This is a genomic window from uncultured Marinobacter sp. (genome assembly GCF_947259545.1).
Lineage (GTDB): Bacteria > Pseudomonadota > Gammaproteobacteria > Pseudomonadales > Oleiphilaceae > Marinobacter.
The window spans coordinates 1-57,017 of the sequence record NZ_CAMYMK010000010.1; the positions used below are offsets into that span (position 1 = coordinate 1).

The 57,017-nt window shown below is 57.3% G+C and carries 51 protein-coding genes (1 of these 51 running past the window's edge); 40 read left to right on the forward strand and 11 right to left on the reverse strand.

The window, feature by feature from the left end:
- Positions 1-202 precede the first annotated feature (202 nt).
- The 5 genes from Q0Y21_RS16540 to Q0Y21_RS16560 all read left to right on the forward strand — a co-directional run bounded on the left by Q0Y21_RS16540 (position 203) and on the right by Q0Y21_RS16560 (position 8,513).
- Entirely contained in the window at positions 203-436 is a 234-nt protein-coding gene (locus tag Q0Y21_RS16540; RefSeq protein ID WP_297797843.1) for an SPOR domain-containing protein, read from the forward strand.
- 247 nt (positions 437-683) lie between these two features.
- Positions 684-5,132: a glutamate synthase large subunit gene (gene gltB, locus Q0Y21_RS16545; RefSeq protein ID WP_297797845.1), complete on the forward strand. Its 4,449-nt coding sequence runs from the start codon at positions 684-686 to the stop codon at positions 5,130-5,132.
- A 78-nt stretch (positions 5,133-5,210) separates the two neighbouring features.
- On the forward strand, positions 5,211-6,629 hold the full coding sequence (locus tag Q0Y21_RS16550) for an FAD-dependent oxidoreductase (RefSeq protein WP_297797954.1): 1,419 nt from the start codon (positions 5,211-5,213) through the stop codon (positions 6,627-6,629).
- 121 nt (positions 6,630-6,750) lie between these two features.
- On the forward strand, positions 6,751-7,815 hold the full coding sequence (gene hemE, locus Q0Y21_RS16555; protein ID WP_297797847.1) for a uroporphyrinogen decarboxylase: 1,065 nt from the start codon (positions 6,751-6,753) through the stop codon (positions 7,813-7,815).
- Between the two features lie 329 nt (positions 7,816-8,144).
- Positions 8,145-8,513, forward strand: a complete 369-nt coding sequence (locus Q0Y21_RS16560) for a PilZ domain-containing protein (RefSeq protein ID WP_297797849.1) — start codon at positions 8,145-8,147, stop codon at positions 8,511-8,513.
- Between the two features lie 224 nt (positions 8,514-8,737).
- Here Q0Y21_RS16560 and radA read toward each other — a convergent pair whose 3' ends face one another.
- Both radA and ettA read right to left on the reverse strand, forming a co-directional pair.
- Positions 8,738-10,114 carry a DNA repair protein RadA gene (radA, locus tag Q0Y21_RS16565; RefSeq protein WP_297797851.1) on the reverse strand — a complete coding sequence of 459 codons (1,377 nt, stop codon included), beginning with the start codon at positions 10,112-10,114 and terminating at the stop codon, positions 8,738-8,740.
- Positions 10,114-11,775 (reverse strand): energy-dependent translational throttle protein EttA, encoded by a 1,662-nt coding sequence (ettA, locus tag Q0Y21_RS16570; protein ID WP_297797853.1) that lies wholly within the window; start codon positions 11,773-11,775, stop codon positions 10,114-10,116. Before ettA ends, radA begins: the two co-directional genes overlap by 1 nt.
- Before the next feature lie 245 nt (positions 11,776-12,020).
- Here ettA and glyA point away from each other — a divergent pair, with 245 nt between their 5' ends.
- The 8 genes from glyA to Q0Y21_RS16610 all read left to right on the forward strand — a co-directional run bounded on the left by glyA (position 12,021) and on the right by Q0Y21_RS16610 (position 18,660).
- Complete coding sequence (gene glyA / locus Q0Y21_RS16575; RefSeq protein WP_297797855.1) at positions 12,021-13,277, forward strand: serine hydroxymethyltransferase; 1,257 nt, start codon at positions 12,021-12,023, stop codon at positions 13,275-13,277.
- Positions 13,278-13,370: 93 nt separating this feature from the next.
- Positions 13,371-13,889 (forward strand): transcriptional regulator NrdR, encoded by a 519-nt coding sequence (nrdR, locus tag Q0Y21_RS16580; protein ID WP_297797857.1) that lies wholly within the window; start codon positions 13,371-13,373, stop codon positions 13,887-13,889.
- Positions 13,886-15,001, forward strand: coding sequence for a bifunctional diaminohydroxyphosphoribosylaminopyrimidine deaminase/5-amino-6-(5-phosphoribosylamino)uracil reductase RibD (ribD, locus tag Q0Y21_RS16585; RefSeq protein WP_297797859.1), 1,116 nt, complete (start codon positions 13,886-13,888; stop codon positions 14,999-15,001). Before nrdR ends, ribD begins: the two co-directional genes overlap by 4 nt.
- A gap of 67 nt (positions 15,002-15,068) precedes the next feature.
- Entirely contained in the window at positions 15,069-16,184 is a 1,116-nt protein-coding gene (gene ribBA / locus Q0Y21_RS16590) for a bifunctional 3,4-dihydroxy-2-butanone-4-phosphate synthase/GTP cyclohydrolase II (RefSeq protein WP_297797861.1), read from the forward strand.
- 48 nt (positions 16,185-16,232) lie between these two features.
- Entirely contained in the window at positions 16,233-16,709 is a 477-nt protein-coding gene (gene ribE / locus Q0Y21_RS16595; protein ID WP_297797863.1) for a 6,7-dimethyl-8-ribityllumazine synthase, read from the forward strand.
- Positions 16,709-17,185, forward strand: coding sequence for a transcription antitermination factor NusB (gene nusB, locus Q0Y21_RS16600; RefSeq protein ID WP_297797865.1), 477 nt, complete (start codon positions 16,709-16,711; stop codon positions 17,183-17,185). Before ribE ends, nusB begins: the two co-directional genes overlap by 1 nt.
- Positions 17,186-17,188: 3 nt before the next feature.
- Positions 17,189-18,136 (forward strand): thiamine-phosphate kinase, encoded by a 948-nt coding sequence (gene thiL, locus Q0Y21_RS16605; protein WP_297797867.1) that lies wholly within the window; start codon positions 17,189-17,191, stop codon positions 18,134-18,136.
- Positions 18,133-18,660, forward strand: coding sequence for a phosphatidylglycerophosphatase A (locus Q0Y21_RS16610; RefSeq protein WP_297797868.1), 528 nt, complete (start codon positions 18,133-18,135; stop codon positions 18,658-18,660). Before thiL ends, Q0Y21_RS16610 begins: the two co-directional genes overlap by 4 nt.
- Positions 18,661-18,701: 41 nt before the next feature.
- Here the strand turns inward: Q0Y21_RS16610 and Q0Y21_RS16615 are convergent, their stop codons facing one another.
- Positions 18,702-18,911 (reverse strand): DUF6316 family protein, encoded by a 210-nt coding sequence (locus Q0Y21_RS16615; RefSeq protein ID WP_297797870.1) that lies wholly within the window; start codon positions 18,909-18,911, stop codon positions 18,702-18,704.
- 251 nt (positions 18,912-19,162) lie between these two features.
- Here Q0Y21_RS16615 and Q0Y21_RS16620 point away from each other — a divergent pair, with 251 nt between their 5' ends.
- Positions 19,163-19,840, forward strand: a complete 678-nt coding sequence (locus tag Q0Y21_RS16620) for a DUF2057 family protein (RefSeq protein ID WP_297797872.1) — start codon at positions 19,163-19,165, stop codon at positions 19,838-19,840.
- Positions 19,841-19,855: 15 nt separating this feature from the next.
- Here Q0Y21_RS16620 and Q0Y21_RS16625 read toward each other — a convergent pair whose 3' ends face one another.
- Together Q0Y21_RS16625 and Q0Y21_RS16630 are read right to left on the reverse strand one after the other, a co-directional pair.
- Complete coding sequence (locus tag Q0Y21_RS16625) at positions 19,856-21,385, reverse strand: wax ester/triacylglycerol synthase family O-acyltransferase (protein ID WP_297797874.1); 1,530 nt, start codon at positions 21,383-21,385, stop codon at positions 19,856-19,858.
- A 113-nt stretch (positions 21,386-21,498) separates the two neighbouring features.
- Positions 21,499-22,410 (reverse strand): LysR family transcriptional regulator, encoded by a 912-nt coding sequence (locus tag Q0Y21_RS16630; protein WP_297797876.1) that lies wholly within the window; start codon positions 22,408-22,410, stop codon positions 21,499-21,501.
- Between the two features lie 105 nt (positions 22,411-22,515).
- On the opposite strand from Q0Y21_RS16630, the gene Q0Y21_RS16635 reads away from it, so the two are divergent.
- On the forward strand, positions 22,516-23,502 hold the full coding sequence (locus Q0Y21_RS16635; RefSeq protein WP_297797878.1) for a glutathione S-transferase family protein: 987 nt from the start codon (positions 22,516-22,518) through the stop codon (positions 23,500-23,502).
- Position 23,503: 1 nt separating this feature from the next.
- Here the strand turns inward: Q0Y21_RS16635 and ispB are convergent, their stop codons facing one another.
- On the reverse strand, positions 23,504-24,472 hold the full coding sequence (gene ispB / locus Q0Y21_RS16640) for an octaprenyl diphosphate synthase (protein WP_297797880.1): 969 nt from the start codon (positions 24,470-24,472) through the stop codon (positions 23,504-23,506).
- 268 nt (positions 24,473-24,740) lie between these two features.
- On the opposite strand from ispB, the gene rplU reads away from it, so the two are divergent.
- The 4 genes from rplU (at position 24,741) to proB (ending at position 27,834) form a co-directional block, all read left to right on the forward strand.
- The gene (rplU, locus tag Q0Y21_RS16645) at positions 24,741-25,052 is read left to right on the forward strand and encodes a 50S ribosomal protein L21 (RefSeq protein WP_297797882.1); all 312 of its coding nucleotides are present in this window, start codon (positions 24,741-24,743) and stop codon (positions 25,050-25,052) included.
- Positions 25,053-25,088: 36 nt separating this feature from the next.
- Positions 25,089-25,349, forward strand: coding sequence for a 50S ribosomal protein L27 (gene rpmA / locus Q0Y21_RS16650; RefSeq protein WP_012139697.1), 261 nt, complete (start codon positions 25,089-25,091; stop codon positions 25,347-25,349).
- 131 nt (positions 25,350-25,480) lie between these two features.
- Complete coding sequence (gene cgtA / locus Q0Y21_RS16655; RefSeq protein ID WP_297797884.1) at positions 25,481-26,674, forward strand: Obg family GTPase CgtA; 1,194 nt, start codon at positions 25,481-25,483, stop codon at positions 26,672-26,674.
- Positions 26,675-26,709: 35 nt separating this feature from the next.
- Positions 26,710-27,834 carry a glutamate 5-kinase gene (proB, locus tag Q0Y21_RS16660; protein WP_297797886.1) on the forward strand — a complete coding sequence of 375 codons (1,125 nt, stop codon included), beginning with the start codon at positions 26,710-26,712 and terminating at the stop codon, positions 27,832-27,834.
- Between the two features lie 68 nt (positions 27,835-27,902).
- Here the strand turns inward: proB and rpsT are convergent, their stop codons facing one another.
- Positions 27,903-28,172: a 30S ribosomal protein S20 gene (gene rpsT / locus Q0Y21_RS16665; protein ID WP_297797888.1), complete on the reverse strand. Its 270-nt coding sequence runs from the start codon at positions 28,170-28,172 to the stop codon at positions 27,903-27,905.
- A gap of 214 nt (positions 28,173-28,386) precedes the next feature.
- Here rpsT and murJ point away from each other — a divergent pair, with 214 nt between their 5' ends.
- The 13 genes from murJ to Q0Y21_RS16730 all read left to right on the forward strand — a co-directional run bounded on the left by murJ (position 28,387) and on the right by Q0Y21_RS16730 (position 42,653).
- On the forward strand, positions 28,387-29,967 hold the full coding sequence (murJ, locus tag Q0Y21_RS16670) for a murein biosynthesis integral membrane protein MurJ (protein WP_297797890.1): 1,581 nt from the start codon (positions 28,387-28,389) through the stop codon (positions 29,965-29,967).
- Between the two features lie 83 nt (positions 29,968-30,050).
- On the forward strand, positions 30,051-31,022 hold the full coding sequence (ribF, locus tag Q0Y21_RS16675; protein ID WP_297797892.1) for a bifunctional riboflavin kinase/FAD synthetase: 972 nt from the start codon (positions 30,051-30,053) through the stop codon (positions 31,020-31,022).
- A gap of 68 nt (positions 31,023-31,090) precedes the next feature.
- Positions 31,091-33,910 (forward strand): isoleucine--tRNA ligase, encoded by a 2,820-nt coding sequence (gene ileS, locus Q0Y21_RS16680; protein ID WP_297797894.1) that lies wholly within the window; start codon positions 31,091-31,093, stop codon positions 33,908-33,910.
- On the forward strand, positions 33,910-34,434 hold the full coding sequence (lspA, locus tag Q0Y21_RS16685) for a signal peptidase II (RefSeq protein ID WP_297797896.1): 525 nt from the start codon (positions 33,910-33,912) through the stop codon (positions 34,432-34,434). Before ileS ends, lspA begins: the two co-directional genes overlap by 1 nt.
- On the forward strand, positions 34,434-34,886 hold the full coding sequence (locus Q0Y21_RS16690) for a peptidylprolyl isomerase (RefSeq protein ID WP_297797898.1): 453 nt from the start codon (positions 34,434-34,436) through the stop codon (positions 34,884-34,886). Before lspA ends, Q0Y21_RS16690 begins: the two co-directional genes overlap by 1 nt.
- A 20-nt stretch (positions 34,887-34,906) precedes the next feature.
- Positions 34,907-35,860 (forward strand): 4-hydroxy-3-methylbut-2-enyl diphosphate reductase, encoded by a 954-nt coding sequence (gene ispH / locus Q0Y21_RS16695; RefSeq protein ID WP_297797900.1) that lies wholly within the window; start codon positions 34,907-34,909, stop codon positions 35,858-35,860.
- A gap of 177 nt (positions 35,861-36,037) precedes the next feature.
- A complete protein-coding gene (locus Q0Y21_RS16700) occupies positions 36,038-36,634 on the forward strand; it encodes a GspH/FimT family pseudopilin (protein ID WP_297797902.1) in 597 nt (198 codons plus the stop codon).
- Between the two features lie 14 nt (positions 36,635-36,648).
- A complete protein-coding gene (pilV, locus tag Q0Y21_RS16705; protein WP_297797904.1) occupies positions 36,649-37,191 on the forward strand; it encodes a type IV pilus modification protein PilV in 543 nt (180 codons plus the stop codon).
- 8 nt (positions 37,192-37,199) lie between these two features.
- Positions 37,200-38,285, forward strand: coding sequence for a PilW family protein (locus tag Q0Y21_RS16710; protein WP_297797906.1), 1,086 nt, complete (start codon positions 37,200-37,202; stop codon positions 38,283-38,285).
- A 24-nt stretch (positions 38,286-38,309) separates the two neighbouring features.
- The gene (locus tag Q0Y21_RS16715) at positions 38,310-38,792 is read left to right on the forward strand and encodes a PilX N-terminal domain-containing pilus assembly protein (protein ID WP_297797908.1); all 483 of its coding nucleotides are present in this window, start codon (positions 38,310-38,312) and stop codon (positions 38,790-38,792) included.
- A gap of 34 nt (positions 38,793-38,826) precedes the next feature.
- The gene (locus Q0Y21_RS16720) at positions 38,827-39,219 is read left to right on the forward strand and encodes a hypothetical protein (protein WP_297797910.1); all 393 of its coding nucleotides are present in this window, start codon (positions 38,827-38,829) and stop codon (positions 39,217-39,219) included.
- On the forward strand, positions 39,216-42,194 hold the full coding sequence (locus Q0Y21_RS16725) for a PilC/PilY family type IV pilus protein (RefSeq protein ID WP_297797912.1): 2,979 nt from the start codon (positions 39,216-39,218) through the stop codon (positions 42,192-42,194). The genes Q0Y21_RS16720 and Q0Y21_RS16725 overlap by 4 nt, the downstream gene beginning before the upstream one ends.
- A gap of 6 nt (positions 42,195-42,200) precedes the next feature.
- The gene (locus tag Q0Y21_RS16730) at positions 42,201-42,653 is read left to right on the forward strand and encodes a type IV pilin protein (protein ID WP_297797913.1); all 453 of its coding nucleotides are present in this window, start codon (positions 42,201-42,203) and stop codon (positions 42,651-42,653) included.
- 45 nt (positions 42,654-42,698) lie between these two features.
- On the opposite strand, the gene Q0Y21_RS16735 is transcribed toward Q0Y21_RS16730, so the two are convergent.
- Positions 42,699-43,259: a GspH/FimT family pseudopilin gene (locus tag Q0Y21_RS16735; protein ID WP_297797915.1), complete on the reverse strand. Its 561-nt coding sequence runs from the start codon at positions 43,257-43,259 to the stop codon at positions 42,699-42,701.
- Between the two features lie 177 nt (positions 43,260-43,436).
- Between Q0Y21_RS16735 and Q0Y21_RS16740 the strand changes: the two genes are divergently transcribed.
- From Q0Y21_RS16740 to Q0Y21_RS16765, 6 genes are all read left to right on the forward strand, one after another.
- Positions 43,437-43,916, forward strand: coding sequence for a type IV pilin protein (locus tag Q0Y21_RS16740; protein WP_297797917.1), 480 nt, complete (start codon positions 43,437-43,439; stop codon positions 43,914-43,916).
- A 233-nt stretch (positions 43,917-44,149) separates the two neighbouring features.
- Positions 44,150-44,662, forward strand: coding sequence for a GspH/FimT family pseudopilin (locus tag Q0Y21_RS16745; RefSeq protein ID WP_297797919.1), 513 nt, complete (start codon positions 44,150-44,152; stop codon positions 44,660-44,662).
- Positions 44,659-45,135: a type IV pilus modification protein PilV gene (gene pilV / locus Q0Y21_RS16750; RefSeq protein ID WP_297797921.1), complete on the forward strand. Its 477-nt coding sequence runs from the start codon at positions 44,659-44,661 to the stop codon at positions 45,133-45,135. The genes Q0Y21_RS16745 and pilV (Q0Y21_RS16750) overlap by 4 nt, the downstream gene beginning before the upstream one ends.
- Entirely contained in the window at positions 45,128-46,210 is a 1,083-nt protein-coding gene (locus tag Q0Y21_RS16755) for a PilW family protein (protein WP_297797923.1), read from the forward strand. Before pilV (Q0Y21_RS16750) ends, Q0Y21_RS16755 begins: the two co-directional genes overlap by 8 nt.
- Entirely contained in the window at positions 46,207-46,761 is a 555-nt protein-coding gene (locus tag Q0Y21_RS16760; protein ID WP_297797925.1) for a pilus assembly protein, read from the forward strand. The genes Q0Y21_RS16755 and Q0Y21_RS16760 overlap by 4 nt, the downstream gene beginning before the upstream one ends.
- Complete coding sequence (locus tag Q0Y21_RS16765; RefSeq protein WP_297797927.1) at positions 46,758-50,798, forward strand: PilC/PilY family type IV pilus protein; 4,041 nt, start codon at positions 46,758-46,760, stop codon at positions 50,796-50,798. Before Q0Y21_RS16760 ends, Q0Y21_RS16765 begins: the two co-directional genes overlap by 4 nt.
- Before the next feature lie 63 nt (positions 50,799-50,861).
- On the opposite strand, the gene Q0Y21_RS16770 is transcribed toward Q0Y21_RS16765, so the two are convergent.
- Positions 50,862-52,247 (reverse strand): sigma-54 dependent transcriptional regulator, encoded by a 1,386-nt coding sequence (locus Q0Y21_RS16770; protein WP_297797929.1) that lies wholly within the window; start codon positions 52,245-52,247, stop codon positions 50,862-50,864.
- A gap of 44 nt (positions 52,248-52,291) precedes the next feature.
- Complete coding sequence (locus Q0Y21_RS16775; RefSeq protein WP_297797931.1) at positions 52,292-53,938, reverse strand: ATP-binding protein; 1,647 nt, start codon at positions 53,936-53,938, stop codon at positions 52,292-52,294.
- An 86-nt stretch (positions 53,939-54,024) separates the two neighbouring features.
- Here Q0Y21_RS16775 and Q0Y21_RS16780 point away from each other — a divergent pair, with 86 nt between their 5' ends.
- Positions 54,025-55,689: an NAD+ synthase gene (locus Q0Y21_RS16780; protein WP_297797933.1), complete on the forward strand. Its 1,665-nt coding sequence runs from the start codon at positions 54,025-54,027 to the stop codon at positions 55,687-55,689.
- A gap of 28 nt (positions 55,690-55,717) precedes the next feature.
- Here Q0Y21_RS16780 and Q0Y21_RS16785 read toward each other — a convergent pair whose 3' ends face one another.
- Positions 55,718-56,551 (reverse strand): outer membrane protein assembly factor BamD, encoded by an 834-nt coding sequence (locus Q0Y21_RS16785; RefSeq protein WP_297797935.1) that lies wholly within the window; start codon positions 56,549-56,551, stop codon positions 55,718-55,720.
- 138 nt (positions 56,552-56,689) lie between these two features.
- On the opposite strand from Q0Y21_RS16785, the gene rluD reads away from it, so the two are divergent.
- On the forward strand, positions 56,690-57,017 hold the 5' end (the start) of the coding sequence (gene rluD, locus Q0Y21_RS16790; protein WP_297797937.1) for a 23S rRNA pseudouridine(1911/1915/1917) synthase RluD. Its footprint extends 650 nt past the window's final position; the window shows 328 of its 978 coding nt (coding positions 1-328); its start codon is at positions 56,690-56,692; its stop codon lies beyond the right edge, outside the window.

Genomic DNA, 57,017 nt, shown 5'->3' on the forward strand with positions numbered 1-57,017 from the left:
AGAGCCAGAGCCAGAGCCAGAGCCAGAGCCAGAGCCAGAGCCAGAGCCAGAGCCAGAGCCAGAGCCAGAGCCAGAGCCAGAGCCAGAGCCAGAGATGGAACCGGAATCACAAGCGTTGGTCCAAGTCGAGACAGTTGCCGATTTTGTACCGGCACGACCGGAGAGGTTTGTTCCTGTGGAACAGGTCCGCACCGGAAGCGGGATGACCGCGCAGTTCGTCGCCGGCTTTCAGGAGCAGACCGCAATTAACTTCCTTGAGCAGTACGAAGCGGTTGACGAACTGAAATACACTCGCTCCACGCGGCAGGGTCAGGATTGGTTTGTGGTATTTTATGGTGATTTTGAGGATGTTGAGGCGGCCCGGTCTGCATTGGGTGAGTTACCTGCGGATCTGCCTTCCCGGGAGTCATGGGTTCGCCCGTTAAAGGGGTTTTGATGGGCTTTCAGGTACGTTCCCGGGAGTCTGAGCCTCTTTATGTCTTCTTCCGTAAAAGCCATTAAAAACAGTGGGGTTAGAGAGCTCCTTCAGCCCCGCAGCCCTTAAAATAATCGGACACTGGATTGAGTACGTAATTGTACGTGTGTAGAATATCCAGCCCCCATTTTCAGTGTCAAAGGGTGACTTTAACGGTATTTGCTTATAACTCTTTGATTGAAAAGCATTTCTATGTGAGAGAACGCTTATGATGACAGGTTTGTATCATCCCGAAGAATTCAGGGACAACTGTGGTTTCGGACTGATCGCCCATATGAAAGGCGATGCCAGCCACAAGTTGTTGCAAACTGCCATCGAGTCACTGACCTGCATGACCCACCGTGGTGGTATTGCGGCAGACGGAAAGACCGGTGATGGTTGCGGCCTGCTTATTCAAAGTCCCGATGCCTTCCTGCGCAAGGCCGCTAAAGCGGCGTTTGGCAAGGAGCCCGGAGATCTGTTTGCCGTTGGCCAGGTTTTCCTGAACCCGGACGAAGCCAAGGCAAAAGCCGGGCGGGAAGCCATTGAAAAGCGTCTGACCGAGCAGGGCCTGGATATTCTGGGCTGGCGGGAAGTTCCGACGGACAACAGTTGCCTTGGGCCCATGGCCCTGGATTGTCTGCCTCGTATTGAGCAGGTGTTTGTGGCGCCGGCTGACAAGGCAGAGAAAGAGTTTGCAATCAGCCTGTTTATTGGTCGCCGCTACGCCGAGCGCGACATGGCGGATGATTCCGAGTTCTATATCTGTAGCCTTTCCCATCGTACGCTGGCCTACAAGGGCCTGATGATGCCGGCCGATCTGGCGAATTTCTACAAGGATCTTGGCGATCCGGATCTGCAGACCGCTATCTGTGTCTTCCACCAGCGCTTCTCTACCAATACCATGCCGCGCTGGCCGTTGGCCCAGCCATTCCGTTTCCTGGCGCATAACGGTGAGATCAATACCATCGATGGTAACCGCAACTGGGCGATCGCCCGTGCGGCCAAGTTCAGCTCTCCGGACCTGCCGGACCTTCAGACCCTGCAGCCACTGGTGAACCTGACTGGTTCCGACTCCTCGAGCATGGACAATATGCTGGAAGTGCTGCTGGCCGGTGGGGTGGATCTGTTCCGTGCAGTGCGGATGATGATTCCGCCGGCATGGCAGAATGTGGATACCATGGATTCCAATCTGAGGGCCTTCTACGAATACAACTCCATGCATATGGAGCCGTGGGACGGTCCTGCCGGCCTGGTATTCTCGGACGGCCGCTACGCGGTCTGCATGCTGGACCGGAATGGCCTGCGCCCGGCGCGCTGGGTGGTCACCAAGGATGACTTCATTACGCTGGCATCGGAAATCGGCACCTATGGCTATGAGCCCGATGACGTTGTGGCGAAGGGCCGGGTAGGACCGGGCCAGATGCTGGCCGTTGATACCCAGACCGGCGAAGTACTCCATACTCCGGACATTGATGAGCGCCTCAAGAATGCTCACCCGTACAAGCAGTGGCTGCGCGAGAACGCGCTGCGTGTTGAATCCACGCTGAATCAGGACACCCCTGAGTTCCGTCTGATGGACGCCGACGAGCTTCTGGTGCACCAGAAGATGTTCATGGTGTCCTTCGAGGAGCGCGATCAGGTGCTACGTCCGCTGGCGGAGAATGGCCAGGAGGCCGTGGGTTCCATGGGCGACGATACTCCGATGGCGGTATTGTCCAGTAAGGTGCGTCACGTTGGTGACTACTTCCGCCAGAAGTTTGCCCAGGTAACAAACCCGGCGATTGATCCGCTTCGGGAAGCGATTGTCATGTCGCTCGAGACCTGTCTCGGGTCTGAGCGCAATGTTTTCGAGGAAACACCGGACCACGCGGACCGGATCATTCTGACCACACCGGTACTGTCGCCGGCCAAGTTCCTCAAGATTGCGAACAATGATCGGCCGGGTTTCGAGGTTGCTCATATTTCCATGGGCTACAGCCCGGAGATGGGCCTCGAGCAAGCCATACGCCGTGTCTGTGAGCAGGCTGAAGAAGCCACGCGCAATGGTAAGGTGCTGCTGATCCTGTCTGACAAGGATCTCAAGGAAGGTGAGCTGCCGGTGAACGCGCTGATGGCCACTGGTGCGGTTCATCACCACCTTGTGGCGCAGGGTCTGCGTTGTGATTCCAACATTATCGTGGAAACCGGCTGGGCCCGTGATCCTCATCAGTTCGCGGTCCTGTTCGGCTTTGGTGCGACCGCCGTCTATCCGTACCTGGCGTATCAGGTGCTGAACGACCTGATCCGTACCGGTGAACTGCTGATGGATCCGATCGAGGCCAAGAACAACTATCGCAAGGGCATCAACAAGGGGCTGCTGAAGATCCTGTCCAAGATGGGTATCTCGACCATGACCTCCTACCGTGGCGCCCAGTTGTTCGAGGCCATTGGCCTTGCCGATGAGGTGGTCGACCTGTGTTTCAAAGGTGTGCCCAGTCGTATCCAGGGTGCCGGGTTCTTTGATTTTCAGCAGGATCAGGAGCAGCTGGCAGCTGTGGCCTGGAAACCCCGCAAGCCGGTGTCCCAGGGCGGCCTGCTGAAGTACGTTCACGGCCAGGAATACCATGCCTTCAATCCGGATGTGGTCGGCAAGCTCCAGGAAGCGGTGATCAGTGGTGATTACGGTCACTACAAGGAATACGCCGGGCTGGTGAATGAGCGGCCGGTGGCGACGCTGAGGGATCTTCTTGGATTCCGCCAAGACCTCAAGGCCATTGATATTTCCGAGGTCGAGCCGGCTGAAAACATCTTCCCGCGCTTCGATTCCGCGGCCATGTCCCTGGGGGCACTGTCCCCTGAGGCACATGAGGCGCTGGCGGTCGCTATGAACACCCTCGGCGGGCGTTCGAACTCTGGTGAGGGTGGTGAGGACCCGGCCCGTTACGGCACCGAGAAGCGCTCCAAGATCAAGCAGGTGGCCTCTGGTCGCTTTGGTGTGACTGCCGAGTACCTGCGTAGTGCCGATGTCATGCAGATCAAGGTTGCCCAGGGCGCCAAGCCTGGCGAGGGCGGTCAGCTGCCGGGTGGCAAGGTAAACGACCTGATCGCACGTCTGCGATATTCGGTGCCCGGCGTGACGCTGATTTCGCCACCACCGCACCATGACATCTACTCGATCGAGGATCTGGCGCAGCTGATTTTCGATCTGAAACAGGTGAACCCGAAGGCGCTGGTGTCTGTGAAACTGGTATCCGAGCCGGGTGTGGGCACGATTGCCGCGGGTGTTGCCAAGGCCTACGCCGACCTGATCACTGTCTCCGGTTATGACGGTGGTACCGCTGCGAGCCCGCTGACCTCAATCCGTTACGCCGGTTCACCGTGGGAGCTTGGCCTCACGGAAACCCAGCAGGCCCTGCGTGCCAACGATCTGCGCGGAAAAATCCGTCTGCAGACCGACGGAGGCATTAAAACCGGCCTTGATGTGGTAAAAGGTGCGATTCTTGGCGCCGAGAGCTTCGGCTTTGGTACCACCCCAATGGTTGCCCTTGGGTGTAAGTACCTGCGGATCTGTCACCTGAACAACTGTGCCACCGGTGTTGCCACCCAGAATGACCATCTCCGTGAAGAGCACTTCAAGGGGACGGTGGAAATGGCCATGAACTTCTTCCGCTTCGTTGCCGAAGAAACCCGCGAGTGGATGGCCAAGCTTGGTGTTCGCAACCTGGAAGAACTGGTGGGTCGGGTGGATCTGCTTGAGCGCCTGCCGGGTGATACCGAGCGCCAGAAGAAGTTGGATCTGAGCCGCCTTCTGGCGAACGATCACATCCCTGCGGACAAGCCACAGACCTGTCAGGTAGAGCGCAACCATCCGTTTGATGAGGGCACGCTTGCCGAGCAGATGGTGAAAGATATTGCCGCGGCTATCGAAGAGAAGTCCGGTGGTGCATGGTCCTATCGCGTGACCAACTGTGACCGATCCATCGGTGCGCGTCTGTCTGGTGAAATTGCTGAGAAGCACGGCAACCAGGGCATGTTGGATGCGCCTGTGACTCTCGACCTGACCGGTACCGCCGGGCAGAGTTTCGGTGTCTGGAACGTCAGTGGTCTCAACCTGATCCTTGAGGGTGATGCCAACGACTACGTGGGCAAAGGGATGACTGGCGGCAAACTGGTGGTCAAGCCGCCCCGTGGCAGCAGCTTCAAGACCAATGAAACCTCCATCGTCGGGAACACCTGTCTGTACGGTGCAACCGGTGGCAAGTTGTTTGCTGCCGGCACGGCAGGCGAGCGTTTCGCGGTGCGTAACTCCGGAACCCATGCGGTTGTTGAGGGCACCGGCGATCACTGTTGTGAATACATGACCGGCGGGCTGGTGACGGTTCTCGGCTCTACCGGATACAACTTCGGTGCCGGTATGACCGGTGGCTTTGCCTATGTACTGGATATGGATAACACCTTCGTGGACAAGTACAACCACGAGCTGGTGGAAATCCAGCGCATCTCCCGTGAGGACATGGAGTCCTACCGTAATCACCTGCGCGGTGTAATCCGTGAGCACATCTCGGAGACCGGCAGTCAGTGGGCAGAGCACATTCTTGAAGATTTCGACGACTACATCGGCCGTTTCTGGCTGGTGAAACCCAAGGCTGCCAACCTGCGCAGCCTGCTGGCAAGCACCCGCGCGCGCCCGGAATAAGCGCCGGAACGATCAGGGTTTGGGGTATCCGCCACAGAGCGGTGCCCCCGTCGAAATCGAGTTGATGAGAGCATCATGATGAAAGAACGACTGAATAACGACTTCCAGTTTGTCGAAGTAGGGCGCGTAGACCCGAAAAAGGTACCCGCAAAGAAGCGGAAGAAGGAATTCGGGGAAATCTACCACCCGTTCACCCAGGAAGAGGCGGCGCCACAGGCGCATCGCTGTCTGGAGTGTGGTAACCCATACTGTGAGTGGAAGTGCCCGGTACACAACTACATCCCGAACTGGCTGAAGCTGGTTTCCGAAGGCAACATCATGAGGGCGGTTGAGCTGTGCCACCAGACCAACTCCCTGCCGGAAGTCTGTGGCCGTGTCTGCCCGCAGGACCGTCTGTGTGAGGGTGCCTGTACCCTGAACGACGGATACGGTGCGGTCACCATCGGTTCTGTCGAGAAGTACATTACTGACACCGCGTTCGCTCTGGGCTGGAAGCCAGATATGTCTGCGGTGAAGTGGACCGACAAGAAGGTCGCCGTGATTGGTGCCGGCCCTGCGGGTCTGGGCTGTGCTGACGTTCTGGTGCGCAACGGCGTGAAGCCGGTGGTATTCGATATCTACCCGGAAATCGGTGGCCTGCTGACCTTCGGTATTCCCGAGTTCAAGCTGGAAAAGTCCGTCATGACCCGTCGTCGCCAGGTGTTTGAGGAAATGGGGATGGAATTCCGCCTGTCCACGGAAGTGGGCAAGGATGTGATGATGGAAGACATCCTTGAGGAATACGACGCCGTGTTCATGGGGATGGGCACCTACACCTACATGAAAGGCGGCTTCCCCGGGGAAGATCTGTCGGGTGTGTACGACGCCTTGCCGTTCCTGGTCTCCAACGTCAACCGTCGCCTCGGCTACGAGGAAAACGCGGATGATTTCATCGACATGAAAGGCAAGCGTGTTGTGGTCCTGGGTGGTGGTGATACCGCGATGGACTGCAACCGCACGTCTATTCGCCAGCAGGCAGAGAGCGTCACGTGTGCCTATCGCCGGGATGAGGCGAACATGCCGGGGTCCCGCAAGGAAGTTGAAAACGCCAAGGAAGAGGGCGTCAAGTTCATGTTCAACCGTCAGCCCATTGCCATCATTGGTGAAGACAAGGTGGAAGGGGTGAAGGTTGTCCAGACCCAGTTAGGCGAGCCTGACGAGAACGGCCGCCGCCGTCCGGAAGTGGTTCCGGGCAGTGAAGAGGTGATCCCGGCTGACGCCGTGCTGGTGGCCTTTGGTTTCCGCCCAAGCCCGGCAGACTGGTTTGATGCACAGAGCATCAATACCGATGATTCCGGTCGTGTAGCGGCGCCGGAAGAGGCTGAGTTTGCGTTCCAGACCAGCAACCAGAAGATTTTTGCCGGTGGTGACATGGTCCGCGGCTCCGATCTGGTCGTAACCGCTATCTGGGAAGGCCGTCAGGCCGCTGAAGGCATCCTGGATTACCTGGATATCTGAGGACGGACCTGATTCAGATCAGAAGGGCGGCTTGCTACGGGTAAGCCGCCCTTTTTTATTGCTGTAAACGGGGTATCATTGCACCCCACATTTCACAGACCGAGAGCAGACTGGAAATCCTATGACCGAGCTGAAAAATGACCGCTTCCTGCGCGCATTGATGCGCCAGCCCGTTGATCGCACACCGGTGTGGATGATGCGTCAGGCCGGCCGTTACCTGCCCGAGTACCGTGCGACCCGAGCCCAGGCGGGGGATTTTCTCAGTCTCTGTAAGAACACGCCCCTGGCCTGTGAAGTCACGCTGCAGCCTCTGAAGCGTTTCCCGCTGGATGCCGCCATCCTGTTCTCTGACATCCTGACCATCCCGGACGCGCTGGGACTCGGCCTGTACTTCGAGACCGGTGAAGGTCCCAAGTTCAAGCATACGATCCGCTCTGAGGCGGACGTTGCAGCCTTGCCTACGATGAAGGCCGAGGTGGACCTGGATTACGTGATGAACGCGGTATCCACCATCCGTGGCGCCCTTAATGGCAGTGTTCCGCTGATTGGCTTCTCTGGCAGCCCCTGGACACTGGCTACCTACATGATCGAGGGCGGTTCTTCCAAGGATTTCCGTGAAGCCAAGAAGCTGATGTACGGCCAGCCGGAGGTGATGCATCGCCTGCTGGATCACCTGGCAGACTGTGTCATTGATTACCTGAACGGCCAGATCCGCGCCGGAGCCCAAGTGGTCCAGATTTTTGATACCTGGGGCGGGGTGCTGAGCAGTTGGGCGTATGAGGAGTTCTCGCTGCGCTATATGAAGAAAATCGTGGATGGCCTGATTCGCGAGAGCGAAGGTCGTCGTGTTCCGGTGATCCTGTTCACCAAGAATGGTGGTCAGTGGCTGGAGTCCATCGCCGATTCCGGTGCAGATGCAGTAGGTCTGGACTGGACCACAGACATCGGCAATGCCCGTGCTCGCATCGGCGATCGGGTTGCCCTGCAGGGCAATATGGACCCGGCCATGCTGTATGCGCCGCCTGAGCGTATTCGCCAGGAAGTGGCGGATATCCTCCGTCGCTTCGGCACCGGCCCGGGGCATATCTTCAACCTGGGGCATGGCATCACCCCGGATGTGGATCCGGAGCACGCCAAGGCGTTTATTGAGGCGGTGGTAGAGCTAAGTCCTGAGTATCACCGCTAACTATGGTTTTCGCCGGCTCCTAGCCTGAGAGTTTGGTGGTTGCGGCCGTTGTGGGGCCCTTTCCAAAAACCGCTACGAGCACTTCCCTGTGCGCTTCTCTCCGGCCATCCATGGCCTCCGAAATTTTTGGAAAGGGCCCCACAACGGCCTCGCTTCGACTGTTTTGGTATATTCGGCCACGTTGATATCTCCGTTCTGGACTCGTAGGTCGGATTAGGCACGCAACGCGTGCACCAATCACCAAATACCACTCGTAAAACTCCTCTGGATGCATCCTCCTGTCGGGTCTATAGTCATATGGAACAAAAGCAGTAAACAGGAGTAACCACTTGCCGACTCAACCCCCTGAGAAACGACGATTCCACCGTATTGAATTCGACGCCCCCTGTGAGCTTCACTGCCAGGACAGTGTCTGGTTAACGGAGGTGCTGGATATCTCCCTGAAAGGCGTTCTGGTAAAAAGGCCGAACGAGTGGAACGTGCCGTTAAACGAGCCGTGCGAGGTGATCGTTCATCTGGACGACAATGAAACGGCCATTGTTATGGCGGTGGAGCTTAGACATGTTGAGTCGCAGCGATTGGGGTTCAAGTGTCAGTACATCGACCTGGAAAGTGCCACTCACTTAAAGCGGCTTGTTGAGCTTAACCTGGGGGATCAGGCGTTGCTTGAGAGGGAGTTTGCGCATTTGATTGATTAGGGTGTCAGCTGATTTGTCCTGCTCAATCTGCTCATCCCGTTTTCAGGCTTTGCGCTGTCGGCGTTATCTGCTTGTTTCGAGGGGAGGGGTTGGGGTTCCTTTTCAAAAATTTCGGAGGCCATGGATGGCCGGAGAGAAGCGCACATGGATGTGCTTGTAGCGGTTTTTGAAAAGGAACCCCAACCCCTCCCATGCACCAATTCTGGAAGTCTAGGGGTAGACGTTTAAACCTCCTCTAAAGCTAAAAGCGCCTCGCTAAGCTTGGTCACCGGAATCACTGTCATCCCCTCGACAGGTTTGCGCGGTACATTGGCCTTGGGCACTAGTGCGCGGGTGAAACCGTGCTTGGAGGCCTCGTAGATTCGCTCCTGACCGCTGGGTACCGGGCGAATCTCCCCCGACAGGCCGACTTCCCCGAAAATCACCAGATCCTGGGGCAGGGCGCGGTCGCGGAAGGACGAGACAATCGCAGCCAACAGAGCCAAGTCCGCACTGGTCTCGTTGACCTTGACGCCGCCAACCACGTTGACGAAGACATCCTGATCCGACACATGCATCCCGCCGTGGCGATGCAGAACCGCCAACAGCATCGCCAGCCGGTTCTGATCCAGCCCTACGGCGACGCGCCTTGGATAGCCGCCCTGGGCCATGTCCACCAGCGCCTGGATCTCCACCAGCATGGGTCGGGTTCCTTCCCAGACCACCATCACCACACTGCCGGGCGCCGCTTCTTCGCCCCGGTTGAGGAAGATCGCGCTGGGGTTCTTCACTTCCTTCAGGCCCTGTTCCAGCATGGCAAATACGCCCAGCTCATTCACCGCGCCAAAGCGGTTCTTGATGCCCCGTAACGTGCGGTAGCGGCTGTCGCTGGAGCCTTCCAGCAGGATGGAGCAGTCGATCATGTGCTCCAGTACTTTCGGGCCGGCGAGGCTGCCGTCCTTGGTGACGTGGCCGACCAGGAACAGGATTGTACCGGTCTGTTTGGCGAATCGGGTCAGATAGGCGGCGCTTTCGCGGACCTGGGAGACACTGCCCGGGGCGGATTCCGTTTCGGCGACATGCATCACCTGGATACTGTCCACCACCAGAATTCGGGGTTTTTCCGCTTCCGCCACCTGCATCACCCGCTCGACGCTGGTCTCCGACAGCATTTTCAGGTCTCTGGTGGGCAAGCCCAGGCGTTTGGCACGCATGGCCACCTGTTGCAGGGATTCCTCACCCGTTACATACAGAGCGGGAACGCTTGCGGCCAGATGGCAGACGGCCTGAAGCAGCAGGGTGCTCTTGCCGGCGCCGGGGTGACCGCCCATCAGGACGGCAGACCCTTCTACCAGGCCGCCGCCCAGCACCCGGTCAAACTCCTGCATGCCGGAGCTGATGCGGGGCTGCTCGGCCAGACTGACGTCGTCCAGGCTCTGGACTGCCGACAGGCTGCCGGCGAACCCCTCGAAGCGGGCACCGCGGGCGCCTTTGGCATTGCTGCTGACGCCGCGGACTTCGCTGACGGTATTCCAGGCCTGGCAGGCCGTGCACTGGCCCTGCCATTTGGAATAGTCTGCGCCGCATTCGGTGCAGACAAAGGCGGTTTTGGCTTTGGCCATCAGGCGAGCTTCTTGTACTTCATACGCTTGGGCTGCATGGCAGAATCCCCCTTGCGCTTCTTGAAGTCCTCGTCGTACTCGGTGAAGTTGCCCTCGAAGTAGACCACGTCCCCGTCATCCTCGAATGCCAGGATATGGCTGGCTACCCGGTCCAGGAACCAGCGATCGTGCGAGATCACCAGGGCGGAGCCAGGGAAGTTGAGCAGCGCTTCTTCCAGGGCGCGCAGGGTTTCCACGTCCAGATCGTTGGTGGGTTCGTCCAGCAGCAGTACGTTGCCGCCCTGCTTCAGTAGCTTGGCCAGGTGCAGGCGGTTACGCTCACCCCCGGACAGGTCGCCGACCCGTTTCTGCTGGTCGCTGCCCTTGAAGTTGAAGCGTCCCACGTAGGCCCGGGATGGGGTCTCGTAGTTGCCAACCTTGATGATATCGTTGCCATCGGAGAGTTCTTCCCAGACGGTTTTGCTGCCGTCCAGGTCGCGCATCTGGTCCACGTATGCCAGTTCGACTGTCTCACCCACGATAATGTCGCCGGAATCGGGTTTGTCGTACCCCCCGATCATCTTGAACAGGGTCGATTTGCCGGCACCGTTACCACCGATAATGCCGACAATGGCGCCCGGCGGAACGCTGAAGGACACGTCTTCGTACAGCAGGCGGTCACCGAAAGACTTGCTGATGCCCTCAACCTCTATAACCTTGTTGCCCAGGCGTGGTCCGGGCGGAATATACAGCTCGTTGGTTTCGTTGCGCTTCTGGAACTCCTGGGAGCTCATTTCCTCAAAGCGAGCCAGACGGGCTTTACTCTTGGACTGGCGGCCCTTGGCGTTGCTGCGGACCCATTCCAGTTCCTGTTTGATGGCTTTCTGGTGAGAAGCTTCCTGCTTGGACTCCATCTCCAGACGCTTCTCCTTGTTCTCCAGCCACTGGCTGTAGTTGCCTTCAAACGGAATGCCCTGGCCGCGGTCCAGTTCCAGGATCCAGCCGGCAACATTGTCGAGGAAGTAGCGATCGTGGGTGATGGCAACCACGGTGCCTTCGTAATCGTGCAGGAAGCGCTCGAGCCAGGCCACGGATTCGGCATCCAGGTGGTTGGTGGGCTCATCCAGCAACAACATGTCAGGGCCGGACAGCAGCAGGCGGCAGAGCGCTACCCGGCGGCGCTCACCACCTGACAGCACTTTAACCTTTTGATCCCATGGCGGAAGACGCAGCGCGTCCGCAGCCACTTCCATCTTGCGCTCAATATCGTGACCGTCAGTGGCCTGAATGTAGGCCTCCAGTTCACCCTGTTTCTTGGCGAGGGCGTCAAAATCCGCATCCGGTTCGGCGTAGGCAGCATAAACCTGGTCCAGTTCCGCCAGCGCGTCGTGGACGCCGGAGACTGACTCATCGACGATTTCCTTGACGGTTTTGTCTTCGTCCAGCTCCGGCTCCTGGGGCAGGTAACCGACATTGATGCCCGGCTGGGGGCGGGCCTCGCCGATGTAATCCTGGTCCACACCCGCCATAATGCGAAGCAGGGTGGATTTACCGGCACCGTTGAGGCCGAGTACGCCAATCTTGGCGCCCGGGAAGAAGCTCAGGGAAATGTCCTTGAGAATTTCACGCTTGGGCGGAACCACCTTGCCCACGCGGTTCATGGTGTATACGTACTGGGCCATAACTGGCTGTGTCCTCTGTTGTATTCGGAGGTAAATAAAGGGAATGATCAGATTAGCCCCGTAAGGTAGCGAAACCGGCAGGCTATGGCAATTGCGGAAAGGTGATGAAAGCTGGTGGAAATTGCGATGTGACGGTTTCTGCGGAGGGGCCACGAGCGGTATAAAGGATGATTTTTCACCCATTTGTAGGATAGAATAGCCGCCCAAATTTTTCGGGCAGCTAAGCACACAGGGGCAGCGCATCCATGTTTAATCGTGATATGAAAATCGCCGGCTTTGACGACGAACTCTGGAACGCCATGCAGGCGGAGGAAAAACGTCAGGAAGCTCACATCGAGCTGATTGCGTCAGAAAACTACACCAGCCCGCGGGTGATGGAAGCCCAGGGCAGCGTGCTCACCAACAAGTACGCCGAGGGGTATCCGGGTAAGCGCTACTACGGTGGCTGTGAGTTTGTCGATATTGCCGAAGACCTGGCGATCAATCGCGCCAAGGAACTGTTCGGCGCTGCCTACGCCAACGTGCAGCCGCATTCCGGCTCCCAGGCCAACTCCGCGGTATTCATGGCGCTGCTGAAGCCGGGCGATACCGTGCTTGGCATGAGCCTCGCCCACGGTGGTCACCTGACTCATGGCGCCAGCGTGAACTTCTCCGGCAAGATCTACAATGCCGTCCAGTATGGTATCAACAACGATACCGGCCTGATCGACTACGATGAGGTTGAAGCCCTGGCGGTTGAGCACAAGCCGAAGATGATCATCGCCGGCTTCTCTGCCTATTCCCAGGAGCTGGATTTTGCCCGTTTCCGTGAGATTGCGGACAAAGTGGGTGCTTACCTGTTTGTCGACATGGCTCACGTTGCCGGTCTGGTGGCTGCAGGCGTTTACCCGGATCCGGTACCCCACGCTCATGTGGTTGCAACCACCACCCACAAGACCCTGCGCGGCCCACGCGGTGGCCTGATTCTGGCCTGTGACGATGCGGATCTGCAGAAGAAGCTGAACTCTGCGGTGTTCCCGGGTGGTCAGGGCGGCCCGCTGATGCACGTGATCGCTGCCAAGGCCGTGTGCTTCAAGGAGGCCATGAGCGATGACTTCAAGACGTATCAGCAACAGGTTGTGAAGAACGCCTCGGCCATGGCGCAGGTATTTATTGAGCGCGGTTACGATGTGGTGTCCGGTGGCACTAAAAACCACCTGTTTCTGGTCAGCCTGATCAAGCAGGACATTACCGGTAAGGATGCGGACGCTGCCCTTGGCCGCGCGCACATTACCGTCAACAAGAACGCGGTTCCCAACGATCCACGCTCTCCGTTTGTGACGTCCGGGCTGCGTATCGGTACTCCGGCGGTAACTACCCGCGGTTTTGGTGAGACCGAATGCCGCGACCTGGCTGGCTGGATGTGTGACATCCTCGACAACCTGGAGGACGATGCCGTCAATAACCGCGTGCGTGAACAGGTTGAAGCCCTGTGTGCTCGCTTCCCGGTATACGCGGGCTAAACTTCAGGCAAGCACGCCGGGTCGTCCTGTCGACGACCCGGCTACTCATTAACCGGTGACTCTTACCCCGGCTATTTTCCGGAGCTCCCGAATATGCACTGTCCCTTCTGTGGTGAAGCAGATACCAAGGTGATTGACTCACGGCTGGTGGCCGAGGGGGATCAGGTGCGTCGCCGCAGGGAGTGCCTGTCCTGTCGCGAGCGGTTCACAACCTTCGAATCGGCCGAGCTGGTGATGCCGAGGGTGGTCAAACAGGATGGCACGCGTCAGCCGTTTGATGAGGAAAAGCTGCGTTCCGGCCTGATGAAAGCGCTGGAAAAGCGCCCGGTCAGTATTGAGGAAATCGACGCTGCATTGAACCGTATCAAGTTCCGTTTGCGGGCAACCGGTGAGCGTGAAGTCAAATCCATGCAGCTTGGTGAAGAAGTGATGACCGAACTTCGCCAACTGGACAAGGTGGCTTACGTCCGGTTTGCGTCGGTCTACAGGAGTTTTCAGGATATTAACGAATTCAAGGAAGAGATTGAGCGGTTGTCGGCCAATTCCGGCGACGATCCGGTGGATGTGGCCAAGGTACTGGCTGATAACCACTCCTCCAAGGGCAAAGCATGATAGACGCCCAGGATACTGCGTTCATGGCCCGAGCGGTGCAGCTTGCCTGGCGTGGGCGCTACTCGACGCACCCGAACCCACGGGTTGGCTGTGTTATCGCCCGGGGCGGCAGGATTCTCGGTGAAGGCTGGCATGAGCGAGCCGGTGAGGCCCACGCTGAAATTCGCGCACTGAGTCAGGCGGGCCCGGCAGCGCGGGGCGCAACGGCCTATGTGACCCTGGAACCGTGTAGCCACTTCGGCCGCACGCCGCCCTGTGCCAAGGCGTTGATCGAGGCGGGTGTCGCCCATGTCTTTGCGGCCACCAAGGATCCCAATCCTTCGGTGTCCGGACGTGGGCTGGATATGCTTCGCGAGGCGGGCATCCGCGTGACCGAAGGCCTGCTGGCAGATGAAGCCGCCCGCCTCAATCCCGGCTTTATGAAGCGAATGAATTCCGGCCGCCCATTTGTCCGGTTGAAGATGGCGGCCAGCCTGGATGGGCGTACGGCGATGGCTTCCGGTGAAAGTCAGTGGATTACCGGGCCGGACGCCCGCCGGGACGTGCAGCGCCTGCGCGCCATCAGTGATGCCGTGCTGACCGGTGTTGGCACGGTACTCGCCGACGACCCGTCGCTGACGGTGCGGCGCGAGGAACTGGGGGATATTGGCGATGCGACCGAACCATCCCGCATGCCGCTTCGGGTGATCGCAGACCGTGATGCCCGCACACCATGCGGCGCAAACATTCTTCAGGGTGGGAATGTTCAGGTGTACTGTGCGTCCCCCACGTTGGCAACCGCGCCGGCCCAGGATCTTGCCGCTCTGGGAGTCAGTCTGACCGGGGTTGCCTGGAAGGATAATGGCATTGATGTTGGTGAGCTGCTCGATTCCCTCGGCGAGTTGGGGATCAACGAATTGCTGGTGGAAGCCGGGCCAACCCTGGCCGGTACCTTTATTGACGAACGCCTGGTGGATGAGCTCTGGCTTTACCAGGCGCCGGTGTTTTTAGGCAGTACGGGGCGGCCAACAGCCCACCTGCCACTGGAATCCATGGCGGATAAAGTACAATGGAAGGTACTGGATCGCCGTCAGGTGGGTGAGGATCAACGTCTGATCCTGGCGCCACGGTAACGTTTTCAATTCACGGTTTGTCCGTTGCGGAGCCCGCTCCGGCAAACTGAAAGGGTGCAAAATACCTATGGCACTGAACAGCATAGAAGAGATCATTGAAGATATTCGTCAGGGCAAGATGGTGATCCTGATGGACGACGAGGACCGCGAGAATGAAGGCGACCTGGTAATGGCGGCAGAGCATTGCACGCCGGAAGCCATCAACTTCATGGCCCGCTTTGGTCGCGGCCTGATCTGTATGCCCATGACCCGCACCCGCTGCGAGCAACTGGGGCTGCCGTTGATGGTCCAGCGTAACGCCTCCGGGTTCGGAACCAAGTTTACCCTGTCAATTGAAGCAACCGAGGGCGTGACCACCGGTATCTCTGCGGCTGACCGGGCTCGAACCGTGCAGGCTGCCGTGGCGAAGAATGCCAAGGCTTCCGACCTCGTTCAGCCTGGCCATATTTTTCCGTTGATGTCGGATCCCGGCGGTGTGCTGAGCCGCGCCGGTCATACCGAGGCGTCCTGTGACCTTGCCGCATTGGCGGGTTGTGAGCCGGCGGGTGTGATCTGCGAAATCATGAACGACGATGGCTCCATGGCCCGTCGTGAGGATCTTGAACGGTTTGCGGAACAGCACGATCTGAAGATAGGTACCATCGCCGACCTGATTCATTACCGTACCCTGAACGAGCGTACTATCGACTGCATTGAGAAGTACGACCTCGATACGGAATACGGTGTATTTAACCTGCGGACCTATCGGGACAATATCCAGGGCTCGACGCACCTGGCTATGGTCATGGGCGATATCAGGCCGGACGAGCCTGTGCTGGTGCGCGTGCACATTACCGACACTTTGCGGGACCTGTTGGGCGCCCGTCGTGCCGATTCACGTAGCTGGCCGCTGCACCATGCCCTGGAGAAAGTGGCCGAGGAAGGTCGGGGCGTGGTGGTGCTTCTGAATAGCGCCGAAGACAGCTACAACCTGGAAGACCGGATACATGAGTTTTTCGGGGAGGAGCAGGCCTCAGCCGCGAAAGGCAGTTCCGGCGTTTACTTTACCGTGGGTACCGGCTCTCAGATCCTGAAGGACATTGGTGTCGGAAAAATGCGCCTGTTGAGCCCGCCCATCAAGTTTTCCGCGATTTCCGGGTTCGATCTGGAAGTGGAAGAGTACGTACCCTATACCCCCGAATGATGAACCCGGCAGCGCTGGTGTTCAGCGTTGCCCGTTAAGGAGCCGTTCATGGCAGATATCAAAGTAATTGAAGGCGATTTCACCCACTGCAGCGGTCGATATGCCCTGGTGGTTGGTCGCTTTAACGGATTCGTTGTGGAAAGCCTGGTTGAGGGCGCAGTTGATACCCTTCGTCGTCACGGCATTGCTGACGCCGACATTACCATCGTGCGTGTCCCCGGCGCTTACGAAATGCCGCTGGCCGTCAAGCGGGTGGCCGAAACCGGTGATCACGACGCGATCATTGCCCTCGGTGCCGTTATCCGTGGTGGTACGCCGCATTTTGATTATGTTGCTGGCGAAGCATCCAGCGGGCTGGGTGCAGTCAGTCTGGAAACCGATGTGCCGGTGACTTTCGGCGTGCTGACAGTGGATTCCATAGAGCAGGCCATTGAACGCTCGGGCACCAAGGCTGGCAACAAGGGTGCGGAAGCCGCGATTACAGCCCTGGAAATGGTCAGCCTGTTCAAGAAGCTGGGTGAGTGATGAGCGCAACTGAAGACACTTCCCCGCAGCCGGGTGCATCCGGGCAACCGAAAGCTGGTGATCGTCGCCGTGCCCGAGCCCTGGCCATGCAGGGGCTTTATCAGCGCCATTTCAGCAAGAGCGCGATATCGGACATCGAATCCGAATTCCTGGTCGATAACGATATGACCAAGGTGGATGCCCTCTATTTCCGGGATCTGCTGCGTGGGGTTCACCGTGAGCAGGCTGAACTCGACAGGTTGCTGGAGCCGTTTCTTGATCGCCCACTGAATGAAGTGGATCCGGTGGAGCTGGCGATTGTCCGCCTTGGTGCCTATGAGCTGAAGCATCGTCTGGATGTGCCTTACAAGGTGGTGATCAACGAAGGCATTGAAATGGCCAAAAAGTTCGGGGGTACGGAAGGGCACAAGTTTGTGAACAGTATCCTCGACAAGCTCAGCCGTCGCCTGCGGCTGGCTGAGACCCGCCCGCGCTAACGAATGGGTGAGTTCGAACTGATACGCCGCTATTTCAGTCCTCTCGCCGGGCAGAGCCGCGCTGCGTCGCTGGTGCTCGGTCCGGGGGATGACTGTGCTATCGAGCGTGTTGCATCCGGTCACGAGCTTGTTTTTTCCGTGGACACCCTCGTGGAGGGAGTTCACTTTCCCGCCGGTTATGATCCCGAACATCTCGGTTGGCGATCATTGGCTGTGGCCGCCAGTGATCTGGCTGCCATGGGCGCAAAACCTGTCTGTTTTACCCTCGCGCTGACCTTACCGGAAGCGTCCCCGGAATGGCTGGAGCCTTTTTCCCGCGGACTGTCCCGGGCGTCTCGGGCCTTTGGCCTGGAGCTGGCCGGAGGGGATACCACCCGGGGGCCGCTGACGCTCAGTCTGCAGGTGCATGGCGAGGTGCCTGCCGGTGAAGCCATGTTACGTTCCGGTGCGAGAGTGGGGGATTATCTGTGCGTGTCGGGCACCCTTGGGGAAGCAGGCGCGGCATTGGATTATCTTCAAAGCGTCTCCCCGTCTGAGGATGAACGGGCCGTTCTGGAGCGATATCACGCTCCGGTTCCCAGGCTGGACCTGGGAATGGCATTGCGAGAGGTAGCCAGCGCCGCCATCGATATCTCCGATGGCCTGTTGGCGGACCTCGGGCACATTCTGGGGGCCTCAGATGTCGGCGCGGAGCTGGATTGTCAGGCAGTACCCGTATCTGCCGCAGTAAGTCGCCTCAAGGGTCCGGCAGAGGCGCTCAGACTGGCACTGGAGGCCGGTGACGATTACGAACTTTGCGTCGCTGTCCCGCCGGATTTGTGGGAAGGTTTGCCAGAGGCCGTGCATGCGCAATTGAGTATTATTGGTAAGGTGGTAGCCGGAAACGGTATCAAGGGTATTGAAAGCGGGTTGGTGACTGGTGGATACGATCATTTCGGGAGTAAGCGATGAGTAGTGATGATGACCTGCAGGAACCCGAATTGACCGAAGCACTGCTGCCTCCCGGTTTTCTGCGTGACCCGGTTCACCTGCTGGCATTCGGGTTTGGCAGTGGCGCTGCCTCCCGCGCACCGGGCACCTGGGGCAGCCTGGCGGCAATTCCACTCTGGCTAACCATTGCCTGGCTGCCGTTCGCTGCCTACTGGGCGGTCATAGTGGTTGCCTTTGTTGTGGGGATCTGGCTTTGTGGAAAGACGGCCACTGACCTGAAAGTACACGACCACGGTGGCATTGTCTGGGATGAGTTTGTCGGCATGTGGATTGCGCTGGCACTGATTCCCGACAATATCTATGGGGTGCTGATGGCTTTCGCGCTGTTCCGGTTTTTCGACGTGGTGAAACCCTGGCCCATCAGTTGGATTGACCGGCGCGCTCCTGGTGGACTGGGTATCATGGTGGACGATGTGGTTGCGGGGTTTATGGCGCTGGGGTGTCTTTTCGCCATTGACCGGTGGTTGATGCCGATCATTATCTGATCCGGCTCTTCCGGTGAGCCGGACCCGTTTGGCTGGTAGATTCAGTGAATTTGCTGATGTTGCTCTTCGGGTAGCAGACGGACAACGTGTAAAAAGCGTCTCAGCCCGGTTTCTGCGCGATCGCGAGTGGCAAAGGGGCCACTGTCAAAACCTTCCCTTGTGGTGAAGTACCACTTGCTCCCCACACAGAAAAAACGGCTGCTGCGAAACGGTACTGGCCCATCTTCCTCGGTCCGGCGTTGAGTGTCCATGGTGCCTCCTGTGCCCTGGCGCTTTCTGCGTGCTTTCCCGCTTTCAGGGCTACGTGTCATCCGATTGTTTAAAATTAAACCAATTTCGGGCGATTTCAACCGGTTTTTATTGTTTGTAAGCTCTGGGTCTCATTCTGACGATTCGCCTGGAGCGAAGGAGAGGCGTGAAACCGGGCGCCCCCTCTTGCTCTGGCTAATGGCACTCGTCAGAATGCCAGCAGTCTGATCTCATCACTGCATAAGGATATTTCATGAGTATTTATCACGTTTCGCGGGTTTTCAAGGTGGCAGCCTTTCCCGTAATGATTTTCCGGTTGTTCGTTTTAGCTCTTGCTGCCATTTTCCTGGCCGGGTGCGCCTCACCCCTGACCAGGATACAAACGTGGGAAGGGGAGGCTGATGTAGATGGTCGTGCCCTGTTAAAGGCTCCGGGCGAGATTCAGGTGACCAGTGTTAATGGTCGCAGTATGAGCAACTTCCTCATGGATGACCTCGCCCTCAACTACGAGCTGTTGCCCGGGGAGAATCAGGTCGTATTCAACTATAAGACGATCTGGGCCAGGACCGATGTCGTCAAAAATGGTGAGTCAAAGGTTCATGTGGTGGAAACAGAACCTCAGGCCGTATCTTTCGTTGCCCAGGCGGGTGAGACCTACCATTTCGATTTCACCAAACCGGAATCCCGCCGTGAGGCGGAAGCACTGAGGGAAGATTTCGCTGGCGCCATCGTGAACGAGGCCGGTGAGGAGGTGGCGCAGTTCGAGTTGTGGGGCGGTGAGTCCACGAATCTGGCGCGTACGCCCGTTTCCAGTGATAGCCACGAGGTAGCTGAAACGACGAATGGCGACACCTTGGGGCAGTTGAAAGCTCTCTGGCAAGACGCCAGCGAAGAGGAAAAGCGTACTTTCCTACGCTGGGCGTTTGAATAAGGGCCCTACCTCACTTCAGCGCCGGAAGCGCTGAAGTGTTTTTTTCAGCATACCTTCGAGCAATGTCAGGGCCTCATCGGTGAGGCTCTGGCCGTTCTCCGCCTGACCGTCCAGTTCTTCGTCAAATTCGGTCAGCGTCGCTGCTGAGTTCTCGATGGCGACCAGGCTTTCTTCAAGTAACGGTTTAAGTGACTCGCCATCTGCCACAACGTCGGGGCAGAGAGTGAAGTTAACCGTCAACCGCCCTTCGTAACTGACGGCCACGATAACCAGCCCCATGCTGTCAAACAGTGGCGCGGTATTATACTGCCGCACCAGACGTGCGCCCTGAAGGTAGAGTGGAACCTGCGGGCCGGGAACGTTGGTGATGGGCAAGTTGAAAACCGGCTGATAACGTTGCGCAATCTGGAGTTCAGAGTAGAGCCGGGCAGACAGGGCCAGCATGGTGGACGGCAGCAGTTCCGTGAGCCTGTCCGCTGCAATGGCTTCCCGGTAGGGTTCCGATGCCACCGCATTGCGGTGGATTTTGCGGATTCGGCGGGCAGGGTTCGGTTCATTGGTCGCCAGGTCCAGCAGCATGGCGGACATCTGGTTGCCGGTCGCTTTACGCAGGCTGTTTGAGCGCACAGATATCGGAGTCATGGCGACCAGCGACTTGTCAGGGTCTCCCTCCTGATTAGCCAGGTATCGCCGAAGTGCCTCGGCGCAGAGCCCAAGCACTACGTCGTTCAGGGTGACGTTACCCAGGCTGGCTTTTATGGCCTTGAGCCGGGCCAGATCGATATCGGCCGCAACGATCTGACGATTGGCGGTGATCTGGCGATTGAAAGGGCTATGGGGGGCAGAGAACACTGGAAATGGTAACGGCAGTTTCCGCATCTGCTTCTGGATCAGTCCCCGCGCCGTTATCTCCGCTGCGCTCAACGCGAGAGAGGTGACCTGTAAGGGCTTGCGCAGCAGGTTGGCGCCGGTCTGCACAATAACCCGCTCTTCTGATGGAGCGGGCTTGGGGTGCCAGGGACGGGGCTGGGAAATCGGTCTTGCCTCCGGCGTATATTCCAGCAACTTGCCAATGATCTCCTCACCACTGAACGCATCAATGGCCGCATGGTGCAGTTTCACGATCAGTGCGAACCCGTGGTGGCCTTCGTCGTCATCCGCTGCGGGGAAGCCATCCACAAAAGTGATATGCCAGAGTGGGCGATCCCGTTTGAGCGGTTCCTCCAGAATCTTGGAGGCAAGTTCCATCAGGCTCTGCACACGACCGTGCTCACCCAGGTTGACGTAGGCGAGGTGGCGCTCGATGCTGAAATCAGGGTCATCAATCCAGTAGGGCCGGCCGAGACGAAACGGGATTTCTTTCAGGCGTTGGCGGAACACCGGAACCACGTGGAGTCGGCTGCGAAGGTAGGCAACGAACGTGCTGAAGGCCAGGGGTTTGCTGCTGCCACGACCATCAAACAGGTAGATGCCCCCGATGTGCATGGGCGCCGTTTCCGACTCCAGGTAAAGAAAAGAGGCATCCAGTTCCGACAACTGCCGCATGTTTGAACTCCGTTCGGCGTTTTGTTTTCCGGCAGTATAAACGAGTAGTGCCGGATTCCGTTGGCTGTTTTGCCGAATCCGCCTACGCCTCGGCGGCCACGTCGAACTCCGGATCAGGTTTCGAGCCAGGAGGTCAGTTCCTCGGACTGGCTCAGGGTTTTCCAGAACCACATCAGAGCCTTGCCCTGATCTTCCGCGTGTCGCGCCAGATGGAGCATGATGGGTTGGCGAACATCGTGGACATCAAGGGCAATCAATTGGCCTTCCCTCAGTTGTGAGCGAATTCTCGATTCCGGTAGCCAGCCAACCCCTAGCCCTGCCTGCTGTACAGCGATCTTCTGGTCAATGTTGGCCACCGTGATGGTGGGCTGTCGCCGGAAGATGCCTGCATGCCCTGGTGGCAGTGAGCGGGAGGTGTCGGCTGCGACCGCAGCCGGGTAGCGGGCGATGTCTTCTTCCGCCAATGGCTGGGTTGCCGCCGCCAGTGGGTGGTCTGGGGCAACGGCGTACACAAAATTCATCTTGCCGAGCGCCTTGGTGGTAAATGTACCGGCGGGCTTGCTGAGCTGGTCGGCACCGACAATCAGGTCGACGCGGCGACTCTGCAATGCGTCCCAGGAGCCGGCGAAGACTTCCTCAATGATCTGAACTTCTACAGGCACTCCGAGGTCGTAAAAAGCCCTGATGGCCGGAAACAGGCACTCGGCGGGCAGCAAGGTGTTGAAACCGATACGCAGTCGCGTCTCCCAACCCTGAGCTACCTGTTTGGTGGTGTGTGCCAGGTTTTCGGCGGCTTCCAGGAGAGTTCGGCCTTCCTCGAGCAGGTAGCGACCGGCTGGTGTCAGAGTAGCCCGATGGCCGCTACGGTCGTAGATGGCGATGTTCAGGTCTTCCTCGAGCTTTTGCACCGTGTAACTGATCGCAGAGGGGACCCGGAATAGCTCCCCGGCCGCGCCGGCAAAACTGCCTTTGCGATCGATGGCGTCGAGGACCTTGAGTGCGTCTATGGTGATGGCTGTATGCATGTTCGAATTATCTGAAGTTGTTGGCCAGAAATGCTTGTTTGAGAGGGTAGCAGGCTGACCGTTATTCTTCTTCAAATATTATCGGGTTTTGGAGAGGTCAATATTATGGGGCTTTTAGTTGACGGCAAATGGCACGACCAGTGGTATGACACCAGCAAGACCGGTGGCAAGTTTGAAAGGGAGGCCGCCCGCTTTCGCAACTGGGTAACGGCGGATGGGTCGCCCGGTCCGGAGGGTGACGGTGGGTTCAAGGCGGAGTCGGGCCGGTACCACCTGTACGTTTCCATGGCCTGCCCCTGGGCCCATCGCACCTTGATCTTCAGGAAGCTGAAGGGGCTGGAGAAGCATATCTCTGTGTCGGTGGTTCATCCGGACATGGTAGAGAACGGGTGGGAGTTCCGGCCCGGTGATGAGCAGCACAGGGATCATGTGCACGAGTTCGAGTTCCTGCATCAGGTCTACACCCGGGCGGCGCCGGACTATTCCGGACGGGTGACAGTGCCAACGCTGTGGGACCGGGAAAAGCAGACCATTGCCAGCAACGAATCAGCCGAGATCATCCGCATGTTCAATTCCGCCTTCGATGGTCTTGATGGTGTGCGTGAGGATCTGGACTTCTATCCCGAGCCGCTGCGAGGTGAGATCGACGAGGTGAATGCCCGGGTTTATGACACCGTCAATAATGGTGTGTACAAGGCCGGATTTGCCACGGCCCAGGACAAATACGAAGAGGCCTATGGGGCGTTGTTTGACTCACTCGACTGGCTGGAGGCGCGGCTGGCAAAGCAGCGCTACCTGGTCGGGACGCAGTTGACCGAAGCGGACTGGCGTCTGTTCACCACGCTGATTCGGTTCGACGCGGTGTATTACAGTCACTTCAAGTGCAACCGACAACGCATCGGGGACTTCCCGGCGCTGTCCGCGTATGTGCGTGATTTGTATCAGGTGCCGGGAGTGTCGGAGACAGTTGATATTGGCCAGATCAAGCGCCACTACTACGTGAGCCAGCGGACCATCAATCCGACCCAGGTTGTCCCTGTGGGGCCGCAACTGGATTTTGAGGCGCCTCACGGCAGAGAGTCACTGGATTGAGTTAGCTGACGCGGGCAACGGCAACTTCGGTCAGGAGTGCCAGCGCCTCTTTGTAATCGGATTCGGGAAGGACATCGAGGCACTCCGCTGCCAGGGAAGCCTGCTCCCTGGCTTTTGCCATGGTGTACTCCAGCGCGCCGGAACTGTCGACAATCTGCAATATGGCTGGCAGGTCATCCAGGCCGCCTTTGCGAATGGCCTGACGAATCAGTTGGCGTTCATCTTCTACGCCTTTCTCCATGGCGTGAATCAGGGGCAGGGTGGTTTTGCCCTCGGCGAGGTCGTCGCCCACGTTCTTGCCCATGGCTTCGGCGTCGCCACGGTAGTCGAGTACGTCGTCCACCAGTTGGAAAGCCAGTCCCAGGTGCTTGCCGTAGTCCTTCAGGGCATTCTCCTGACGTTCATCGGCGCCGGCCAGCAAGGCACCGGTGTGGGAGGCGGCCTCAAACAGCATGGCGGTCTTGTTGTGGATAACCTCCATGTACTGCGCCTCGGTGAGGTCCGGATTCTTTACGTTCATCAATTGCATCACCTCGCCTTCGGCAATCACCGCCGTGGCGTGTGACAGTACGTCCATGATGCGCAGGCTTTGCAGTTCCACCATCATCTCGAATGCGCGGGCATAGAGGAAATCACCTACCAGCACGCTGGGAGCGTTTCCCCACCGGGCGTTGGCAGTGCTGCGGCCCCGGCGCATGTCGGATGTGTCCACCACATCATCATGGAGCAGGGTGGCGGTGTGCAGGAATTCGATGACGGCGGCCAGTTTGAGGTGGTCGTCCTTGTGGTAACCGACTGCCTGGCTGGATAGCAGGACCAGCAGTGGTCTCAGCCTTTTCCCGCCACTTTCAATAATATAGTGGGCTATTTTCTCCACCAGCGGGACGTCGGAAGAAAGCCGTTTGATGATCAGGTCGTTCACGCGGCTGAAATCATTCGCCACGGTGTCGTAAATGCGCTGGGCTGTCATGCGGCTTGTGGATCCCTTTCTGGTGTTTTCGTTGATACTATTTGTTGATGCTTTCTTTGATGCTATTTTTTGATAAATAGGGGCAGGAAGCGGCAATGCTAGGTACTGGAGCTTTCAGTGTCAACTTGGCTTGTATTGCGGGGCCGGTTTTCGTACAATCACGCGCCCAACTCATCCCAACCTGCGCTCCCTGCTATAGGGTTGCCGAAGCGCTTCCCTTAGAACCAGGTGGATAAGAGCAGGGATGGGTCAATCGCGGAGAACGTTAATGTACGCAGTTATTGTTAGCGGTGGTAAGCAGCACCGTGTAAAAGAAGGCGAAACTCTGAAGCTGGAGAAGCTGGAAGTGGAAACCGGCGGTAACGTCGAGTTTGACCGCGTTCTGCTGGTTGCCGATGGTGACAAGGTTCAGGTTGGCGCGCCGGTTGTTGATGGTGCCAAAGTGACAGCGGAAGTGGTCAGCCACGGCCGTCACGACAAGGTTCAGATCATCAAGTTCCGTCGTCGTAAGCATTCCATGAAGCGTCAGGGCCACCGTCAGTGGTTTACTGAAGTCAAGATCACGGGTATCAAGGGCTAAGACCCTCGAGTAACCCCTTAGATAAGGAGGCTTGTAATGGCTCATAAAAAGGCAGCAGGTAGTACCCGTAACGGTCGCGATTCCGAGTCGAAACGACTTGGTGTGAAGCGCTTTGGCGGTGAGGCTGTTTCTGCAGGCAGCATCATTGTTCGTCAGCGCGGCACCCGCTTCCACGCAGGTAACAACGTTGGCATTGGCAAGGACCACACCCTGTTTGCGAAAGCAGACGGCCAGGTGAAGTTCGAAGTCAAAGGCCCGCAGAGCCGTAAGTTCGTGAGCATCGTTCCGGCTGCGTAAGCAGCGGCGATCCGGTTCTGTCGAACCTTGGATTGCTCTGGTGGTATCATCAGGGTGATCCGGAGCCCCGCAAAGCTTCCTAGAGGCTGCGGGGCTTTTTAGTTTATGCGCACAGCGCAAAGGGTAGGTCCATGAAATTCGTAGACGAAGCCACCATCATCGTGGAAGCCGGCAAGGGCGGTCACGGCTGTCTCAGTTTCCGGCGCGAAAAGTACGTTCCTAAGGGTGGTCCCGATGGGGGCGATGGCGGGGATGGTGGTTCCGTGTATCTGGAGGCGGATGAGTCGCTCAATACGCTCATTGATTACCGTTTCCAGCGCAAGCACAAGGCTCAAAATGGTGAGCCGGGTTCCGGCCGTAACTGCACCGGCACAAAAGGTGAGGATCTGGTCCTGCCGGTACCGGTAGGCACCACGGTTGTCGATATGGATACCCATGAGGTGCTTGGTGATCTGACCCATGCCGGGCAGCGTCTGAAGGTGGCCCAGTGCGGTTTCCACGGCCTCGGCAATACTCGGTTCAAGTCCTCGGTCAACCGCGCTCCGCGTCAGACGACCAAGGGCTCTGAGGGTGAGCTGCGCAATCTGCGCCTGGAGCTCAAGGTGTTGGCGGATGTGGGGCTTCTGGGTATGCCCAACGCCGGTAAGTCCACTTTTATCCGTTCGGTCTCGGCCGCGCGTCCCAAAGTGGCGGACTATCCGTTTACCACGCTGGTGCCGAACCTTGGCGTGGTCAGCGTGCAGGCGCACCAGAGTTTTGTGATCGCGGATATTCCCGGTCTTATTGAGGGTGCCGCTGAAGGTGCCGGGCTTGGTATCCGTTTCCTGAAGCATCTGGTGCGTACCCGTCTGCTGTTGCACCTTGTGGACGTGGCTCCCTATGACGGCTCCTCTCCTGCCGAGTCGGTGCGCGCCATCGAGCATGAGCTGGAGAAGTTCAGCGAGACTCTCGCCAACCGGGAGCGCTGGCTGGTTCTGAATAAAGTCGACATGGTCCCGGAGGAGGATCGGGACGCCCATTGCCAGGCCATTATTGACGAGCTGGGGTGGGAAGGGCCTGTGTTCCGTATTTCCGCATTGAGTGGAGAGGGCACCAAGCCGTTGACTCAGGCGGTCATGCGCTGGATTGAAGATCAGGCCGAGGAAGAGGCGCAGAATCCTGAATTTGCCGAGCGCGAAGCGGCGCGCCGCCGCCAGATGGATGAAGAGGCCCGTGCCCGTATCGAGGCTGAGCGGCAGGCTCGCCGGGCTGCCCGTGAGGATGACGACGATGACGACTTCGACGACGATGATTACGATGTCGAAGTGGTGTATGCCCCCGAATAAACCGATAGACGAATCAGTGAGCATCCAGGCGAACCATGAGTGAACGCACCCAGTTACGCCAGGCTCGTCGCCTGGTTGTGAAAATAGGAAGCGCCCTGCTGACCAATGACGGTAAGGGGTTGGACGTTGAGGCCCTGGGGTTGTGGGTGGATCAGATTGCCGAGCTGATCGAAGACGGCGTTGAGGTGGTTATCGTTTCGTCGGGCTCTGTCGCTGAAGGGATGAGTCGCCTGGGGTGGACGTCCCGTCCGCAACAGCTCCATGAGTTGCAGGCCGCGGCTGCGGTTGGGCAGATGGGGTTGGTGCAGACCTGGGAGGCCCAGTTCAAGCGCCACGATATCCATACCGCCCAGATTCTGCTGACTCACGATGATCTGTCTGACCGCAAGCGATACCTGAATGGGCGCAGCACGCTGCGGGCGCTGTTGGATTTTGGTGTGGTGCCGATCGTCAACGAGAACGACACGGTGGTGACCGATGAAATCCGCTTTGGTGACAACGACACACTGGGCGCCCTGGTCGCTAACCTGATTGAGGCAGATGGCCTGATCATTCTCACCGATCAGCTTGGGCTGTTCGATAAGGACCCCCGCAAGCACCCGGATGCACAACTGGTCACCGAGCGGAAAGCGGGGGATCATGAGCTGGATGCCATGGCAGGTGGCGGTGCCGGTGCACTGGGGCGTGGCGGTATGCAGACCAAGGTTCGTGCGGCCCGTCTGGCGGCGCGTTCGGGTGCATTTACTGTCATCGTGGGTGGTCGGATCGAGCATGCTCTTACCCGCCTGCGTAGTGGCGATGTGATTGGCACGATGCTGTTGCCGGAGCAGGGGCGGATTGCAGCGCGTAAGCAATGGCTTGCCAGTCATTTACAAACGCGAGGTCAGCTCGCTCTGGATGATGGTGCCGTACGGGTATTATGTCTTGGTGGTCGCAGCCTGTTGCCAGTTGGCGTCAAGGGTGTTTCCGGTCAGTTCCGTCGCGGCGAAATGGTTTCCTGTGTGGACCAGAATGGGAAAGAGGTTGCCCGCGGGTTGGTCAACTATGATGCGGACGAGGCCAGGGCAATTGCCGGGCGTTCCAGTGACAGGATTGCAGAGGTGCTGGGGTATATCTCGGGAGAGGAGATGATTCACCGGGATAACATGGTGATCGTCTAGAGAAATCTCGGGCAGGCACAAAAAAACCGGCTCGAAAGCCGGTTTTTTCAGCTCTGAAGGAAAGTCGCTTATGCGCCCTTCAGGGCCTTGATCTTGGCGCTCAGGCGGCTCTTATGACGAGCAACCTTGTTCTTGGCGAAAACGCCCTTGTTGACCATGCTGTCCATGATCGGCTGGAACTGCTTGAAGGCAGCCTGAGCTTCTTCGTAGTTGCCGGCTTCAATCTTGGATTGAACCTTTTTCATGTAAGTACGAGCCATGGAACGCAGGCTGGCATTGTGCTTGCGGTTCTTCTCGTTCTGACGTGCGCGCTTCTTGGCTTGCGGGGAATTTGCCACCGTATAACTCCTGAAAATCTGTAATTGATTCGAAAAATTCGCGGGCGCGCCAAAACCAGCGCGTCGAAATAAATGACGCGGAACTATGCCGCTGATGGGTTTAAATGTCAAGGCTTAAGGCGCCTCTGGAACCATTTCATCCCGTGGTGCAGAAGGGCTGTGTTAAACTCGCCGCCAGTCAGTTTTACGAGCCATTTCAGACATCAGGACCCGCATGTCATCCCAAGCTGAAGATACACCAGAGAAAAAAGAACCGCCGCAAGCGCCGGGCCTGCTCCGCTCGTCTGGATTGGTTGGGGTGATGACCATGCTCTCCCGGGTGTTGGGGCTGGTGCGGGATATGGTGATTGCCCGCTATTTCGGGGCCGGAGCCAGTGCCGACGCCTTCTTCGTCGCCTTCAAGATTCCCAATTTCCTCCGCCGGCTGTTCGCAGAGGGGGCTTTTTCCCAGGCCTTTGTGCCGGTGTTGTCATCCTACCGGGAAAAGGAGGATATCACGGAGATTCGGCGGCTGGTCAACGCGGTTGCCGGTTCCCTCGGGCTGGTGCTGCTCGGGGTCACCCTGGTTGCGATGCTGGGGGCGCCGTTGTTGACGGCGCTGTTTGCGCCAGGCTTTCTGGATGATGATTACAAGTTTGGTCTGGCCAGCGACATGCTGCGGATCACCTTTCCGTATCTTTTGCTGATCTCGCTGACGGCATTCGCTGGCGGCATTCTCAACAGTTACGACCGGTTTGCGATACCGGCCTTTACGCCGGTGTTGCTGAACCTGGCGATGATCGGTGCCGCCATCTTCCTGTCGCCGCTGATGGAGACGCCGGTCATGGCCCTGGCCTGGGGCGTGTTTATTGCCGGGGCCCTGCAGCTGTTCTTTCAGTTGCCCTTTCTGATGCGCCTCGGATTGCTGCCTCGGCCCAGGGTGGATTATCGCCATGAAGGCGTAAATCGGATCCTGCGGCTGATGGCGCCGGCGCTGTTTGGTGTTTCGGTCAGTCAGATCAACCTGTTGCTGGATACGGTGCTGGCCTCGTTCCTGCAGACCGGCAGTGTCTCCTGGCTGTATTACTCCGACCGCTTGTCCGAGCTGCCCCTGGGGGTATTCGGTATCGCCATTGCGACGGTGATTCTGCCCAGTCTCTCCCGCAAGCATGCGGCGGCATCCGCTGACCAATTCGCCGCCACGCTGGATTGGGCTGTACGCGCGGTTCTGCTGATTGGCGTGCCAGCCGCACTGGCCCTGGCGTTGCTTGCCGAGCCGCTGATCGCCACGCTGTTCCATTATGGCGAAGTGACGGATCGTGATGTCACCATGTCCGCGCAGAGTCTGCGTGCCTACTCGGCCGGGTTGATGGCCTTTATGCTGATCAAGGTGCTGGCGCCGGGATTCTTTGCCCGGCAGGACACCAAAACACCGGTAAAGATCGGTGTGATCGCCATGGTTGCCAACATGGTCTTTAACCTTATCCTCGTCTTTCCGCTGGCCCACGCAGGGCTGGCACTGGCGACCTCGTTGTCCGCCTGGCTGAACGGTTTCCTGTTGTGGCGGGGGTTGCGGAAGGAAGGCGCCTGGAAAAGCCAGCCGGGCTGGCCCCGGTTCCTGGCCCAGCTTGCGTTTGCCAACGCCGCGCTTGCGGGTGTTATTGTCTGGTTGCAGGCCCCTGTGGCCGAATGGCTGGCGGCTGGTGGGCTGCAGAAGGCCGCGGATATGGGTGTTCTGGTGGCAGCCGGGGTGGCGGTTTACTTTGTGGCGCTGGCGGTTGCTGGCGTCCGGGTAAGACATTTCCGCCACAGGTAGGTTATAATCGCGCGTTTTCTCACCAGCGGATGGCCGTCGGCCGTCCGTGGAATGCACAGCTGGCAATTGAAGGTTCGCATTACATGCGTCTGATCCGGGGCCTGACCAACCTGAAAACTCTCTCCCGACAGGAGGGCTCACCTCTAGCCGATGGTTGTGTTGCCACCATCGGTAACTTTGACGGTGTTCATATTGGTCATAAAGCCATTCTGGACCAGGTCAAGGAAAAGGCCCGCACCCTCGGTGTGCCGTCCGTGGTCATGATCTTCGAGCCACAGCCCCGTGAATTTTTCCAGGGCAGCGAGGCGCCACCCCGATTGATGGCATTCCGCCAGAAATTCGAGGCTCTGCTGGCCGAAGGCATCGATATCGTGCTGTGCCTGCGTTTCGACGAGAAGTTCCGTAGCTACTCCGGCATGGGATTCATCGAGGACGTTCTGATCGACGGGCTGGCGGTTCGGCACCTGGTGGTTGGTGATGATTTCCGCTTCGGCTGTGACCGCGCCGGGGATTTTGCCCTGCTGGAACAGGTCGGCAAGCAGCGCGGCTTCAGCGTTGAGAATACCCGAACCGTGACCGTTGGCGGCGAGAGAGTGAGCAGCACCCGGGTACGAAATCTGTTGAATGTGGATGGCCTCGAGCAGGCGGAACAGCTGCTTGGGCATCCGTACCGGATACGGGGGCGAATAGTCTACGGTCGTCAGCTTGGTCGCGAGCTGGGCGCGCCGACGGCAAACATCCTGTTGCGTAGAATGCCTGCGCTTCAGGGGGTGTACGTTGTCAGTGCGACTCTGGAAGACGGCTCCGTTCACGACGGTGTCGCCAATATTGGCCTCCGACCGACTGTGGATGGCAAACAGCCATCGCTGGAAGTGCACCTGTTTGACTTTGCTGGCACACTTTACGGGCAACATATTGAAGTGGTGTTTCGTCACGGTGTGCGGGAAGAGATCAAGTTCTCCTCCGTAGACGAGCTGAAAACGCAAATAGCCCGTGATTTTGACAGCGCCCGGGCGTGGATTGCCGACAATGGTTCCGCCGCTGGTGACCGCTGAGGTCGACCGGCGTGATCTGGCCTCTATTTTACTGATGACAACTGACCGAAAGAGTACGCACACATACCATGAGCGACTACAAGCACACTCTGAATCTGCCTGAAACCGCCTTTCCCATGCGCGGTAACCTGGCCAAGCGCGAGCCGGATATGCTCAAGCGCTGGCAGGACCTGGACGTCTACGGCAACCTGCGCAAGCAGCGTGAAGGCCGCGACAAGTTCATCCTTCATGATGGCCCTCCATACGCCAACGGCAGCATTCACATCGGTCACGCGGTCAACAAGATTCTCAAGGACATGATCGTCAAGTCCCGCGGCTTCATGGGGTACGACGCCCCCTACGTGCCGGGCTGGGACTGCCACGGTCTGCCGATCGAGCACAAGGTCGAGCAGGAAATCGGCAAAGCGGGTGTGAAGGTGGACTATAAAACCTTCCGTCAGGCCTGCCGTGACTACGCCACCAAGCAGATCGCCGGGCAGAAAGCCGACTTTATCCGTTTGGGCGTGATGGGGGAGTGGGACAAGCCTTACCTCACCATGGACCCGAAAGTGGAAGCGGGTATTGTTCGCGCGCTTGGCAAGATCGTTGCCAAAGGTCATCTGGTTCGTGGTTACAAGCCGGTTTACTGGAGTGTGGTAGGTCAGTCCGCACTGGCAGAAGCCGAGGTAGAGTACCAGGACAAGACTTCCACGCAGATCGATGTACGCTTCACGGCGGTGGATCAGGCCAAGGCGCTGTCATTGTTTGGCACTGACAAAGGGGAAGGGGACGTGTCTGTGGTGATCTGGACCACCACGCCCTGGACCATCCCCGCCAACCAGGCGGTGTCGCTGAGTGCCGATCTGGACTACGCCCTGGTTCAGCTGGATGTCGGACAGGGACCGGAACGGATGATCCTGGCCGCTGACATGGTGGAAGGCATCATGGCGCGCTGGTCTGTGGAGAATTTCGAGGTACTGGCCACCTGTTCTGGTGCGGCGCTGGAGCATCTGGCGCTTCACCATCCGGTTTATGACAAACAGGTGCCGGTGACTCTAGGGGATCACGTATCAACGGACGCGGGTACCGGCGCCGTTCACACCGCCCCCGACCATGGTATGGAAGATTTTGAGGTCGGCAAGGCCTACGGTATCGATACCCTGAACCTGGTGCAGGCCGATGGCACCTACACGACTGCCGCGGGCGAGTTTGCCGGTGTGCACGTGTATAAAGCCGATGAGCCGGTGTGTTCCGCGCTGGAGCGTGAGGGCAAGCTGGTGTTTTCCGAGAAGTTCCGCCACAGCTATCCCCATTGCTGGCGCACCAAGACACCGCTGATCTACCGTGCCACACCGCAATGGTTCATCAGCATGGAGAAAGAGAACCTGCGTGCCGATGCCCTGGAAGCCATCAAGGGTGTGCGCTGGATTCCTGCCTGGGGCCAGAACCGCATCGAGGCCATGTTCCAGCAATCCCCGGACTGGTGTATCTCCCGTCAGCGTACCTGGGGGGTGCCGATTACCCTGTTTATCCATAAGGAAACCCAGGACCTGCACCCGGATACCCAGAACCTGATCGAGGCCGTGGCCAAGGAGATCGAAGCCGGTGGTATCGATGCCTGGTACGAGATGGACACCGACGCCCTGCTGGGTGATGACGCCGACCAGTATGAGAAAGTCACGGATACTCTGGATGTCTGGTTCGACTCCGGTGTGACCCACGAGTCGGTCCTGCGCCCGCGTACCGAACTGGGTCAGTTCCCGGCGGACATGTACCTGGAAGGTTCCGACCAGCACCGTGGCTGGTTCCAGTCGTCCCTGAAAACCTCCATCGCCATGAACGGCGTGGCTCCCTACAAGCAGGTGCTGACCCATGGTTTCACGGTGGACGGCAAGGGCCACAAGATGTCCAAGTCCATGGGTAATGTGATCGCGCCCCAGGAAGTGATGAACGAGCTGGGCGCCGACATCCTGCGCCTGTGGGTGGCTGCCACGGATTACAGTGGAGAAATGACCGTCTCCAAGGACATTCTCCGACAGACCGCAGACGGTTACCGTCGAATCCGTAACACCGCGCGCTTCCTGCTCAGTAACCTCACCGGTTTCGAGCCGGAGAAGCACATGGTGGCGCCGGAGGACATGATTGCCCTGGACCGCTGGATGGTGGATCGTGCCCTGCAGTTGCAGAACGAGCTTGACGAGGACTACCAGAACTACGCCTTCCTGCGCATCTATCAGAAGGTGTACAACTTCTGCGAAGCGACACTGGGCGGGTTTTACCTCGATATTATCAAGGACCGCCAGTACACCACTCAGGCAGACAGCCGCGAGCGACGTTCCTGTCAGACCGCGCTTTACCACGTCGCCGAAGCTCTGGTGCGCTGGATTGCACCGATTCTGAGTTTCACCGCGGACGAGATCTGGCAGACCCTGCCGGGCAAGCGTGGCGACACGGTGTTCTACGAGACCTGGTACGAGGGCCTGACCGCGCTGCCGGAGAATGCCGAACTGGGTCGTGACTACTGGCGTGAAATCTACAGCGTCAAGGAAGCGGTGAACAAGTGCCTGGAGGAGGCCCGTGGCCGCGGTGAAATCAAAGGTTCACTGAGCGCAGAAGTCACCCTGTACTGTGAGGGTGAGCTGGCGGCGGATCTCAAACACCTGGGTGAAGAGCTGCGGTTCGTGCTGATCACCTCGGAAGCCACCGTCAGGCCGGTGTCCGAAGCCGGTGATGCCGAGCCCACCACCCATGAAGGATTGTTGGTGAGGGTGACCCCGGCGGCCCATGCCAAGTGTGAGCGCTGCTGGCATCACCGTGAAGATGTGGGACAGCACGCGACCTACACGGATCTCTGTGGCCGTTGTGTAACCAACGTGGAAGGGGCGGGTGAAGTCCGCTCGTTTGCCTGATGGATGCGGTTATGAGTGATGAACGCCCCGGCGCCAAACTGAAGTGGTTGTGGCTGGCCGTTCTGGTGATTGCCCTGGACCTGGGGACCAAGGCTATGGCGACAGCCATGCTGACCTACGGCAACCCGGTGCCCGTAATCCCGAGCTTCAACCTGACGTTGCTGCACAATACCGGCGCTGCCTTCAGCTTCCTCGCGGGCGCCGATGGCTGGCAGCGCTGGTTTTTCGTGGTACTGGCCATAGGCGTGAGTGTGGCTCTGGTGATCTGGCTCCGGTCCCTCAAATCTCATGAAACCTGGCTGGCGGTTGCCATCGCCCTGATTCTCGGTGGCGCGCTTGGCAACGTTTATGACCGGGTCGTGCACGGCTATGTGGTGGATTTTCTGCATTTCTACTGGCAGGACTGGCATTTTCCCGCGTTCAACCTGGCCGACACCGCGATCACCATTGGTGCCGGCATGATGATTCTCGATATGTTCCGCAAGCCCCCCGAAGAGGCTGCGGACGGGAGCGATAAACACTGATGAAAGAATTGCCTGTAGACAAGGGAACCCGCGTTACTCTCAACTTCGCCCTGAAGTTCCAGGACGGTGAAGTGGTGGATTCCACCTTTGATAAAGAGCCGGCTACCCTGGAGATTGGTGACGAAAACCTGCCCGAGAACTTCGAAGCCTACCTGATGGGCATGACCGCCGGTGAGCAAAAGTCGGTAGAAGTGCCTCCTGAGAAGGCCTTTGGTCAGCACAACCCGAACAACGTGCAAACCTTCAAGCGCCATGAGTTCAGTGCCGATATGGTGCTTGAGCCGGGGGTGATGATCTCCTTTGCTGACGCTCGTCAGCAGGAGTTGCCGGGTGTGGTCAGCCGTGTGGAAGGTGACGAAGTGGAGGTGGACTTCAACCATCCGCTGGCAGGGCGTACACTGACCTTCGAAGTAGAAATTATTGACGTGGAACCGGTCGGACCGGCCCACTAACCAGAGCAGCAGGCGCAGATATGCAGATCCGACTCGCGAACCCCCGTGGCTTTTGTGCCGGTGTTGACCGTGCCATCGAAATCGTTAATCGGGCCCTGGATGTGTTCGGGGCGCCCATTTACGTGCGCCACGAGGTCGTTCACAACAAGTTTGTGGTCGATAACCTGAGGAATCGAGGCGCGATTTTCGTGGACGAACTGCACGAAGTGCCGGACGATACCCTGGTCATCTTCAGCGCCCATGGGGTTTCCCAGGCGGTACAGAATGAAGCGGCCAGCCGTGGCCTGAAAGTGTTCGATGCCACCTGTCCGCTGGTCACCAAAGTCCACATGGAAGTCATGCGCTACAGCCGCGAAGGTCGTGAGTGCATTCTGATCGGTCACCAGGGCCACCCGGAAGTGGAAGGCACCATGGGGCAGTACGACCACAGCAACGGCGGCGACATCTATCTGGTGGAAGATGAAGAGGATGTCTCAAAGCTGGCGGTCAAAGACGCATCCAGGCTGTCCTACGTCACCCAGACCACGCTGTCGATGGATGACACCGCCCGTGTCATTGACGCTCTGCGAGCCAGGTTCCCGGAGATCCAGGGACCCCGGAAAGACGATATCTGCTACGCCACCCAGAACCGCCAGGATGCCGTCAAGCAACTGGCCGGTGACTGCGACCTGATGCTGGTGGTCGGCTCACCCAACAGCTCCAATTCCAACCGGCTGCGGGAGCTGGCCGAGCGTATGGGTACCCCTGCCTACCTGATCGACGAAGCTGCCCAGATCGAGCCGCAATGGCTGGATGGGAAGCAATCCGTCGGCGTAACCGCCGGTGCCTCCGCCCCGGAAGTGCTGGTGAATGATGTGATAGCCCGCCTTCGCGAGCTTGGCGGCGACCTGCCTGAGGAAATTGCGGGCAGGGAGGAGAACATTGTGTTTTCCATGCCGAAGGAATTGCGGATTGATGTGGTAGATTTAAGCTGACTTTTAAGCAACGCTAGATGGCATGCGCGGTGGACGTATTTGCGTGTACGTGATGGCCGTCACACCAAACACAGTTTGCATGCCGCTCATCCCCTGACATTTGCCGCTGATCGAGTGACGCTGGCCTCTTAATTTCATCTGGCATAATCTTTACTCAAGTAAAACTGGGAAGGATTTATGTCTGGAATCAAGCGTCATTCGGGTTTTACCCTCATTGAACTTCTGATCACCATTGTCATCCTCGCGATCATCGCGGCGTTTGCGGTCCCGTCTTACCGTGAGATGGTGATGAATAATCGACTCTCTGCACAAATCAATGAGACTTCCAGCCTTGTGAGCTTCGCACGCAGCGAAGCGTCGAAGATTCTTTCCGGTGTCGTTACGGTATGTGCCTCCGCCGACAGTGCAACCTGCAGTGGTAGCTCCAACTGGGAAACCGGCGTCATTGTATTCCGTGACGATGACATGAATGCGGCATTTGGTGGCACTGATGAGCTACTCAAGGTCAGCGGGGGGCTTTCTGGCGGCAATACGCTGAGAATTATTGATATGACCAGTGACAGCGGCAATTACGTGCAGTTTGACAATAAAGGCTTTCCCAGGGCTTCTGCTTCGGGAAATGTGGCTGGCACGTTTGTTGTCTGTGACGAAAGAGGTGCTGCCGAGGCGAGGGCTATCTCGATCAATTTCTCGGGTCAGACCCATTTGGCCAGGGACACAGATGGCAATGGCATTCTGAACGACCATGAAGGCAACGACGTTACCTGTCCGTGATGGTGAGCCAAGACATGAACAAAGAGCGTATTCATAAACATTTGTTTTTCCGCACCGGCAATGCCGCCCGAAGTCAGCGTGGCTTCACACTCATTGAGATCCTGGTGACAGTGTTCATCCTGGCGATTGGCCTGCTCGGTCTGGCCGGCCTGACTCTGGAAGGCATGCGCAACAACCAGGGAGCGTATCTCAGGACTCAGGCCAGCATCCTTGCTTACGATATGGCCGATCGAATGCGCGCCAACAAAGAAAGGGCGTCGGATTATGCCGGCTTCAGCACCGACGGGGCGACAACGACTCTCCCGGCCTGTGCCGCTGATGCTGCCGGATGCACACCTGCGGACCAGGTAACGGTGGATAAGGTGGAATGGACTCGTCAGATCCAGGGTGTGGGCAGTGACACGGTCTTGTTACCTGGTGGGGTTGGGACGATTCAATTCGATGCAGCCACGTCCAGGTATACTGTCACCGTGACCTGGGATGAGGTCGCCCGTGAGGGGGACGCGGGTGAAACCATTAGCGGCGACGGTTCATACACAGTGCGGTTTTTATTGTGAGGTATGACATGATCAAGGCTCCTGACGTGAGGAACATTGCCCGTGTGAGGAAAACCCAGCGTGGTCTTTCGCTGGTGGAGCTGATGGTTGCGCTGGCTCTCAGCGCCACCCTGATATTCGGGGTGTTCACGGTGTACATGGATTCCAACCGGACCTCTCAGGTAAGCAATGCGTTGGCGCGAACCCAGGAAGCTGCCCGTATCGCTACGGATCTCATGGCCCGGGATATGCGTATGGTCGGGTTCCAGGGCTGCGCCGATCCGGATGATGTGACGTTGAACATCATTGCCGACAACCCGCCCACATCCGATTTTTTTGAGACTACGTTGCGTGGCTGGGAAGTGACGGACGGGACCTGGGCCGATGGTACAGAATTTGACGGTACCGCAATCGAGTCCAGTGCCAAAGTGGGCAGTGACGTGATCTCTGTGCAGCGTGGCGAAACGCTGGCTATTGGGCTTACGGGCAACATGGAAGTGGAGAATGCCAATGTTCAGGTAACAGGTGACGATGTGGTCCGGTTTGCCCAGAACGATATCGTAATGATCTCCAATTGCGAGGCGGCGGATCTCTTCCGTATCTCCAGTCAGCCCTCTTCCAATACTTGGGCTCATGCCAAGGGCGTAAACAGTTCAAACCGTTTGAGCCGAGCCTATACGGCAAACGCAAGAATTATGAAATTCTCCTCGACCCTCTACTTTGTCGCCGATACCGGTCGGGACGATGCCCGAGGCAACGATATTTTCGCATTGTACCGCCAGATAAATAAGTTGGACGGGTCGCTCTTGCCGCCGGAGGAAATCGTTGAAAACGTCGAGAACCTCCAGATCGAGTACGGTGAACTGCTGGCTACCAATAATATTCGTTACCGCCCTGCGGACCAGGTGGGAAACATGACAAGTGTGAAAGCACTCCGGATCGGCATGCTGGTCAGCCACTCCGATCCGGTCCGGGATGACAACGATACCGCGGCTTACGCCCTTCCCGGCGAGACAATCACCGGGACCAGCGGTAGTGGTACCGTCACTCATCCGGAGGACCAGCGCTTGCGCCGGACCTTCGTATCGACAGTAATGCTCCGCAACCGTGACTGATGACAGGGTAATGGTGACCAGATTATGAAAAGGCAAACAAAATTCGTTTCAGTTCGGCGGGAGCGCGGAGCAACACTGATCGTATCGCTGATTGTGCTGCTGGTGCTGACGCTGATCGGGATTACCGGAATGAACACTTCTGTTATGCAGGAACGCATGGCGGTGAATTCCCAGAATTCGAACCGGTCATTCCAGGCGGCGGAGAGCACTGTGAGGTCGCTGATGGATCAGGTATACGCAAACAACCTCGATCTGTTGCGAGAGTCCATGCAGAACGCCTCCGGCCTGAGTTCCGAAGTCAATGTAACCATCGATCCTGCCAACGGCGTGAGTGGAAGCTATCAGGCGCGGTACCTTGGTGAGGTTATTGTCACCAGTGGCAGCTCCATGGATGCCGACGAGAGTTCCAACCAGTTGAAGGGGTTTCGTTACGAGCTGGAGGGTGAGGCCAATATGACAAATACCGGTGCATCCTCGCGGGTGTTCAAGGGCATTGAATACTACTGAATTTGATAAGGGGAGTTCGTCCCCGGAGGCAGAGATGAGCAAATTGTACTTACATAGCATGTTCAACCTTAAAGCTGTCGTTGCCGTGTTGCTGTGGGGCCTGGCGCCATTGGTATTGGCTGATGAACCCACAGGTCAGCTTATAGATTCGCCCTACGAAGCGGTGGAAGCGCGGGCGATTGAGTTGGTGACCAGTGCTGGTGGCGACGTGGTCGGTGTTCGTGGCGAGGGCTGTCCTGGCTGTCCCGCTTCCTCCCTCCTTCCTTCGGGGGATCTGATTGTTGAGGCCGGAGGACGACGATTGCAGGGAAGTGATTTGGACACTTTCAATGGCAGACCTGGCGTTATTCACATCTACCGGCCGACGGGGATGGCTCATCGTGTGTCCTTCACTGGCGTTGTTTCCTCAGGAGGTGATGAGCAATGAAAACATACATCAATTTCCGCCTGATACTGTCAGTGGTGGCAATGGCGTTTGCCGCCACAGCGAGCGGGCCGGTCTATGCGGATGATACCGAGATCTTCTTTACACCGCCGGGCACCTCGCAGATTGTAAAGCCCAATATCATGTTTATCATCGATAATTCGGGCAGCATGGGGACCACCGTCGATAATACCGAGACTACCCGCATGCAAGTGGTGCAAACGGTGACCAAGAACTTGATCGACAAGATGCAGGACGTGAATGTCGGCGTCATGAAGTTCAACATCCAGACAAAATGCACCAGTAAAGATGACGCCGGTAACTGTACCGAAAAAACAGCTTATACCGAGAGTGGTGGCCATATCCTGTCTGCGCCGGTCGACGTGGAGGCTAACGCGACAACCTTGAAGGGATTAGTTGATGGTCTGTCCCCGGTAGGTAACACGCCTTTATCTGAAACCCTGGCTGAAACCGCTCGCTACTTTCGGGGTGATGCCCCCTTGTACGATGACGAGCCGATCTCATCGGTCACTTCCGAGACGGATGGGTCATACGTTTCGCCGGTTACCTACCAGTGCCAGAAGAACTATGCTGTTTTCCTGACTGACGGTGCACCTACTGCCGATGATACTGACTCGTCTATTGGTACCTATATAGGCCAGACTTGCGGGGATGGGAACGCATCGGATTCCAATGGCAGTTGCCTGGACGAAATCGCCGGTTTTCTGGTCGATACTGATATGAGTGGCTCTCTGGATGGCGACCAATACCTGATTACCCATACTGTCGGGTTTCACACGGACCAGGCGCTCCTGTCGGATACAGCCGCTGCCGGCGATGGCAATTATTACCTGGCCAATGACCAGGCCGCTTTGGAAGACGCATTCGATAAAATCTATCAGGCGGTCCGAGCTCAGGGCACAACTTATGTTTCCCCGGGCGTCGCGATCAATACCTTCGATCGACTGAACCACCTGAACACTCTCTATTACGCCCTGTTCCGGTCGGATAAGGGTGCCATCTGGGATGGCAACCTGAAGCGTTATAAGCTGGACATTCAGACCGACAATTCCGGTAACTCGGTTGCGGTCATCGTGGATTCCAATGGTAATCCCGCTATCGACAACACCACCGGTTTCTTTAAAGAAACGGCAAAAAGTTGGTGGAGCCCGGTGGTTGACGGGCCGGACGTCAGCCTCGGGGGAGCCGCGTCCCAGTTGCCAACGACGACATCCACACGCAATGTTTATTCAAACCTGGACTCTCGTAGTTCGAATCTCACGAACTCGGGCAATGCAGTTGTCACTACCAACACCAACATCACCAAGGCGGACCTTGGTGACAGCACCATGACCGATGCGGAATTCGAGAAGATTATCAATTGGACCCGCGGTGTGGATGTCAACGATGTGGACGGAGACTCGGATACAACCGATGCGCGGCAGCTGCTGGCGGATCCGCTGCATTCTGTTCCCCAGTTGGTGATCTACGATGCGACTACCAGCCCCCAGAATACTACTATCTATTACGCGGATAATCAGGGCTTTGTCCATGCCGTGGATGGTAATACAGGACAAAGTGACTTCGCCTTTATCCCCCGCGAGCTGTTAAAGAACCAGCAGGCGATGATGAACAGTACGGAATCCTCCACCAAGCGGTACGGCATGGATGGCTCCGTTGTGAAGTGGAGCCATGATGAAAATAACGATGGCAAAATCGCCAGTGCCGATAATGACTTTGTCCGCATCTTCTCTGGTATGCGTCGTGGTGGCAGAAGTTATTATGCTCTGGATGTAACCAGCCCCTCCTCGCCCAGCCTGATGTGGTCCATAACTGGAGGTGCGAGTGCCACAAGCGGGTTTGAGGAAATGGGGCAAACCTGGTCGACACCGGTCAAGACAAAGGTGTCAATCCAGGGGAAAGCTTATGATGTGCTGATCTTCGGTGGCGGTTATGACCCGGATCAGGATTCGGCAACCACCCATACTGCCGATGATGAAGGCAGAGCGGTGTATATTGTTGACGCCGCGACGGGAGACCGAATCTGGTGGGCAGGCCCAACTGGCAGCGGCGCAAATCTAGAACTTTCGGAGCTGCAGTACAGTATTCCGGCTTCTCCAAAAGTCCTGGACATCAATGGTGACGGCTTTGCTGACCAGATATATGTTGGCGATATGGGCGGTCAGATTTTCCGTTTTGATACGGGAGATTCCAGTAAGAGCAACACCCTTGTGGTCACTGGCGGGCGCATTGCCAACTTGGGTGTTACCCATTCGGACCTGACCGAAACCTCCGAGGAGAAAGCCCGTCGTTTTTATCATACGCCGGATCTGTTCGGGATAAAGATCGGTGGCACGCGGTATCTGGGCCTGGCGATTGGTTCCGGCTATCAGGCGCACCCGCTCAATACCACGATCAAGGACAGGCTCTACATGCTGAAAATTGAATCGGTGAGTTCGGCGCCTATTAATCCTGCAGACGAAACCGAAACCGAAGTGCTCTATGAAACCCTGACCGAAGATGATCTGTATGACGCAACAGATAACGTCATTCAGGAGGGCACTGACGCTGAAAAGACCGCGGCTTCGACTGACCTGGCAGGCAAGCATGGCTGGTTTATCCGTCTGACCAATGCGGGCGAAAAGGTTCTGTCCGAAAGTACGACGGTCAATAACGAAATCTACGTGACCACTTATGAACCCAAAGCCAGCGATAACCCCTGCCTTCCGCCAACGGGTACATCCAGGCTTTACCATCTTTCGGCATTTGATGGCAGGGCGGTGCAGAATTACGACGGCACAGGGGCCGATGACGCTCTGACCAAGGGCGATCGTTATGTTGATCTGATTACCGCTGGCCTGCCCCCAACACCTCAGAGGATGCGGGTTGAGGATACGGATGTTGTTTGTATCGGCACGGAGTGCAGGACCATCAATACGGTCAAGGGCGTTGTGGAAACCTATTGGTATGAGGATTAAGGTTTGATGAGATCATACAAAGATCAAAAGGGTTTCACCCTGATTGAATTGATGATTGTGGTGGCTATCGTGGGTATTCTTGCCGCTATTGCGTATCCGAGCTACACCGAGCATGTCCAAAAAACCAAGCGTTCGGATGGTCAGGGGGCGCTGATGGGACTTGCAGGCGCCATGGAACGGCACTATGCCTCTAACAACGCCTATACGGGGGCTGCAAGCGGTGGAGCAGATACAGGATCACCTGCCATTTATCCCGACGAGGCGCCTTTGGATGGCAATGATAAGTATTATGACTTAACCATTCAGGCTGCGGATGCCACGTCCTTTACGTTGAGGGCGACTCCCAAGGGAGCGCAAGCCGGAGACGGCATGCTGGAGCTGGATTCTACCGGAGCAAGGCGATGGGATCGGGATGACAGTAAGGCTTTCGAGACTGGGGAGAATACCTGGAGTAAATAAACTCTTTATCAAAGCCGGTCTGATGACCGGCTTTTTTTGCCCCGTTTAACACGTAATGGTGGCTCCCCAGCGCAGCGTGATAACGCCGTCTGCATCATTATCGAGTTCGACCCGAAAACGTCCTGCCATATTCACGGGCATATACGTCATGGTGCCACTATCGATCTCGTTGGGGCAAAGGACCAGACTGCCGGGCGACCCGTGGGCCATGCCGTTTTCATTGAAGCGGAAGTAGCCCCGTCCGCCGGTCCGCGAGTGCAGTGTGAAAGATCTGTTCCCGGGAGCCAGTTGTCTCAGGATACTGCCATCGTCTGGTTGTTTATCCTTGTTCTCGTCTATGAAGACCGCTACCGGTAACTCCCAGTTGTCCACGCACTGTTGTTTATCCGAAAGGGGGCAGACGGTAACGAGTTTGCGTTGGCTGGCGGCGCTCCAGCGGGCGAAAGCAAACAGTCCGTGGTAGTTTTCAAGAATAGCTCTGTGCTGTCCCTTGTTGACCAGACTGTTCCAGGCAGGTACGGCTAAACTCAGAGTGATGGCGGCAATCGCTATGACAATAATCAGTTCCAGTAAGGTAAAACCTGTGGGATGCTTGGTAGGCAGCATTCTGAACGCTCCATGTTGTTGGTAATGACTGGCCACTGACTTCCTGTCAGGACCGGGGCGGGAAGTATAACTGATAACTCCTGGTGGATATGAGGGGCGCGTTTCTCAAAATCTGGTTATTGAATTTTTGCGTTTAGATGCCTAACCGGCCAAGCCATACATAGATTGAGGAAAAATATGCAGTGTTCACCGCCCTCCGGTCAGACCGGCTTTACCCTGATTGAGTTGATGATCGCCGTTGCCATCATTGGCATCCTCGCAGCGATTGCCTATCCCAGTTACCTGGAGCACGTAAAGAGTACCAGGCGTGGAGATGCGCAAGGCGATTTGGCGACTTTTGCGAATGCCATGGAGCGCTATTACACCCGGAACAGCACGTACATTGGTGCTGACGGTGGTAGTTCAGATATAAGCAACACGCTCACCGTTCCCGATGCGTCGGTATTTCGGAGTCAGTCACCTGCCGATGGAACGGCTTTCTATAACCTGAGAATCTACAACCTGACGGCCAACAGCTACGAGTTGAGAGCAGTGCCAATTGCGGGAACCCCTCAAGCGGGTGATGGCTTTCTTCAGCTTATGTCTTCGGGTATGCGTGGCTGGGATCGCAACAACCTGGGTTCGATTGATGCCGGAGAGCAGTCCTGGTCGAAGTAGAATGGCTGTCTAAACGTCAGTGAAGTCCATGTCATTGGAGGACATTCCTGTTGCTCCATGTATCCCTCCAATTGCGAAATGCGTCACAACAGTTCCAAATTGTCAATTGTTGAAAAACTCATCGATTTAGCGTTAACAAACCAATCCTAACGGCCGATAAATAGTGTAATGTCGGTAATGCAGGGACGAATCTGGTTTCCCGGTAACGAAGCGAACTCGGGAGTTTTCTCAGTATGACGCTCAAAAGCCAAAAAGGGTTCACTTTAATTGAACTGATGGTGACCATTGCCGTTCTGGCGATTATTGTCGGCTGGGCGATTCCCTCGATGTACTCGCTGATCAATCAAAATCGGCTCACCGCCACCTCCAATCAAATGCTCGGTCTGATCAACCAGGCCCGTAGTGAAGCTCTGCGCAGGGCGGGCAGGGTCTGGGTCTCTCCCCTTGATGGCAGTTCCTGGTCCTCGGGCGTTGCCATCTGGCGTGATGCGGATGGTGATGGCACCCGCAGCGATTCGGAAATCATCCGTATGGTGGAAGGTAGCAGCGGTCCGATCTCCGTGACCGGATCGGCATCTTCCCTGGCAACGGCGCCCTTCGGCTTCAATGGAGCCGGCTTCGCCATTGATGAACAGGCATACCAAATGACCGTGTGCATCGATGGCAAAACCGATGGCCAGGAAATCGAGATCAATGGCGGCGGCCAGATCCGGGCCCAAAGCGCTGTGTGCGGAGGTGGCGGATGATTCGTCAACAACGTGGCGTGGGCATGATCGAAATTCTGGTGGCCACCCTGATTTTTGCCATTGGCCTGCTTGGTGTTGCCGGCATGCAGGTATTTACCCTAAAGATGAACAGCAATTCGGACATCCGCACCCGGGCGACGTTACTGGCTTCGGACATGGTGGAGCGAATGAGGGCCAATCCGAATCAATGGAACGCCTACAGCATGGGCACGGATGAATGTGCGATGGCGGTTGCCGGAAGTCCTTCTTCTACCAATGTGGCTGCCCTTGACCGCCGTCAGTGGTGTCTCAGACTGGCTCGCGAACTGCCTGCTTCTGAAGCAGAGATAGTGGTAGCGAATGAGGTGGTTACGGTCAGCATTCGCTGGCAGGAGCGCGAAGGGCGTGAATTGGTGGATGCGGACGGCGCGGGTACCGGGTCCGAGCAGAGTACCAATGAATTCGTATTAAGGGCGAGGCTGGGCAATGCGTAACGTTGAATCAAGCCGGAAGTTACCACAGCAGGGCTTTACGCTGGTTGAGCTGATGGTCTCCATGACCCTGGGGCTGATCCTGACTGCGGGCCTGGTGCAGATCTTTGTCTCCAACAAGCAGTCGTTCGTTATGAGCCAGGCCCTGTCGAATGTTCAGGAATCCGGCCGGGAAGGCGCGATGATTCTGGCGCGGGAGATTCGTAATGCGGATTATTGGGGGTGCATTTCCACGGCTACTTCGGTGCAGAATAATCTGAATTCGGAGAAAGCCAGTGATCTTTTGGATTTTAGCCGTGGGCTGGAAATTTTCCCCGATGCCGATAGTAATAATGCCATTGTGGATGGCTCTCACGTACTGTTTTTTCGGGGGATCTCGGGGGCTCCAGAAGTTGGAGTGGAAAAAGTGCCGGCAGCCGATGCGTCGTCACTTCACGTCACTGATGCATCACCATTTTCGAAAGGCGATATTCTCCTCGTCACCGATTGTGAGCATGCCAATATTTTTCAAGCCACGACGGTTAGCGACAAAGGCAATGATCTGATGACCCATAACAAAGGGGATTCGTTTGATCCGGGCAATGAAATCACGACGATGCCGAAAAAATACACTAACAACGCCAAGATCTACCGCCCGTCTGTACAGCGCTATTCCATCCAGGCTGATGATCAAGGTCGGCGCTCTCTGGTCGTCGAGCGCGCGTTGCTGGCAAACAACAGCACCAATGCCGATGGCTTTGGTGATCCGGTTGAATTGGTTGCGGATATCCGTGACATGCGGACTCTTATCGGTGTAGACACCGATGGTGATGGCGCCGTAAATAGCTGGCAAGACCCTCCCGAAAAAGATGCAGCGAACGCTGCCAATTTGCTGGCTCAGACGCTGGTAGTCAAAGTCAGCCTGTTGGCGCGTTCCCGAGATGACAATGTGAACGACGATGCCGTTCAGTTTTGTTTCCCCGGCTGGCTGGACTGTACCAGTGAGGCCACCGGTCTTCAGACCGCCGATGACAGTGCGCTTTACCGGGTCTACACAATGACCGCCAGCCTTCGCAACCGGACGCTGGAGGGCACATGATGAGAGCCTATAACCGGCAGCAGGGAGCGGCACTGGTGATGACCCTGCTCATCCTGCTGATCCTGACGTTGCTGGCCTCCAGCAACATGGAGCGAACCACCATGCAGGAATTGATGGTGAATGCCCAGCGTGACGGTGAAATGACGCTGGAGCTGACCGAGGAGGTTCTGCGGGAAGCGGAGCGAACAGTCGATACGGTGGTGGTGTTGTCCGACGCCGATGACGATGGCCCTCTGTACGCCGCCGGTACGGCTCCGGATCCCCTCGATCCATCCACCTGGACTGAAGCCAACACCTACGCGGCCCAAGACACCTACGATGACTGGGTGGCGGAGTTTGGCACAAAATCCCTGGCGGTACCCAGGTACTACATTGAGGTGGTTGGCGATGTTCAAGGAATGAGTCAGGTCACCGATGTGGTGATGGCGGGCAGGCAGGATATGACCGCCGGCGATATTCGCCCGACGGGGTTCCGGATCGTTGCCATGTCACAGGGGCTCAGCGGAAACGCCCGCAGAGTCGTGGAAGTCTATTATGCAGGTGAATTATGAATAACCGGCTGTCAGTGTTTGCGCGCAATGTGTTCCTGGCGTTCTGTCTGGTGCTACCGGCGTCCGGCTATGCGTCCACCGGGGGGCTGGCCCAGACGCCGCTGTTCATCAGTCCCGGCACCCAGCATAACGTGATGTTCGTGATGGACGATTCCAGGCTCATGGACCTGGAACTGTTGCTCGACGGAGCGGCCTTCGGGCGTGTGGATGATGAAACCCTGACCACCTGGTTTGGCCAGTTGCTGGAAGGGTCGGGCATCGACTTCCTGGGGTTGTCCAGCTCACTGATTGGTGGCGCGAACTATGGTTACCTGTTTGAAACCTTTCTTGCGCCGGAATCCGGTGGTGTACGACGGTACAACGGCCAGCGTCTGAATGAAGACCATCAGGTGGTTCCGCCGATCAAGGCCTTCGGGTTTATGCGTTCAAGCGCCTATAACCCGCAGTACTACGATCCAGCCATTGATTACACTCCCTGGAGCCAGGACGGCGTGTACGCCGATGCCGAACTGGGCAACCCGCTTCTTGATCCCAACTACCCGATGACTTTTGACGACGCGACCACGACGGCGGGTGGTGAGCTGATATCCGGTTTTACCGATCTAATTGAGGACGCTTTTTGTGCTTCTTTCGACAGCTGGCTTCTTAATCCACTGGGGCTGCCAAAGCCTGATTATTGCCTGGAGAACTATCCACTGGCCGAGACCCGAATATTACCTTTCGCTTTCTCGGGAAATCTGGCCCAGCAGTTGAAAATTGCCACCGACACCGGGGCAAGTGTTAACAGGGTCATTTCCGAGGGGCTTGATGGCAGTTTGAGTCTTTCCGATGCAACCGAAATGGGGTTGGGATGCACGGCGGAACAATTGAGTGCAAATTTTCAGGATCTCGCGGGCGATCTTGTTCAGGACGTATACTACCAGTGTATTGCTTTTACTCCGGCCACTTACTACGTTCCGGTTAGTGAAGGTTCCTACGAGCTTTGGTTCTTGCCTCAAACCTATGACTGTGCCTCGCCCAACCCTGAACATTACAGGGAGCTCGTTGAACGATGGTCGCTTGAGGGCAGTCTGACATTCAAGCGAGCAGACGGTACTACGCCTTTTGACGGCGCACTGGCGCCCGACGGTCGCTGTCTTGAAAGGGTTCGTGTCAACGACGAAGATCGGTCTTACAACCCGGGAACCGATTACCAGCGGACCTTCGTTGAAGAACTGCAGAACTTTTCAAACTGGTTCCAGTACCACCGCAGTCGCCATCAGTCCGTTCGCTACGGATTGGGCGAATCCCTGCAGTCCATCAGCGGCGTTCGCGCCGACCTTCTGACAGCCAATGACCGCTCCACGGATGCGGTTATGCTGGATACCGGCGACCGGACGAGCGGCGGCGACTTTGAGGCACTGCAGGAGAAGGTGTTCCATGCCTATGATGACGTGCCCGCCACCAATGAGGCGCCGTTGCGGGGAGCGCTGGACTATGCTGGCACCCAATACCAGAGAACTGGCGTGGATGCTCCTATTCAGTATGAATGCCAGCGTAATTATACACTGATGTATACCGATGGGTTTGCCACGGACTACGAGGCCCATCCGACTTCGTTGGCCGATATCGCGGAAAACTACTACTCAACCAATTTGAGGACAGACCTACCGAGAGGCCAGGTCCGTATTCCGGGCCAGTGCCTGGATAATGACCCCTACCCGGGGCTGGACTGTAACTCCAACCTGCATATGAACACCTATGGCGTGTTGCTGGGATCAAAGGGCAGTGTCTATGGGCAGCTGATTGACGGCACACTCTATGATTCTGTAGACGATGTTCATGCCAGCGCGCCGGACTGGCCGGATGTCAATGACGCGACGGACGCTGATATCTCAATCTTCCAGATTGATGACCTTTACCGTGCCACCGTAAATGGTAAAGGGGAAATCTATAACGCCCGCCTGCCTACTGATATCACAGACGGTCTGAACCGTGCGCTGGAAGATATCGACAATCAGTCGGGCGCAGCGGCCGCTGTGACATTCAGCAGTGCCACCGTGGAATCGGACTCGTTGATCTTCAGCGCTATCTTCAACAGTCGTCGCTGGAGTGGGCAGCTGTCTGCGCGGGCGCTGAACAGTAGCAATGGCCGACTGGTAAAGAACGCTGCCGGTTCTTACATCGGCGATGTTGTGTGGGAGGCCGGTGCCCGGCTTGATAGCCGGAATTTGAGTGCGAATGCCCGGGAGATTATCACCTACAATTCTGTGACCGGTCAGGGGGTACCGTTCCAATGGTCAAACCTGAACACAACTCAGCGCGCTGACCTGTTGGCAGGCACAGACAGCCTGGATGCGACCGCGGCAGAAAGTCTGGCGATTGATCGGCTGACCTATCTTCGCGGGGATCGCAGCAAGGAGGCCCCGTTAGGTCAGTTCCGTGTTCGGGACAGTCGCCTCGGCGATATTGTTCACAGTGCCCCGGTTTATGTGGCCGAGCCGCGGATGGGATGGCCTGATAAGTTCCCCTACGGAGCCGAGGGTGCCCGTTATTCGGATTTTCGTTACTCCGATACCGTTTCCGGACGAACGCCGGTGGTCTATGTGGGTGCCAACGACGGTATGCTCCATGCGTTTGAGGCTACCCGGGATGCGACCGGAGGCGATGAATTGTTCGCCTACGTTCCGGATCTGGTCTTCAATGACAGTTCTGGGAAAGGCCTCAATTACCTCACCGACCCGGGTTACCTGCACCGCTATTACGTAGATCTCACGCCAACAGTTGTCGATGCCTATATCGATGTTGGCGACGGTACGGGGGATGGCTGGCGGAGCCTGCTGATTGGTGGTTTGCGTGCCGGTGGACGGGGCCTGTTTGCGCTCGATATCACCTCTCCGGACAGTGTCGGAGAGACAAGCGCCGGGGACCTCGCACTCTGGGAGTTTGTGAACGACGACCTTGGTTATGTGATTGAGCCGGTCAACGTCATCCTGACGGATCTTGGCTCGGGCTATGAGTGGGTTGCCGTGTTCGGTAACGGGCTGGATGCCCCCAGTGGTCGAACCGGGCTGTTCATTCTTCGGCTGGAAGGCGGGCTGGACGGAACCTGGACTGAGAACAGTGATTACTGGTTTATCGAGGTGGACAGTGGCCCTGCCGGTGGCATGAATTCAGATGTCCGGCTGATCGACCTGGATGCAGACAATCTGGTGGACCGCATTTATACCAGTGACCTGGACGGACGCATCTGGGCCTTTGCCTATGACGCCGACAGTGATGAGTGGGCCAGTGCCTACAGTGGAACTGGTGCAAACGCCGGGCCTGAGCCGCTGTTCACTGCTCCGGATGGCCAGCCGATCACCTCGGCGCCGATGGTGGTGCGCAATCCCCTGGTAGAGACTGACAATCAGACCGAACCGAATCTTCTCGTGCTGTTTGGAACCGGCCAGTACCTGAACCAGGGAGACGTGGTAAACACGACGCCGACCCAGTCTTTTTATGGCATCTGGGATTCCGGGGAGTCAGGGCTCGATAGGGACGGCGGGTTATTACTGGAACGTGATATCACAGAGTCGACCACGGAAGAGGGTGTGATTCGCAATCTCAGTAATGATGAGATTACATGGGGGAGTAAAACCAAACCCTACATGGGCTGGTACATTGATTTCGATACCATCTCCGGGGAGCGGGTCATCATGGTTCCCCAGGTGCGTGGAAATACGATTCTGTTCAATACCACAATTCCGCCCACCAACGAGTGCTCATCCAATGGAGGCAGCTTCCGTATGTTTGTGGACCTCGACGGAACGGATCCGGACCAGCAGGTGTTTGATACCAATGGCGACGGTCAGGTGACGAACGCCGACACCCTGGTGTCCGGTTTCTATTTCACCGGTGGGGTTCTTTCCATGTCCAGGATACTGGGCAACGTGATGTTCGATAACACCGCCGGTGGTGTGGGTGAGCTTCAGGACTTTACCAATGAGAATATCGTTGAGTTTGGAGACAAGACTCTGCGCGGGCGTCTGGGGTGGAGAGAATTGATTTCAAATTGATAGCAGATGGATGAACAAAAAAGGGGCAGCCGTTCACCGGCTACCCCTTTTTTGCTATGTCGACTATTCCATCCCCAGCTTCTTCAATCGATACCGCAACGCCCGAAAACTGATCCCCAGCCGCTTGGCCGCCGCAGTCTTGTTCCAGCGGGTGGCCTCCAGTGCCTTTTCGATGGCCTGCTTCTCGATCGTTTCTAGGTAACCCTCAAGGTCTATTTCACCGTCGGGCACATCGGCCTGTTCAGCATTGCGGGTGATTTCACGGGTTGCCGCGCCACCCAGTCCGGGGGGCGTGGGGGCATTGCCCAGATGAAGGTCGGAGGCGCCAATCTGGTCGTTATCGCACAGGGTAAAGGCCCGCTCCAGAATATTTTCCAGCTCACGAACGTTACCGGGAAACTCATAATCCTTCAGGCGTTCGATGGCATCAGGCGTCAGGGTTGCGGGCTCACATTCATATTCACGGGCAATGCGTTCCAGGATATGGTTGGCGAGCAGGGCAATATCATCAGGCCGATCCCGCAGCGGTGGTACGGCCAGCTCAATGACGTTAATGCGGTAGAACAGATCCTGGCGGAATGCCCCCTCCTGCACCAGTTCCGGCAGGTTTTTGTGTGTTGCGCTGAGCACGCGGATGTCCACGGGGACTTCCTTTGTGTCTCCTACCGGCCTGACCGCCTTTTCCTGGATCGCCCTGAGCAGTTTGACTTGCATGGGCAAGGGCAGGTCAGCTACCTCGTCCAGGAACAGGGTGCCGCCATCGGCTGTGCGGAACAGGCCGTCCTTGTTGTCGACCGCGCCGGTAAAACTGCCTTTCTTGTGACCGAAGAACTCGCTTTCCATTAACTCGGAAGGAATGGCGCCACAGTTCACGGCGATGAAGGGACCGTCCCGTCGCGGGCCCTGCAAATGGATCATCCGGGCAACCAGTTCCTTACCGCTGCCGGATTCACCGCTGATAAAGACCGGTGCCTGGCTTCTGGCCAGCTTTCGGACCTGATTGCGCAGCCGTTTGATTTCAGCGGACTTGCCCAGAAGCAGCCCGGGTTCGTCCGGGGCGATCTCCAGTTCCGGCTTGGGTTCGGAGAGTTTGAGAGCACTGTTGACCAGTTCCCGCAGGCGTGGGAGTTCCACGGGCTTGGACACAAAATCGAAGGCGCCGGCTTTCAGGGATTCAATGGCCGTGTCCATGTTGCCGTAGGCGGTGATCACGGCGACCGGCGTACAGGGGGTATGCTGTTGAATCCAGTGCACCAGATCAATGCCGTTACCATCCGGCAGGTTCATGTCGGTCAGGCAGAGGTGGGGGCGGTGTGCTTCCAGGAGCTTTTTGGCACTGGTAATGTCTGGCGCGGTCAGGGTGTTGATGCCCATGCGGGTCAGGGTGATGTCCAGAAGATCCCGGATGTCCGGTTCGTCGTCTACGATCAGCGCGGTGTGAGTGGTCATTGTGTGGTTTTGGTTACCTGTCGTTTTGCTTTCGTCCACCGTCATTAAATCATTCGCCCCGGGTGGGCGAAGGTTATCCGAAAACAGCAGCCGGGTTTATCGTCTTCCACCAGGGAGAGATGGGCTTGATTAGCCTCGCACAGTTCCCGGGCCAGATAAAGCCCGAGCCCGGTGCCGCTTTTATCGGTTGTGAAAAACGGCTCAAAAACCGAAGACTGTTGTTCCGGTGGTATACCCGGGCCGAAGTCCCGAACATCCAGATAGGCACGCTCCCCATCAGCGCTGGGGCCACCATGAAGTTCGATCGTCCGTTTACCGGTTTGTTGTTCACTATAGCGCAACCCATTATCGCAAAGGTTGACCAGAACCTGCTCAATCTGACTTTTATCAAACCTGGCTGGCGGAATGGTTGCGTCCAGGTTGAGCTTTATCTCGGTGGGTGGCTGGTGTTCGTTGTCCTGTGTTTGCAGGTATTCGTCCCTGAACTCACGCAGCCATACAGCCACATCCAGCAGTTCACTGCTGGCAACGCGGCGGCGAGACAGGTCCAGCACGTTCTCGATGATGCCGTTGACCCGTCTGGAATGGCGCCGGATGATGTCGAGCATCTGTTGATCGCTCTTATCCAGGTGGTGTGATTCTTCCATCAATTGCGCCGCGTGGCTGATGGCGCCCAATGGATTGCGGATTTCATGGGCGATGCCGGCGGTTAACCGGCCCAGCGACGCCAGTTTCATTTGTTGTGCCTGCTGGGTGACCTTGCTCATGTCATCGATAAACACGAGGATATGATCGCCACGCTCCTGGTCCAGCTGGGTGAAATTGACCTGCAGCAGCGGCGATGTCGGTGATGCCTGGAAAGGTTCGGTCTTGCGGGAAGGATCCTTGAGCCAGTCCTCCAGACCGAGGCGAAGTTGCTGGGGCAGATGACGTGCCCGGTTGCCATCGTCAGGCTTTTCGGTCGGTGCGCCAAACAGCAGCTCTTCTGCCGCGGCATTGGCCAGACGAATCTCACCAAAACGATCTAGCACCAGTATCCCGGTGCGCATGCGCTGGATGATCTGGCGGTTGATCTGTTCCAGTTCCTCAATGCTGCGGGCCCTGGAGGTGGCGAGGGCTTCGCTGCGCACCATGCGTCTGGAGATATTCTGGAGTATGAACGCGGCGGCAAAGTAGAGAATGCCCAGGGACCCGGCTCGTACAATGTCGTCTCCGGATTCGTCCCATGCCAGCACTGCCCAGCTGGAAATGCCGAGCGAGCAGATAGCGGCCAGGGCGGCGTAGAAGGTACCCATGCGACTGGGCGTCAGGATGTTGCCTGCCGCAACGGATACGATGACCAGGTTCGCAAGCCCATTGGTGATGCCGGTACTGGTCAGCAGCAGCCCGTGCATGAGGAGAATGTCCAGCAGAACCGAGAGCGTGATGTGCCGCTGGTTGGGCTGCATGCCCGCCAACAGGATCAGGGCAATAAAACCATTCAGCGCAAAGTAGCTGACGACCCCAGCCTGGTAATAATCCAGCATCCGGAAGCGGGTGTCGAAGTTCACCGGATCCACAAACAGCAATGCCAACAGCATCAGGCTGATGACCACGCGATAATGATTGTAGATGCGGAACAGCTTGGCCCGCTGAGTGATGGGGGGGCTCTCTGGCCAGCTTTGGTCGAGCCTGGTTGCCGTTTTTACCATAATTGGTTGGGGTTCCCGGGAGAATTCCATTGCCTTGAAGGGTTATAATAGCCTTTTAACGGCAATAAGTTACAGGAGCTGTCTTTATGTCCGTCTCACAGCAACCGTCCTCTGCTGGCACGGCAACACGAAAACTGTGTGTGGTTATGGCGCAACTGGATTTCCTGGTGGGGGATATCCAGGGCAACACTCAGGCGGTAATTGAGGCGGCTCGGAAAGCGCACGATGAACATGGCGCCGACATTGTGGTGTTTCCGGAGTTGTGCCTGACGGGGTATCCGCCGGAGGACCTGTTGTTGCGACCAAGCCTGGAGGTGCGGATTAATGAGGCGCTGGAGGCCCTCTGTGGAGCCAATCTGGAGCCGGCGATCGTTATTGGGGCTCCTGTCCGGCAGGGTGGTCTGCTATACAATTCGGCGGTGGTTATTGAAGGCGGTGAACTCTCCGGACGCTATTTCAAGCGGTTCCCGCCGAATTACCAGGTATTCGATGAAAAGCGGTATTTTGCCGAAGGGCGCGAAACACTGGTGATGCCCATCCGTGGGGTACAGGTAGGTATCACCGTGTGCGAGGACCTCTGGAGTGACGGTCCGGTGGAGGACGCGGCTGCTGCAGGAGCACAATTGATCCTGAACCTGAATGCCTCTCCCTACGATATCGACAAACAGGCCTCCCGCAAGGCGCTGTTGGAGCGCAAGTCCCGGCAAAACCGGGTGAGCATCGTGTACGTGAATCTGGTTGGTGGCCAGGACGAACTGATCTTCGATGGCGGCTCTATGGTGTTCGATCATTCCGGACGGCTGGATGTCGAAGCACCACAGTTCGTTGAAGGGCTGTTTCCGGTGGAATTCCTGTGTGAGCATCCGTGCCAGCCGGTATCCCAGCCTCTGCCCAAAGAACCCTCGCTGGAGGAGAACGTTTATAACGCTCTGGTACTCGGGGTGCGGGATTACGTCAACAAAAATGGCTTTAAATCTGTTGTTCTCGGGTTGTCCGGTGGCATTGATTCGGCGGTGACCCTTGCCGTGGCCTCAGATGCCCTGGGGCCTGAGCGGGTGAGGGCGGTGATGATGCCGTTTCGCTACACCTCGGGCATGAGTCTGGAAGACGCCGAAGCGGAAGCGGTTGCCCTGGGGGTACAGTACGACGTGTTCTCCATTGAGCCCATGTACGATGCGTTCATGGCGAGTCTGGAGAAGCCGTTTGAGGGCACGACACCGGACACCACCGAAGAGAATCTTCAGGCGCGGTTGCGGGGAGTATTGCTGATGTCCCTGTCCAACAAGTTCGGATCCCTGGTGCTGACCACCGGGAACAAGAGTGAGATGGCCGTTGGTTACTCCACCCTGTATGGCGATATGGCCGGTGGTTTCGATGTGTTGAAGGATGTGCCCAAGACCTTGGTGTTCCGGCTCGCCAAGTATCGCAACACGCTATCGTCGGTTATTCCGGAACGTGTCATTACACGTCCGCCATCGGCTGAACTGGCGCCGGACCAGAAGGATGAGGACAGCCTGCCGGGCTACGACGTGCTGGATCAGATCCTGAATCTGTACGTTGAACGGGATTTCAGCGCGGATGCAATTGTGGCCGAGGGATTTGACCGCGCCGATGTGGAGCGGGTTATTCGCCTGGTGGATATCAACGAATACAAGCGGCGCCAGGCGCCTATAGGCGTGCGCATCACCGAGCGAGGTTTCGGCAAGGATCGTCGCTATCCGATTACCAACGGATGGCGTATCGGGAAATAGGGGCGAGCGCCCCCGTTTCCCTGCGGGGTTACTCGTCGCCCATCAGGCCGAAGGTGACCACGCTTGAGAGGGAGCGGTTCTCCCGCTTCAGCAAGTCGGGGGCAAACTCACCATTGTCATCGAACGCATTGCTGTTGGGGTAGTTTTTCGACAGCAGCGCAATGGCATCGTCGGCGGCCTTGTTGAGATCCATAAAACGGAAGGTTTCAGCCAGGATCACCAGCGCTTCCTCCACGGACGGTGACGTAGAGAAGTTGTCAACCACGAATCGGGCCCGGTTGTTGGCGGCGACATAGGCTTCGCGCTTGATGTAGTAGCGCGCAGCATGAATTTCCAGTTCGGCCATACGATTGCGGATGGCAATCATGCGCTGTCGCGCGTCCGGCGCGTACTCGCTGTCGGGGTAGCGGTTAAGCAGGTTGGAAAAATCCCGGAACGCCTGGCGTTGTTCGCCGGGGTCGCGGGCAGCCACGTCAATCGGGAAATAGCGTGCAGCAAGGCCGATGTCCAGGTTGTAAGACGCCAGGCCCCTCATGTACAACGCATAATCCGCGTGCTCGCTTTGCGGGTTAAGCCGCAGGAAACGGTCGGCGGCTGCCCGCGCACCTTCAAGATCCAGGTTCTGATAGCGGGCATAGATCAGATCCATCTGGGCCTGCTCGGCATAGCGGCCAAACGGGTAGTAGGTTTCCAGAAAATCGAGATTCTCTTCGGCTTCGTTGAAATTGCCGGAGTTCATGGCCTGGCGGGCGTTCTCGTAATAGGTTTGTTCCGGCAGTACTTCTTCCTGCTTATTGGAAGCACAGGCACTGATCAACAGCGCTGCGGTGGTCAGTAGCAATAATCGAACAACTGATCTCATGCCGGAATCCCGTATAATGTCTGAAAGCGAATGATCGGCCATTGTAACGGGGAACCTTTGCCTTGTGCAGTGGCTGGCCAACTAGATTGAAAATTTCTGACTGAAACGTAACACATCACCATCGGCCCCGGGGGCTTAATGTCTGCTGAAAACCGTATTACCGCTGCTTTTTCCGTTCCGCCGGAGTTGAGTGACCGTCGCCTGGATCAGGCAGCGGCAGAGCTGATGCCCGAGCATTCCCGCTCGCGTCTGCAGAGTTGGATCAAGAGTGGCGCCCTGACCGTCAACGGTGAAAATCGCAAACCAAGGGACAAGGTGATGCTCGATGATCGTCTGGAGCTGGATGCTGAACCGGAAGCACAGGTGAGCTGGCAGGCGGAATCGATCACCCTCGACGTGGTCTACGAAGACGAACATTTACTGGTCATCAACAAGCCGGCCGGACTGGTGGTGCATCCTGCAGCGG

Bases quoted from the DNA above. Each gene is read 5' to 3' on its own strand.
- Q0Y21_RS16540 (WP_297797843.1), top strand. From the start codon at position 203: ATGACCGCGCAGTTCGTCGCCGGCTTTCAGGAGCAGACCGCAATTAAC.
- gltB (WP_297797845.1), top strand. From the start codon at position 684: ATGATGACAGGTTTGTATCATCCCGAAGAATTCAGGGACAACTGTGGT.
- Q0Y21_RS16550 (WP_297797954.1), top strand. From the start codon at position 5,211: ATGAAAGAACGACTGAATAACGACTTCCAGTTTGTCGAAGTAGGGCGC.
- hemE (WP_297797847.1), top strand. From the start codon at position 6,751: ATGACCGAGCTGAAAAATGACCGCTTCCTGCGCGCATTGATGCGCCAG.
- radA (WP_297797851.1), bottom strand. From the start codon at position 10,114: ATGGCCAAAGCCAAAACCGCCTTTGTCTGCACCGAATGCGGCGCAGAC.
- ettA (WP_297797853.1), bottom strand. From the start codon at position 11,775: ATGGCCCAGTACGTATACACCATGAACCGCGTGGGCAAGGTGGTTCCG.
- glyA (WP_297797855.1), top strand. From the start codon at position 12,021: ATGTTTAATCGTGATATGAAAATCGCCGGCTTTGACGACGAACTCTGG.
- nrdR (WP_297797857.1), top strand. From the start codon at position 13,371: ATGCACTGTCCCTTCTGTGGTGAAGCAGATACCAAGGTGATTGACTCA.
- ribD (WP_297797859.1), top strand. From the start codon at position 13,886: ATGATAGACGCCCAGGATACTGCGTTCATGGCCCGAGCGGTGCAGCTT.
- ribBA (WP_297797861.1), top strand. From the start codon at position 15,069: ATGGCACTGAACAGCATAGAAGAGATCATTGAAGATATTCGTCAGGGC.
- ribE (WP_297797863.1), top strand. From the start codon at position 16,233: ATGGCAGATATCAAAGTAATTGAAGGCGATTTCACCCACTGCAGCGGT.
- nusB (WP_297797865.1), top strand. From the start codon at position 16,709: ATGAGCGCAACTGAAGACACTTCCCCGCAGCCGGGTGCATCCGGGCAA.
- thiL (WP_297797867.1), top strand. From the start codon at position 17,189: ATGGGTGAGTTCGAACTGATACGCCGCTATTTCAGTCCTCTCGCCGGG.
- Q0Y21_RS16610 (WP_297797868.1), top strand. From the start codon at position 18,133: ATGAGTAGTGATGATGACCTGCAGGAACCCGAATTGACCGAAGCACTG.
- Q0Y21_RS16615 (WP_297797870.1), bottom strand. From the start codon at position 18,911: ATGGACACTCAACGCCGGACCGAGGAAGATGGGCCAGTACCGTTTCGC.
- Q0Y21_RS16620 (WP_297797872.1), top strand. From the start codon at position 19,163: ATGAGTATTTATCACGTTTCGCGGGTTTTCAAGGTGGCAGCCTTTCCC.
- Q0Y21_RS16625 (WP_297797874.1), bottom strand. From the start codon at position 21,385: ATGCGGCAGTTGTCGGAACTGGATGCCTCTTTTCTTTACCTGGAGTCG.
- Q0Y21_RS16630 (WP_297797876.1), bottom strand. From the start codon at position 22,410: ATGCATACAGCCATCACCATAGACGCACTCAAGGTCCTCGACGCCATC.
- Q0Y21_RS16635 (WP_297797878.1), top strand. From the start codon at position 22,516: ATGGGGCTTTTAGTTGACGGCAAATGGCACGACCAGTGGTATGACACC.
- ispB (WP_297797880.1), bottom strand. From the start codon at position 24,472: ATGACAGCCCAGCGCATTTACGACACCGTGGCGAATGATTTCAGCCGC.
- rplU (WP_297797882.1), top strand. From the start codon at position 24,741: ATGTACGCAGTTATTGTTAGCGGTGGTAAGCAGCACCGTGTAAAAGAA.
- rpmA (WP_012139697.1), top strand. From the start codon at position 25,089: ATGGCTCATAAAAAGGCAGCAGGTAGTACCCGTAACGGTCGCGATTCC.
- cgtA (WP_297797884.1), top strand. From the start codon at position 25,481: ATGAAATTCGTAGACGAAGCCACCATCATCGTGGAAGCCGGCAAGGGC.
- proB (WP_297797886.1), top strand. From the start codon at position 26,710: ATGAGTGAACGCACCCAGTTACGCCAGGCTCGTCGCCTGGTTGTGAAA.
- murJ (WP_297797890.1), top strand. From the start codon at position 28,387: ATGTCATCCCAAGCTGAAGATACACCAGAGAAAAAAGAACCGCCGCAA.
- ribF (WP_297797892.1), top strand. From the start codon at position 30,051: ATGCGTCTGATCCGGGGCCTGACCAACCTGAAAACTCTCTCCCGACAG.
- ileS (WP_297797894.1), top strand. From the start codon at position 31,091: ATGAGCGACTACAAGCACACTCTGAATCTGCCTGAAACCGCCTTTCCC.
- lspA (WP_297797896.1), top strand. From the start codon at position 33,910: ATGGATGCGGTTATGAGTGATGAACGCCCCGGCGCCAAACTGAAGTGG.
- Q0Y21_RS16690 (WP_297797898.1), top strand. From the start codon at position 34,434: ATGAAAGAATTGCCTGTAGACAAGGGAACCCGCGTTACTCTCAACTTC.
- ispH (WP_297797900.1), top strand. From the start codon at position 34,907: ATGCAGATCCGACTCGCGAACCCCCGTGGCTTTTGTGCCGGTGTTGAC.
- Q0Y21_RS16700 (WP_297797902.1), top strand. From the start codon at position 36,038: ATGTCTGGAATCAAGCGTCATTCGGGTTTTACCCTCATTGAACTTCTG.
- pilV (WP_297797904.1), top strand. From the start codon at position 36,649: ATGAACAAAGAGCGTATTCATAAACATTTGTTTTTCCGCACCGGCAAT.
- Q0Y21_RS16710 (WP_297797906.1), top strand. From the start codon at position 37,200: ATGATCAAGGCTCCTGACGTGAGGAACATTGCCCGTGTGAGGAAAACC.
- Q0Y21_RS16715 (WP_297797908.1), top strand. From the start codon at position 38,310: ATGAAAAGGCAAACAAAATTCGTTTCAGTTCGGCGGGAGCGCGGAGCA.
- Q0Y21_RS16720 (WP_297797910.1), top strand. From the start codon at position 38,827: ATGAGCAAATTGTACTTACATAGCATGTTCAACCTTAAAGCTGTCGTT.
- Q0Y21_RS16725 (WP_297797912.1), top strand. From the start codon at position 39,216: ATGAAAACATACATCAATTTCCGCCTGATACTGTCAGTGGTGGCAATG.
- Q0Y21_RS16730 (WP_297797913.1), top strand. From the start codon at position 42,201: ATGAGATCATACAAAGATCAAAAGGGTTTCACCCTGATTGAATTGATG.
- Q0Y21_RS16735 (WP_297797915.1), bottom strand. From the start codon at position 43,259: ATGCTGCCTACCAAGCATCCCACAGGTTTTACCTTACTGGAACTGATT.
- Q0Y21_RS16740 (WP_297797917.1), top strand. From the start codon at position 43,437: ATGCAGTGTTCACCGCCCTCCGGTCAGACCGGCTTTACCCTGATTGAG.
- Q0Y21_RS16745 (WP_297797919.1), top strand. From the start codon at position 44,150: ATGACGCTCAAAAGCCAAAAAGGGTTCACTTTAATTGAACTGATGGTG.
- pilV (WP_297797921.1), top strand. From the start codon at position 44,659: ATGATTCGTCAACAACGTGGCGTGGGCATGATCGAAATTCTGGTGGCC.
- Q0Y21_RS16755 (WP_297797923.1), top strand. From the start codon at position 45,128: ATGCGTAACGTTGAATCAAGCCGGAAGTTACCACAGCAGGGCTTTACG.
- Q0Y21_RS16760 (WP_297797925.1), top strand. From the start codon at position 46,207: ATGATGAGAGCCTATAACCGGCAGCAGGGAGCGGCACTGGTGATGACC.
- Q0Y21_RS16765 (WP_297797927.1), top strand. From the start codon at position 46,758: ATGAATAACCGGCTGTCAGTGTTTGCGCGCAATGTGTTCCTGGCGTTC.
- Q0Y21_RS16770 (WP_297797929.1), bottom strand. From the start codon at position 52,247: ATGACCACTCACACCGCGCTGATCGTAGACGACGAACCGGACATCCGG.
- Q0Y21_RS16775 (WP_297797931.1), bottom strand. From the start codon at position 53,938: ATGGTAAAAACGGCAACCAGGCTCGACCAAAGCTGGCCAGAGAGCCCC.
- Q0Y21_RS16780 (WP_297797933.1), top strand. From the start codon at position 54,025: ATGTCCGTCTCACAGCAACCGTCCTCTGCTGGCACGGCAACACGAAAA.
- Q0Y21_RS16785 (WP_297797935.1), bottom strand. From the start codon at position 56,551: ATGAGATCAGTTGTTCGATTATTGCTACTGACCACCGCAGCGCTGTTG.